The organism is Luteibacter sp. (assembly GCF_036500425.1).
Taxonomy (GTDB): Bacteria; Pseudomonadota; Gammaproteobacteria; order Xanthomonadales; family Rhodanobacteraceae; genus Luteibacter.
In genome coordinates this window covers 1-57,671 of the sequence record NZ_DASYCB010000074.1, presented here as the reverse complement: position 1 = coordinate 57,671, position 57,671 = coordinate 1, and the positions used below count along the sequence as shown (strand labels likewise).

At 64.2% G+C, this 57,671-nt stretch carries 27 protein-coding genes and 1 pseudogene (1 of these 28 running past the window's edge); 15 read left to right on the top strand and 13 right to left on the bottom strand.

What is annotated here, in order from left to right:
* From VGN46_RS17985 to VGN46_RS17975, 3 genes are all read right to left on the bottom strand, one after another.
* Positions 1 to 26,404, bottom strand: partial view of an amino acid adenylation domain-containing protein gene (locus VGN46_RS17985; RefSeq protein ID WP_331645755.1) — the 5' portion only. 8,057 nt of this gene lie to the left of the window's left edge; 26,404 of the gene's 34,461 nt are visible here — the first part of the coding sequence; its start codon is at positions 26,402 to 26,404; its stop codon lies off the left edge, out of view.
* A gap of 28 nt (positions 26,405 to 26,432) precedes the next feature.
* A complete protein-coding gene (fabD, locus tag VGN46_RS17980; RefSeq protein ID WP_331645852.1) occupies positions 26,433 to 29,627 on the bottom strand; it encodes an ACP S-malonyltransferase in 3,195 nt (1,064 codons plus the stop codon).
* Positions 29,628 to 30,175: 548 nt separating this feature from the next.
* On the bottom strand, positions 30,176 to 31,129 hold the full coding sequence (locus VGN46_RS17975) for a quinone oxidoreductase (protein ID WP_331645753.1): 954 nt from the start codon (positions 31,127 to 31,129) through the stop codon (positions 30,176 to 30,178).
* Positions 31,130 to 31,272: 143 nt separating this feature from the next.
* Between VGN46_RS17975 and VGN46_RS17970 the strand changes: the two genes are divergently transcribed.
* From VGN46_RS17970 to VGN46_RS17960, 3 genes are all read left to right on the top strand, one after another.
* The gene (locus VGN46_RS17970; protein ID WP_331645752.1) at positions 31,273 to 32,040 is read left to right on the top strand and encodes a MipA/OmpV family protein; all 768 of its coding nucleotides are present in this window, start codon (positions 31,273 to 31,275) and stop codon (positions 32,038 to 32,040) included.
* A gap of 120 nt (positions 32,041 to 32,160) precedes the next feature.
* Positions 32,161 to 34,299 carry a TonB-dependent siderophore receptor gene (locus VGN46_RS17965; RefSeq protein WP_331645750.1) on the top strand — a complete coding sequence of 713 codons (2,139 nt, stop codon included), beginning with the start codon at positions 32,161 to 32,163 and terminating at the stop codon, positions 34,297 to 34,299.
* 124 nt (positions 34,300 to 34,423) lie between these two features.
* Entirely contained in the window at positions 34,424 to 35,047 is a 624-nt protein-coding gene (locus VGN46_RS17960; RefSeq protein ID WP_331645748.1) for a carbonic anhydrase, read from the top strand.
* A 37-nt stretch (positions 35,048 to 35,084) separates the two neighbouring features.
* Here VGN46_RS17960 and VGN46_RS17955 read toward each other — a convergent pair whose 3' ends face one another.
* A complete protein-coding gene (locus VGN46_RS17955) occupies positions 35,085 to 35,477 on the bottom strand; it encodes a hypothetical protein (RefSeq protein WP_331645746.1) in 393 nt (130 codons plus the stop codon).
* 363 nt (positions 35,478 to 35,840) lie between these two features.
* On the opposite strand from VGN46_RS17955, the gene VGN46_RS17950 reads away from it, so the two are divergent.
* From VGN46_RS17950 to VGN46_RS17935, 4 genes and pseudogenes are all read left to right on the top strand, one after another.
* On the top strand, positions 35,841 to 36,245 hold the full coding sequence (locus VGN46_RS17950) for a hypothetical protein (protein ID WP_331645744.1): 405 nt from the start codon (positions 35,841 to 35,843) through the stop codon (positions 36,243 to 36,245).
* Positions 36,137 to 36,526 (top strand): annotated as a pseudogene (locus VGN46_RS20380) (GIY-YIG nuclease family protein); the annotation flags it as partial. The gene VGN46_RS17950 and the pseudogene VGN46_RS20380, both read left to right, overlap by 109 nt.
* A 102-nt stretch (positions 36,527 to 36,628) precedes the next feature.
* Positions 36,629 to 36,877 (top strand): hypothetical protein, encoded by a 249-nt coding sequence (locus VGN46_RS17940; protein WP_331645740.1) that lies wholly within the window; start codon positions 36,629 to 36,631, stop codon positions 36,875 to 36,877.
* Between the two features lie 105 nt (positions 36,878 to 36,982).
* Positions 36,983 to 39,856 (top strand): glycoside hydrolase family 35 protein, encoded by a 2,874-nt coding sequence (locus tag VGN46_RS17935; RefSeq protein WP_331645738.1) that lies wholly within the window; start codon positions 36,983 to 36,985, stop codon positions 39,854 to 39,856.
* A gap of 12 nt (positions 39,857 to 39,868) precedes the next feature.
* On the opposite strand, the gene yjjJ is transcribed toward VGN46_RS17935, so the two are convergent.
* Entirely contained in the window at positions 39,869 to 41,209 is a 1,341-nt protein-coding gene (gene yjjJ, locus VGN46_RS17930) for a type II toxin-antitoxin system HipA family toxin YjjJ (RefSeq protein ID WP_331645736.1), read from the bottom strand.
* 224 nt (positions 41,210 to 41,433) lie between these two features.
* Between yjjJ and VGN46_RS17925 the strand changes: the two genes are divergently transcribed.
* Complete coding sequence (locus VGN46_RS17925) at positions 41,434 to 41,616, top strand: hypothetical protein (protein WP_331645734.1); 183 nt, start codon at positions 41,434 to 41,436, stop codon at positions 41,614 to 41,616.
* Here VGN46_RS17925 and VGN46_RS17920 read toward each other — a convergent pair.
* Complete coding sequence (locus tag VGN46_RS17920; protein WP_331645732.1) at positions 41,613 to 42,269, bottom strand: hypothetical protein; 657 nt, start codon at positions 42,267 to 42,269, stop codon at positions 41,613 to 41,615. The genes VGN46_RS17925 and VGN46_RS17920 overlap by 4 nt on opposite strands.
* 180 nt (positions 42,270 to 42,449) lie before the next feature.
* Here VGN46_RS17920 and VGN46_RS17915 point away from each other — a divergent pair, with 180 nt between their 5' ends.
* Together VGN46_RS17915 and VGN46_RS17910 are read left to right on the top strand one after the other, a co-directional pair.
* The gene (locus tag VGN46_RS17915) at positions 42,450 to 43,577 is read left to right on the top strand and encodes a Fic family protein (RefSeq protein ID WP_331645730.1); all 1,128 of its coding nucleotides are present in this window, start codon (positions 42,450 to 42,452) and stop codon (positions 43,575 to 43,577) included.
* 103 nt (positions 43,578 to 43,680) lie between these two features.
* Positions 43,681 to 44,037 (top strand): hypothetical protein, encoded by a 357-nt coding sequence (locus tag VGN46_RS17910; RefSeq protein ID WP_331645728.1) that lies wholly within the window; start codon positions 43,681 to 43,683, stop codon positions 44,035 to 44,037.
* A 5-nt stretch (positions 44,038 to 44,042) separates the two neighbouring features.
* On the opposite strand, the gene VGN46_RS17905 is transcribed toward VGN46_RS17910, so the two are convergent.
* The gene (locus tag VGN46_RS17905) at positions 44,043 to 45,641 is read right to left on the bottom strand and encodes a Na+/H+ antiporter (RefSeq protein ID WP_331645726.1); all 1,599 of its coding nucleotides are present in this window, start codon (positions 45,639 to 45,641) and stop codon (positions 44,043 to 44,045) included.
* 53 nt (positions 45,642 to 45,694) lie between these two features.
* Between VGN46_RS17905 and VGN46_RS17900 the strand changes: the two genes are divergently transcribed.
* The gene (locus tag VGN46_RS17900) at positions 45,695 to 46,156 is read left to right on the top strand and encodes a heme-degrading domain-containing protein (RefSeq protein ID WP_331645724.1); all 462 of its coding nucleotides are present in this window, start codon (positions 45,695 to 45,697) and stop codon (positions 46,154 to 46,156) included.
* Between the two features lie 35 nt (positions 46,157 to 46,191).
* Here VGN46_RS17900 and VGN46_RS17895 read toward each other — a convergent pair whose 3' ends face one another.
* Positions 46,192 to 46,857 carry a VOC family protein gene (locus VGN46_RS17895; RefSeq protein WP_331645722.1) on the bottom strand — a complete coding sequence of 222 codons (666 nt, stop codon included), beginning with the start codon at positions 46,855 to 46,857 and terminating at the stop codon, positions 46,192 to 46,194.
* Positions 46,858 to 46,970: 113 nt separating this feature from the next.
* Between VGN46_RS17895 and VGN46_RS17890 the strand changes: the two genes are divergently transcribed.
* Together VGN46_RS17890 and VGN46_RS17885 are read left to right on the top strand one after the other, a co-directional pair.
* Entirely contained in the window at positions 46,971 to 47,189 is a 219-nt protein-coding gene (locus tag VGN46_RS17890) for a hypothetical protein (protein WP_331645720.1), read from the top strand.
* Positions 47,190 to 47,270: 81 nt separating this feature from the next.
* Positions 47,271 to 49,256, top strand: a complete 1,986-nt coding sequence (locus tag VGN46_RS17885) for a CocE/NonD family hydrolase (RefSeq protein ID WP_331645719.1) — start codon at positions 47,271 to 47,273, stop codon at positions 49,254 to 49,256.
* Between the two features lie 165 nt (positions 49,257 to 49,421).
* Here the strand turns inward: VGN46_RS17885 and VGN46_RS17880 are convergent, their stop codons facing one another.
* A complete protein-coding gene (locus tag VGN46_RS17880) occupies positions 49,422 to 50,189 on the bottom strand; it encodes a LytTR family DNA-binding domain-containing protein (protein ID WP_331645717.1) in 768 nt (255 codons plus the stop codon).
* Positions 50,182 to 51,423, bottom strand: coding sequence for a histidine kinase (locus VGN46_RS17875; RefSeq protein ID WP_331645715.1), 1,242 nt, complete (start codon positions 51,421 to 51,423; stop codon positions 50,182 to 50,184). The genes VGN46_RS17880 and VGN46_RS17875 overlap by 8 nt, the downstream gene beginning before the upstream one ends.
* Before the next feature lie 214 nt (positions 51,424 to 51,637).
* On the opposite strand from VGN46_RS17875, the gene VGN46_RS17870 reads away from it, so the two are divergent.
* Entirely contained in the window at positions 51,638 to 51,970 is a 333-nt protein-coding gene (locus VGN46_RS17870) for a hypothetical protein (RefSeq protein WP_331645713.1), read from the top strand.
* 16 nt (positions 51,971 to 51,986) lie between these two features.
* Here VGN46_RS17870 and VGN46_RS17865 read toward each other — a convergent pair whose 3' ends face one another.
* From VGN46_RS17865 to VGN46_RS17855, 3 genes are all read right to left on the bottom strand, one after another.
* The gene (locus tag VGN46_RS17865; RefSeq protein ID WP_331645711.1) at positions 51,987 to 52,931 is read right to left on the bottom strand and encodes an LD-carboxypeptidase; all 945 of its coding nucleotides are present in this window, start codon (positions 52,929 to 52,931) and stop codon (positions 51,987 to 51,989) included.
* Between the two features lie 215 nt (positions 52,932 to 53,146).
* Positions 53,147 to 54,121 carry a helix-turn-helix domain-containing protein gene (locus tag VGN46_RS17860; RefSeq protein WP_331645709.1) on the bottom strand — a complete coding sequence of 325 codons (975 nt, stop codon included), beginning with the start codon at positions 54,119 to 54,121 and terminating at the stop codon, positions 53,147 to 53,149.
* 231 nt (positions 54,122 to 54,352) lie between these two features.
* Positions 54,353 to 55,744 (bottom strand): Hsp70 family protein, encoded by a 1,392-nt coding sequence (locus VGN46_RS17855; RefSeq protein ID WP_331645707.1) that lies wholly within the window; start codon positions 55,742 to 55,744, stop codon positions 54,353 to 54,355.
* 126 nt (positions 55,745 to 55,870) lie between these two features.
* Here VGN46_RS17855 and VGN46_RS17850 point away from each other — a divergent pair, with 126 nt between their 5' ends.
* Positions 55,871 to 57,616 (top strand): M28 family metallopeptidase, encoded by a 1,746-nt coding sequence (locus VGN46_RS17850; RefSeq protein WP_331645705.1) that lies wholly within the window; start codon positions 55,871 to 55,873, stop codon positions 57,614 to 57,616.
* Positions 57,617 to 57,671: the final 55 nt, after the last annotated feature.

The window sequence follows — 57,671 nt, the reverse complement described above, 5'->3', positions numbered from 1 at the left end:
CATTCGCCCCACCCGCGCCAAACGACGAGATACCGGCGCGACGCGGCACTTCCTGCTGGCGGCCATCGATCTCCAGCGTCGGCCGCGGCCACGGCGCAAGCGCCTGCTGCACGAAGAATGGCGTATCCGCGAAACGGATCTCCGGGTGCGGGGTCTCGGCGTGCAGGCTCGGTGCGAGCATGCCGTGCTTCATCTGCATCAGCACCTTGCTCACCGCCACGAAACCGCTCGCGCTTTCGCTATGGCCGATGTTGGACTTGGCCGAGCCTATGGCACAGAACTGCTTGTCCTTCGTCCACTGGCGGAAAGCCTTTGAAAGGCCGGCCACTTCGATCGGATCCCCAAGCAGACTGCCGGTGCCCTGCGCTTCCACATAGCTCACGGTGCGTGCATCCACCCCGGCCTTGCGCAAGGCATCGCCGACCAGCTGCGCCTGCATGTTCGGGTTAGGCACGAGGTATGCGTTGGTCTTGCCGCCCGAGTTGATCGCGCTGCCCTTGATCACACCGTAGACATGGTCGCCATCGGCGACGGCACGGTGGAGTGGCTTCAGCACCAGGGCGCCCACGGCCTCCGCGTCAACAAAGCCATCACCGCCGCCACCGAATGACCGGCAGGCGTTGCCTTCCGAGAGCATGTTCATCGACGCGAGGTCGATGGACTGGGTCGGCGCCACGATGAGGTTCACGCCACCGGCGATCGCCACCTCGCTATCGCCGCTGCGAAGGCTTTCGATAGCCAGGTGGATGGCGGTCAGCGACGATGAGCAGGCGGTATCGACCGCCAGGCTCGGGCCCTGGAAATTACAGAGGTGGGATATCCGGTTGGCGATCGACCAGAACCGCGTACCCGTGGCGTAGTGCTCGTTGGTCACGCCGACGAACATGCCGACTTTACGGCTCGCGCAAAGGTTGGCGGGCGTGTAACCGGCATCTTCGATACCGGCGTACACCTCCTGCATGAACAGGCGCTCCTGCGGGCTCATCAACTGCGCCTCGCGGGGTGTGATGTTAAAGAACAGCCGATCGAAGCCCTGTACATCGTCGAGCAGGCCCGCCCAACGCGCATAGGTCTTGCCCGGCTGGCCTTTGCGTTCGTCGAAGAAGCGGGCGTGGTCCCATCGCTCCGGCGGCACTTCGCTCACGCTGTTACGGCCTTGGGCCAGGTTGTCCCAGAACGCGTGGACATCGTTCGCGCCCGGGTAGCGTCCGGACAAGCCGACAACGGCTATGTCGAACACCGCCGCCATGGCGGGTGCGCTCGGCACCGTTGCCGTCACCCGTTGCACGGCGGTCTCTATCACGGGCGGCGTATCGTGCATTGGCGCGGCCGTTACAGCTTCCTCCGTGAGGCCGGTCCAGCGGGCCAGCGCATCCGCATCGACCTGCATGAAATGCTCGACCAGCTCCCCGATATCACGGTGCTCGAAGAACAGCGTGGTGCCTACGTTGTCGACGCCGAACACGTCGCGAAGCGCATTCGTCAGCTCCATCACGGCGATCGAATCGATGCCGTATTCATCAAAGCCGATGCTCGCTTCAATCGCATCCACCGGCAGCGACAGCGTGCGAGCCATCAGTTTCCTGAGATGCAGGACGCCCCTTTCGCGCAGGGCGCTAGCATTCACGGAAGGCAGCGCACCCGCCTCACGGCCGCTGGCGGCGTGGATGCCCGTGGAGTCATTCATGTCGGCAAGTTCCCTGTCGGTAGGCGTTTCACGAATCGGTTGGGGATGGAAAAGGCGCAGGCTGAGTTTTTCGAAGCGCACGCACACGGCGCCTGAGGGATCACACAGATCGATATCGATCGTGCGGATCCCATCGTGGGCGGCGGCGCTATCGCTGTAGCGAACAACCGCCCACATGTCACGCTGGCACGCCGCGAGCATGTCCAGGCCTCCCAGGGCGAAAGGCAACGCCAGGGCGATACCGGCTTCGTCGCTGGACAACAGATGAAGACCTAGCGAAGCCTGCAAGGCCGCATCGAGCAGGCTTGGATGCAGGACGTACTCGTCGAGCGTCGCTGCCACCGCCACCGGTAGCGAGATCTTCGCGAGTATCTGGTCCTGGCCGATGAACAACTCGTCCAGGCCACGGAAGGCCGGGCCGTAGTGCAGGCCCTTGCGTTCGAAGATGGCGTAACAACGTTCATGGCTGGCATGTGCCACGCTGCATCGCGCGCGTAGGGCGGGCAGGTCGTGGCGCTCCGCACGGGCGGGAACCTGCTCGTGCAGGATGCCCTGGCTGTACACCGCGGTGGCACCATCATCGGCATCGCACACGGTGTAGGCACCGCCGGCGTCGAGCTTGACGCGAACCGACAGGCCATCCACCGCCGCGGCGGCCGGGCGGATCCATGCGACCTTCCTTAGCGAACGCACGTCACGGCCGGTCGCCCGCTTCGCTTCGGCAAGCGCTAGTTCCAGATGCGCCACGCCAGGCAATACGCGTTTGTCGTGGACACGGTGATCGGCAAGGAAGAATTCATCACCGTGGAAAGGGCCGCGGAGCATCGGATGCGCCTCGGTGCGTGCCGCGACCGGCGATGCCACACCCAGCCAGTGCTGCATTGCCACCGGATCCGTGTCGATGAGGTGATCGGCAAGCGCATCGATGCTCGGGTGTTCGAAGAACAGCGTCGTGGTGATCGCGTCTTCCAGGCGTGAACCGGAGAAACCGGCACGCAAGGTGCCGGTGAGCTCCTGGACCAGGATGGAATCCAAGCCGTAGCGGTCGAGGCCTGCCGACGTATCGATATCACCCGCCGGCATCTTCAAGGCCTGACCGACCAGTTTGCCCAGGCGCGAGCGGCAACTGTCACGGAGCGAATCCGTAGGGGCCATTGCCGTTCGCGTCGCAGGGACAACATCCACCCTGGCGGCCACACTCGCGGCATGCCCGCGTTGTAGGGTCACGCCATCGCTTTCGGCCACGATCACTTGCTGGCCAAGCTCATGCGCTTGCTCAGCGGAGAAACGGATATGGCGGAAGCCTTCTCCGGCCAGCACCGCATGCCATCGAGGTGGCGCAAGGCTCGGACAGCCGGGGATACGCAGCGCCTCATCCTCGTAGAGCCACCACCCGTCAAGCAGGCCGAAGGTAAGGTGTGCCCAAAGTTCGCAACGGCTCAGTTCGTTGAGTACCAGCAAGCCATGCGTGCGCAGCAAGGCCTTGGTGTTGCGCAGACTCTCGCGGATATCCTTCGTAGCGTGCAGCACGTTGGTCGCGACGGCGATGTCATAGCTGCCCGCGTCGATGCCCTGCCCCTGCAGCGGGTTGCCGATATCAAGCAGGCGATAGGCCAGGAACGGGTTCGCCGCCCCAAACTGACGTTCGGCGTGGTGCAGGAACGCGCGCGACAGGTCGGTATAAGCGTATTCCTCGATGTGGGCGGCGTAAGGGGCGAGCTGTTCCAGCAGGCGGGCACTGGTACCCCCCGTGCCCGCACCGATCTCGACGATGCGAATCCGGGCCGCTGGGTCGTGCCGCACGCGGGAAGCGACGAAGTCGACCACGGCGCCGCAGAGCACGTCGTTGAAATGGTCTGCGACCGCGTTGCCCCGGTACACGCCTTCCACCAGGTGCATGGACGAGCCAGGGAACATCACCGCCGTAGCCTCGGTATGGCCCTGGAGGATCGGTGGCAGCGCGCGCAGCATGGTGTCGACGAGCGTGACCTGGGCACGCCGCAGGTGGCCTTCGGCCATCCAGGCCACCTTACGCGCGTTCCATTCCGCCCATGCCTGCTCAAGCGGCGGTCGCGTACTCGCCTGCGCCACCCACGCCAGGCTATGGCGCAGCCAGCGGGCATGCTTGGGATGCCAGGCCGACGCGACCCTGGCATCGGTCAAGCCTAGCGCCTGCAATTCGCCACGCAGGATGGCCAGCGCGAGATCGTCGATCTGCTGCGCTTCCGCCGCCATCTGGACAAGATCGCCCGTGAATGCGGGTGCGATGTACCGGTCCACGACCGGCGTGAAACGAACCGGATTCACACGGGCGCGCAACGTGCCCACCCGCTCGAATACATCACCCGTCGCATCGGTGCCTGCGGTCTTCAGAAAGCCCAGTTGGCGCACCGGCCCCGCTAGCAAGGCATCGAGCGCGCGAAGGCCATCGACCGCATCGATCGAACCGATACCCTGGCGTGCCATACGCTCGCGATAGGCCTCCGAGGCGACGGCGCCGATACCGCCCCAGTAGCCCCAGCTCATGACTTTCACCGGGTACGGCAGCCGGTTTGCCAGTTGCTGTGCGTAGGCATCCTTGAACGCGCAACCGGCCGCGTAATTGGCCTGCCCCGCCGAACGCGTGAAGCTCATCAGCGACGAGAAGAACAGCATGAAGTCCAGTGGGAGAGCACCGAACACCTTTCCCATGCTCACGCTTGCATCGATCTTCGCCGCGAGCCCGCCGCGCAGGCGTTCCTCGTCCATCTGCGCCACGCTCTTGTCCAGCAGCGAAATGGCGGCGTGCACCACGCCATGGATGGCCGGGAACCGGGCGAGCACGGCATCGCGCGCGCGCTCGAGCGCCTGGCGGTCACTCGCATCCGCCGCGATGTAAAGCGGCATCGGACCCAACGCTGCCAGACGTGTCCGTGCCGCGGTGATCGCTTCATCCTCGGGCCGGCGGCCGATCCACACCAGCTGTGCGCGATGCACGCGAAGCAGGTGCTCGCTCCATGCCTGGCCGATGCCGCCAGCGCCGCCAATCACCAGGTACACGCCCCCATCGCGGTACGCGGTCTTGCCTGAGGCGAAGGGTTCATCCTCGACACGGGACAACCTCTGCTGGAACCACTGCCCCCCTCGCCACGCCAGCGTATTACCGCTGGCATCAAACGGCAGCCGGAGCATCATGTCGTCGACCGGCCATTCGTCCGACGCCGGCATGTCGAGCAGACGGAACCGCCAACGCGCAAATTCCTTCGCCAGTGATCCGGTGAAGCCGTGCACCGCGGCATGGCCCGGCGCCAGGGCATCACTGGCGTGCACCGCCTGTGCCTGCGTGGTGACGACCGTCCATTCCAGCGGGCGCTGGTCGAAGCCAAGATCGAGCAAGGCTTTTACCAGGCGGAACATAGCGATGACGCCGCCTTCGCGCGCTGCGATCACCGCCTCCTCGTCCGACGCGGCGACCTCGATGGGTAGCCACACCAGGTGATCGATAGCACCGTGCGCACGCAGGCGCGCTTCGATGTCACCGATACTCGCCCCGGCTGGAACATGGAGCACCGATGCGTTTGGCATGTGGCGCAGCAGGGCTTCACGCTGCGCGGCGGTGCCCCCCACGATCGCCACCTTTCCTGTGTTTACCGCAACAGACTCGGGAGCGACCGTTTCCCAGGTCGGCATCAGCAACCAGCCTTCTCCCGGGGTTTTTACCGTCTCGACGGTTTCGACGGAAGCAGCCATCTTCTCCGGCACCCAGTAGCGGTCACGCGCGAACGGATACGTGGGCAGGCTCATCCGACGAGGCCGGCGCACTCCGTACAAGGCATGCCAATCGACGACCGCGCCGCTGACCCAACACCGGAGCCATTCGTCCGGAGTCGTGGGTGTCTCGCTGGCAATGGCGGACGTGCGCGCGGCGGTGCCCAGGAACATGCCCTCGCCTTGCGTATCGCCCGATTCAACCCGGCGCAAGCTAGCGCGCAGTGCCTCCATGGAATGCACCGCGAGGCCAAGGCGTACGTCCATGGCGGCGCGACCTACCTGCAAGGTGTATGCGAGGTCCGCCAGCGATACGTCATGACCTGAGACGAACGCCAGCAGCGAGCGCACCTGCTCTTGAAGGCGCCGGTCATCACGCGCCGAAAGCACCACCAGCGCAGGGCCCTCGTTCGCCGACGTGGACGTCGCCGGGGCGATGTATTCCTCGAGCACGGCATGCGCATTCACGCCGCCGAAGCCGAACGAACTGACGCCGGCTCGACGCGGTAGCGCGTTGCCATCGGCATCGCGCAGCGCTGCCCATTCACGTGTTTCGCGTAGCAGGTAGAACGGGCTGCCAGCCAGATCGATGAAAGGATTGACCGTGTCGCCGTGCAGATTCTTCACCAGGGTGCGGTGCTTCATCTGCAGCAGGACCTTCACCACGCCGGCCACGCCCGCGGCGAGCTCCAGGTGACCGATCTGGGTCTTGACCGAACCCAGGGCACAGTAAGGCGTCGTGTGCTCGCCACCAAAGGCGGCCTTCAGGCCCTGCACTTCGACCGGGTCACCCAGGCGGGTTCCCGTGCCGTGCGCTTCGATATAAGTCACCGTGCGCGGATCGACCCCGGCCTGGGCGAGCGCCTTGCGAATCACATCCGCCTGCGCCTTCGGGTTGGGTGCGGTCAACGAGTTGGCGTGGCCACCATGGTTCTCCGCCACGCCGCGCACCAGGCCGTGAATGCAGTCGCCATCCCGCTCGGCGGCGGATAGCCGTTTCAGCACGAGCATAGCGACGCCCTCGCCACGCACGTAGCCGTTCGCTTCGGCCGAGAACGTCTTGCAGCGCCCATCGGGGCTGAGCATACCGGCCTTGCCAAAGCTGGCATGTGCCTCCGGCGTCACCATGGTGTTGACGCCACCGACCACCGCCACCTGGGCATCGCCCTGGCGTATCGCGGCCACGCCCCGGCGCAATGCCACCAGTGAACTCGAGCAGGCGGTTTCTACCGGTTCGCTGGGCCCGTGCCAGTCGAACATGAAGCTGATGCGGTTGGGCCCGACGGACGGCACGCCGCCCGTGGATGCATAGGCCTCACCGCCGAGTTCAGCACGGTTGACCAGCGTGCCGTAGCCAGTGGCGCCCGTGCCCACATAAATGGCCGTATCGCTGCCGGCCAGTGCTGGCCCGGCGTAGCCCGCATCCTCCAGCGCCTTCCACACATGGATCATCATCAGCCGTTGCTGTGGATCCATCAGTTCCGCTTCGCGCGCAGAGATGCCGAAGAACATCGGATCAAACTCGTCGATGCCATCGATGAAGCCGCCCCAGCGCCCGGCCTCCGCGGGCAAATCCCGCCAGTTCCAGCGCGCCGCCGGGATCTCGCTAATGCTATCCCTGCCCTCGCGCAGGTTTTCCCAGAATGCATCGAGGTCCCGCGCCTGCGGGAATTGGCCGCTCATGCCGATAATGGCGATCGGCTCGTCGGCGGGCAGAACGTTCTGGGCCTCACGCTGCAGCGTTGATACGACGGGTGCCGGTACGACAGGCGCCGTAACGACAGCCACGGGCCGGGCCGGCGCCGGCGTGACAAACGAGGGCGCAAGCGCGGCACCGTGTTCGCGAACGAGGTGCGCCACCAGGCCGTCAAGCGTCGGGTACTCGAAGAAGACCGCCGGTGTCAGCCGCAATCCGTAATGCTGGTTCAACACGTTGCCGAACCCGGTCAGCGAGACGGAATCGAACCCGTATTCGTTGAACGTGGTCTCACCGTCGAGATCCTCCGGCTTCACCTTGATCAGCGACGACACGAGGTTTGCCACGGCCTGCCTGACCTGCGCTTCCAGCGGTACGGCGGCCTCGAACGACGCGGCATCCGGCGTTGGCATGGGTGCCACGGCGCCGAGCACTGCTTCGCGGATGCGCGGCGCGGCGCCGGCCACGACCATGACCTGGGCGGCACCGCTGGACCATGCCTGGCTCAACGCGCGCATGCCATCACCGGTCGCCAGCGGATGCATGCCCAGGTGCTGGCTCATCATCGTCCGGGTTGCGTCATCGACCTGCATGCCGCCCTCGGCCCACAGCGGCCAGTTGATGCTCAGCGTGCGGCCATGACGTTCACCCGCGACCAGGCGCTGTGCGCGCAAGTGGGCGAACGCATCCATGAATGCATTGGCGGCCGCATAGTCAGCCTGCCCCACACTGCCCAACGCACCGGCGATGGACGAGAAGCAGATGAAGGCATCGAGCGGGATATCGCGGCTGGCCTGGTCGAGGTTTAAGGTGCCGGCGACCTTGGCACGAAACACGTCGTGCAGGTCTTCCGCCGTCTTCGCGGTTAGCAGGCTGTCGCGAAGCACGCCCGCGCTGTGCACGATGCCATCCAGGCTTTCGAACGCTTCGGGAATACCCTGCACCAAGGCAGTAACGGCCTCCGCATCAGCGACATCGAGCGCGTGGTAACGAACCACGGCGCCGAGGATTTCGAGTTCCCGGATGTACTGCTTGATCGTGTCGTTCTTCGGCGAGCGTCCCGTCAGGATCAGCACAGGGTGGTGTACTTCGCTGGCAATGGCTCGCGCGACGATCAAACCCAGCCCGCCGGCCCCGCCCGTGATGAGGTAGACGCCGTGGTCCTTCCAGGGCGAGCCTGTAGCTCCCGCGCCGCGTTGCTCGACCCAGCCGGCGACTTGTCGTTCGCCATGGACGTAGCGTACCGACAGCGCATCGCTTCCGCCGTTCTCGCGCACGATGACGGGCACATCCTGCCCCGGCTCCACCTGGATCAATTGCCCGACCAGGCGCGTGTTCTCCAGCGTTGCCGTGCGCAGCATGCCGGCAAGTCCGGCCTGGAGTCCGTCGCGCGGGACGACCACCTGGATCAGATGCCGGCCCGGTTGGCCTGCCGCGGCCTGGAGACGCTCAAGCAATTCGAGCGCCACGGTTTCGAAGTCGGCATCGGCGTTGGGGACCCACACCTGCCGCGACGCGAACGTATCCTCGGCATGCCAGGCGCGTTCGGGCTCCATGGTCCATACCGGCTGGAACGAGATGACTTCGGTAGGCTCCGAGGACATGATCGGCCGTGACGGCGGCGACGGAGGTTCAGGTTTGGGCGGAGTCTCCGCTTCGCCCATCGGTATCCAGTACCGCTCACGCGCGAACGGATAACCCGGCAAGCTGATACGCCGTGGCGGGTTCGCTCCATGGAGCCGCCGCCAGTCGAACGTGAGGCCCTGGGTCCACAGATCGAGCAAGCGGCCGTACTTGCCCTTGGCCAGCCACGCGTCCACGGTACCGGCCATGTCGTCGTCCGCAGCAAGCGAGGCCAGGGCGGCCTTGCCGCGCCTTGCCTGCCCGCGATACAGATCGTCGATATCCGCAGCGCCATCCAGCCACGCTGCCAACTTGTCGCGCAACGTGTCGATCGAATCCACCACCAGGGCCAGGCGCTCATCCATCGCGTCACGCCCCACTTGCAGGGTGTAGGCAAGCTCGGCCAGCGACGTATCGCTGCCGAGGCGGGCCAACAATGCGCGAACACGTTCCTTCAGCTGTCCTTCGTCGCGTGCCGAGAGCACCACCATCGCGGGGCCGGTCTGCATGGCCTGCGCCGTGTCGGCATACTCTTCGATCAGCACGTGTGCGTTCGCGCCACCCGCGCCGAATGACGAGATACCGGCAATACGCGGGTACTCGCGACCGTCAATCACGGGACGTGTCCACGGCGCCAATGTCTGCTGCACCACGAACGGCGTGGTGTCGAACGCGATATGGGGATTCAGTACCTGCGAATGCAGGCTCGGTGCGATCTGCCCATGCTTGAGCTGCAACAGGACCTTGGTGACCCCGGCGATACCCGCCGCGCTTTCGCAATGGCCGATGTTCGACTTGGCCGAACCGATAGCGCAGAAACCCGTATCCTGCGTCCACTCGCCGAAGGCCTTGGCAAGTCCCGCCACCTCGATGGGATCACCGAGGCTTGTGCCCGTGCCGTGAGCCTCGATGTAGCTCACGTGGCGCGCATCGATACGCGCGGCGCGCAAGGCCCGCTCGACGACCCGGGCCTGTGCGTTCGGGTTCGGCACGGTGTAGCCGTTGGTCTTGCCGCCGTGGTTGATGGCGGTGGCGCGGATCACACCGTAGATATGATCGCCATCGGCCCTGGCCTGGGCCAGCGGTTTCAACAACACCGCACCCACGCCCTCACCCGGCACGTAACCTTCGCCGCCTTCGCCGAAACTCTCGCAGCGCCCCTTGCCCGAGATGAACTTGCCCTGGGCCAGTACAAGGTATTTGTTCGGGTGCACCGAGACATTCACGCCGCCGGCGACCGCCACGGCGCAACCACCACGCGCCAGGCTTTCGCAGGCAAGGTGGATCGCCGTCAGTGATGACGAGCACATGGTATCCAGGGCCATGCTCGGCCCGTTGAAATCGAAGTAGTACGAAATACGGTTGGCGATCGACGCAGGGCTCCCGGGCGCGGCGATGAAGTGCCCGCGCGCCTGCTCCTGCGCGCCGTAGAGCTGGTACTCCTCGTACATCACCCCGGCAAACACACCCACGTTGCCGTCGTCGGCCACGGTGTCGCGCGTGTACCCGGCATCCTCGAGCGTAGCGTGTACGCATTCGAGGAACAGGCGTTCCTGCGGGTCCATCAGTTCGGCTTCGCGCGGCGAGATGTTGAAGAAGCGCGGATCGAATTGATCGACACCATCGAGGAAGCCACCCCACTTGCCGTAGGTTTTGCCGGGTGCATTAGGGTCTGGGTCGAAATAGCGGGCGTGATCCCAACGCTCCATCGGCACCTCGGTGATGCAATCGCGGCCCTGGCTAAGATGGGTCCAGAACGCTTCCAGGTCATCCGCCTCGGGGTAGCGTCCGGCAACGCCAATGATCGCGATGCCGTCATCGGTGACAGGCGCTGAACGGGACGCCATGCGTGTACGGTGCCGGGCTAGCTTCGCCCGACCCTCTTGCACCACGGTGCGCGCCGTGGTCGTTTGCCCAAGCGTCGCGACCAGCGCATCGCGATGCGCCTTCAGGAAATACCCGGACAGCGCGGCAATGGTCTGGTACTCGAAGAACAGCGTCTTCGGCAGCGGGCCGAACGCCTGCTCGAGCCCTGCCGTGAGCTCCAGTGTCATCACCGAGTCGATGCCGTAGGCCTCCAGCCGAGCCTGGATGTCGATGCGCTCCGGCGGCAGTTTCAAGGTAGCCGCGAGCAGGCGCGCGAGGTACCGCCCGGTACGTTCGCGCAGATCATCCGCCACGGTTTCAACAGGGACCGCGGCCACGGACACGGCCGCGACGGCTTCGGGCACGTCGCTCAGGAGCACCTCACGCAAGCGCGCCAGGTCGCCTTGCGCCACGAGCACCTGGGGTACCTTCGCCGCCATCGCCTGGGCGAGCGCGACGAGGCCAGCCTCGGTGCGCAGCGGCGTCATGCCGATCTCATGCGCAAGATAGCGGCGCGTCGCATCGTCGACACGCATGCCGCCCTCTTCCCAAAGCGGCCAGTTCACCGACAGGGTGTGCCCATGGCGCTGTCCTTGAGTCACCTGCTCCGCGCGGTAGTGCGCAAACGCATCCATGAACGCATTGGCTGCCGCGTAGTCGGCCTGGCCCAGATTGCCGCGTGTACCGGCGATGGACGAGAAACAGATGAAGCCGTCCAGCGGCAGATCGCGACTGGCTTCGTCCAGATACAAGGTACCCGCCACTTTGGCGCGCAACACCTCGCTCATTTCACCGGGTGTCTTGCGGATGATGAAGCTGTCGCGCAGCACGCCCGCGCTATGGATGATGCCGCTCAAACCGAACGCATCGGCTGTTTCGCGAACGCATGCCAGTACGGCTTCCCGATCGCCGACATCAAGCTGGCGGTAGTGTGCCGCGACACCGCTTGCCGTAAGCACCGCGAGTTGCGCACCGATGATGTCGTCAAGCGGCGACCGGCCCGTGAGGACGAGCACCGCCCCCGGGGCGTGCCGTGCGATGTCGTGCGCGACGATCAAGCCCAGACCACCCGCGCCACCCGTGATGAGGTAGGTGCCGCCGGACTTCCAGAGCGGGGCGGGTTGCGGCGGGAACGTCGCCTCGGCCCAGGTCGCCACCTGGCGCACGCCACCGATGTAGCGCAAGGAAGCGGACGGGGCGCCACGGTTATCCATGAGAATCCGCGCTACATCGTCCCCCGCGCTGACACGAATCATTTGACCGATAACACCGGGGTTTTCAAGTTGTGCCGTACGCAGCATGCCGACCAGGCCGGACATCGCTTCACCGATGCCGTCATGGGGTACGACGACCTGGACCAGCGTGGGTTCGGAGGATTGCAGCCAGGCGAGCAACGTAGTGGCGGCTGATTCGTAAGCCTGGACGATGTCATCGAGGGCCACGTGTGTCGCCCCAGGGATGTCGACGTGCCCCATGCCGCATAGCATGGCCAGACACCGGTCTGGAACGCGGCCCTCGGTGGGCACCGCCTGCGCCGTCCATTGAGGGGCGGCCAGTAGGACGCCACCCGCGTTCGCACGCAGCGCTCGCCGTAGGACGAGGCCACGGAAACGGACGCATACGTCTCCCGAGCTGTCGCACAGGTCCATATCCAGCACAGCGTCCCGAACCTCGCGGAGCACCGCCCACATCGTCGGTGTGCACGCTGAATGGATCTCCAGTGCATCCAGCGACGCTGGCAGCCAGGTGCTATCGCCCTCCACCAGGCCGATAGCAGCCTGCAGGGCCGCATCGATAAGGCTCGGGTGCAGCACGTAATCATCAAGCCGCGTCGAGGCGGGCAGTTCGATCCGCGCGAGTACCTTGCCCTCGCCCGTGAACACGTCGACCAAGGCCCTGAACGCGGGGCCGTAGGCGATTCCCATACGCTCGAAACGCTCATAGCACTGTGTCGAATCCAGGTGCGCCACGCTGCATTCGGCCCGCAGTGCATCGAGATCATGCACCTGGGTGTCGCGCATACCGTGAAGGACTTCTACCGTTCCGTCGCTATGCACGGTATCGCCGTGGATCTCAAAACTGATGGCGCCATCCTCCCGCGGCGTCAGCGACACATGCAGGTCGAGATCGCCGCTGTCGGCGACGACCGGCCGCTTCCATTCAACGCCCTTTATCGTGAGGATCGCTTCGTCGTCCAGTGCCTCTCGCACTGCCCGGTGTAGCATTTCCAGTTGTGCGGCGGCCGGCAGTACGCGAACACCCTGCACCTTGTGATCGGCGAAGAACCACTCGCCGCCATCGAAGCGCGACGTGAAACGCTGTACGGCGAACGTCGAGGTATTGCGATGAAGCAGTGGATGCAACGATGTGCCCTCCGGCGCCATCTCTGTTCCTACCGCCACCCAGTAGCGCTCGCGAGCGAACGGATACGTTGGCAGCGCGATGCGCTGCGGGGTGTTCGTGCCATGAAAGCGCCGCCAGTCAACGGCCAGGCCATTGGCCCAAAGCGCAAGGACCTTGCCATGCCGGCTCTTCGCGATCCACGCATCCAGCGTCCCGCCCATGTCGGCATCGTCGGTCAGTTCGGTCAGAGCCTCCTTGTGGCGTCCGACCTGCCCCGTATGCAGATCCTCGATGACCGTATCGCCGGCGAGCCATGCGGCCAGCCTGGCGCGAATGTCGTCTAGCGAGTGGGCCAGCATCGCAAGACGCTCGTCCATGGCTTCGCGCCCGACCTGCAAGGTGTAGGCGAGATCGTGCAAGCCGATCGCCGGGTCGGCCTCCACGGCAGCCAGGAGGCGGCTTGCCTGTTCGCGCAGGCGTTCACCATCGCGAGCGGATAGCACCACCATGGCGGGACCTTCGGCGGTGACTCGCCGGGCGGCGGTGTGCTCCTCGATGATCACATGTGCGTTGGCACCGCCCGCGCCGAATGACGAAATGCCGGCCATGCGCGGATATTCACGACCATCGATCACCGGCCGGTGCCAAGGTGCCAGTGCCTGCTGGACCACGAAGGGCGTGGCTTCGAAATCGATGTTCGGATTAAGCACGCGGGAGTGCAGGCTCGGGGCGATCTGCCCATGCTTCAGTTGCAGCAACACCTTGGTGAGGCCCGCGATGCCTGCCGCGCTCTCGCAATGGCCGATGTTCGACTTGGCCGAGCCGATAGCGCAGAAACCCGTATCGGTCGTCCACTGGCCGAAAGCCCTGGAGAGCCCCGCGATCTCGATCGGATCACCCAGGCTCGTGCCCGTGCCATGCGCTTCGATGTAGCTGATATGGCGCGCATCGACGCCACCGGCACGCAACGCGTGCTCGATCACCTCCGCCTGCGCGTTGGGATTTGGCACGGTATAGCCGTTGGTCTTACCGCCGTGGTTGACCGCGGTGGCACGAATCACGCCATAGATGTGATCGCCGTCGGCCTGGGCCTGGGCCAGTGGCTTGAGCAACACGGCACCCACGCCTTCGCCCGGCACGTAGCCCTCGCCGCCCTCACCAAAGCTCTCGCAGCGGCCCTTGCCCGAAATAAACCGGCCCTGGGCCAGCGTGAGGTACTTGTTCGGATGCACGGAGACGTTCACGCCACCGGCGATGGCCGCGGTGCACTCGCCGCGTTGCAGGCTCTGGCAGGCCAGGTGAATCGCGGTGAGCGACGACGAGCACATGGTGTCGAGCGCCATGCTTGGCCCATGGAAGTTGCAGAAGTACGAGACCCGGTTGGCGATCGATGCTGGGTGGCCAGGCACCGCCAGGGCACGTCCACGCGCCTGTTCCTGGGCGCCGTAAAGCTGGTACTCCTCGTACATGACGCCGGCGAACACGCCTACACTACCGTTCTCGGCTACGTTCTCACGGGTATAGCCCGCGTCCTCGAGCGTGGCGTGCACGCATTCCAGGAAAAGGCGTTCCTGCGGGTCCATCAACTCCGCCTCACGTGGCGCGATGTTGAAGAACAACGGGTCGAAACGATCGACACCGTCGAGGAAGCCACCCCATTTGCCGTAGGTCTTGCCGGGCTTGCCGCGGCCTTCATCGAAGTAAAGCGTGTGGTCCCAACGGTCGGCAGGGATCTCGGTGATGCTATCCCTGCCCTGGCTCAGGTTGGCCCAGAACTCGGCCAGGTTGCCGGCTTGCGGATAACGGCCAGCGATACCCACGATGGCGATGTCGCCACGGGTTTCACCTGGTCGAGCGGCTTCTCGCAGCCGGGAGGGGGCATAGCGTGACGTGGGTTTATCAGCCTTGACCGCGACATTCGCCGGCGCGACAGCCGTGACGGCACGGTGTTCGCCGAGCAGCCCGGCCATCGTGCCACGATGGTGTTGCACGAAATAGCCGCTCAGCGCGGCTAGCGTCTGGTACTCGAAGAACAGCGTTTTTGGCAGCGCGCCAAACAGCTTTTCCAGATGGCGCGTGAGATCGAGCACGAGCAGCGAATCGATGCCATACGCTTCCATCCGCGCCTTGCGATCGATCCGTTGCAAGGGGAGCTTCAGGGCCGTGGAAAGGAACCGCTCGAAGTAGCGGGTGGCGCGTTCCTGGAAATCGTCGTCATCTCCTGCCGGCACCAGCACATCCGTGGCCGCCTCAACCACTGCCACCATCTGGCCGCTGTCAGGCGATCCCGTCGGGCGGAACGCCAGTCCCCCTAAACGCACGCACGCGCTACCAAGCGCGTCGCAAAGGTCGATATCGACCGTATGTGCGCCCGCCCCGGGTCGTACTACCGCCCACATCTCATCCGCACACGGCGCAAGCACGTCGAGCGATGCCAGCGCGAAGGGCAGCATGAGGTTCGGGACCTTCTCGCCCCAACGCAGCCCGATCGACGCCTGCAAGGCCGCATCGAGCAGGCTGGGATGTAGTCCATATCCACTTTGGGGCGCCACGGCCGGCATGACGATATGCGCCACCGCCAGGTGTTCACTGACGAACAGGCCTGCCACGCCGTGGAATGCCTCGCCGTAATGCAAGCCCATCGCGTCGAAGACGGCATAGCACTGGGCGGTGTCCACAAAAACACAGGCCGACCTGAGGTCATCGAGATCGTACATCACCGGCCCATCGCGTCGCGCCTGGACCACGCTGCCACGGCCGTGGACCATGCCATCACCGGAGTGCACCTCGTAGCCGATCTCGCCTTCGGTTTCGGGGTACAGGGAGATATGCACCTCTACGCCGGCATCACCGGCGATGACGGGCCGCGACCAGCTGACGTCCCTCAGATGCAGCGGCTCGTCGGCTTCGGATGCCATGGCTGCAGCGAAACGCGCCATTTCCAGTTGGGCTACCCCTGGCAAGACACGCTGCTCGCCGACCCTGTGGTCCCCCAGGAAGAACTCGCTGCCCTCGAAGCGGCTGCTGAAGCGAGGCCCTGCAAGGGTCGACGAGTTACGCTGGACCAGCGGATGGAGGGCGTGGGCGCCGGGGCGCTGCGCGCTCATCGCGATCCAGTACCGCTCCTTCGCGAAGGGATAGGTCGGCAGGTTCACGCGTCGAGGTTTTTGCTCGCTGTAGCGCGTGCGCCAGTCCACCGCTTCGCCGCTCACCCAACGCTGCACCAGCGATGCCAGCTCGCCATCGACTGACACGCGCGCGGCGTCACCCGCGAGGAAGCGCTGGAGCATGTCCCGAAGCTCGGGCAGCGACGCGGCCACCACACCGAATCGCGCTTCCATGGCTTCGCGACCCACCTGTAAGGTGTAGGCAAGTTCGGCTAGCGTGGCATCGGTCGTCGGGAGGAACGCGATCAGGTCGCGTACCTGTTCACGGAGCCGTTCCTCGTTACGTGCTGAAAGCACGATCGCCGCTGGCTCCTCGGCCATCGGCACGCGCGCAGACGGCACGTATTCCTCGATCACGACATGCGCATTCACGCCTCCGAACCCAAACGAACTGACGCCCGCGCGCCGCGGCACGCCGGGGGCCGCCTTCCACTCGCGCGCGCTATCCACGACATAGAAGGCGCTGCCCGTGAGGTCGATGTACGGATTGCGGGTTTCGCCGTGCAGGCTTTTCACCAGCGTGTGGTGCTTCATCTGCAGCAACACCTTCACCACGCCCGCCACACCCGCGGCCAACTCGAGGTGGCCGATGTTGGTCTTGACCGAGCCCAGTCCGCAGTACGCTTCTGCGGCGTTGCTCACATCCGACTCGTGGAACGCGTGCTTCAAGCCGTTGATCTCGATCGGATCACCGAGCGGCGTGCCCGTCCCATGGGCTTCGATATAGGTCACGCTGCGCGGATCGATGCCTGCATCCTCATAAGCACGACGGACAACCTCCGCTTGCGCCTTGGGATTAGGCGCGGTCAGCGAATGGGCACGGCCGCCATGGTTCTCGGCCGTGCCGCGGATCAGGCCATAGATGGCGTCGCCATCGCGCTCGGCGGCGGAAAGGCGCTTCAGCACCAGCATCGCCACGCCTTCGCCACGTACGTAGCCGTTGGCTTCGGCCGAGAACGTCTTGCAACGGCCATCCGGGCTGAGCATGCCGGCCTGGGCGAAACTGATATGCAGTTCGGGGTTGATCAGCGTGTTCACGCCACCAGCGATCGCCAGCGCGCAATCGCCGCGCTGGATAGCGAGCACCGCACGGCGTAGCGCGACCAGCGAACTCGAGCACGCGGTTTCCACCGGCTCGCTGGGGCCGTGGATATCAAGGTAGTAACTCATGCGGTTGGGTCCCACCGACGCGACCGCGCCGGTGGACGAATACCCTTCGATGGGTGCACCGGCACGGCTGGCGAGCGTGCCGTAACCACTTGGCATCGTGCCTACGTAGATGCCCGTGTCGCTTCCTGCGATCGAAGAGGCCGCGTACCCCGCATCCTCCAGCGCCTTCCACACGTGGATCATCATCAGCCGTTGCTGCGGATCCATCAGCTCCGCTTCGCGTGGCGAGATCCCGAAGAACATGGGATCGAATTCGTCCACGCCCTCGATAAAGCCGCCGTGCACCGTATGCGTCACGCCGCCTTCGGGTGCGCGGTCGGCATACCACGCATTCCAGTCGGCCCGGTCGCGCGGAAGCTCGCCGATGCAATCGCGTCCTTCAAGCAGGTTTTGCCAGAACGCGTCGATATCCGGTGCCTTCGGGAAGCGCCCGCTCATACCAATGATCGCGATCGGATCCCTGTCCGGTACCACCGCCACGGTCGCGAATCCCCGGCGCGCACGAGCGGCCGGCTTGTGCGGTGTGATCTCGGGCTCGATGCGCACTTGAGCCACCGCTTCGGCCGCTTCTTTCGGTTGTACGGTCTCGGCTTTCGACGCCATGGCGACGCCATGATCGGTCGTCATATGGCCCAATAACGCGCCCAGCGATGGGTACTCGAAGAACACCGTCGGTGTCAGCGAAAGGCCAAACTGACGGTTGATGAGGTTGCTTAACTCCGTGAACGAGATGGAATCGAATCCGTATTCGCTGAGCGCGGTGTCGGCATCGAGGTCATCGATCTTCACCTTGATCAACGACGACACCATGCCCATGAGCTCGCGCATCAGGGCATCCGGCGAAGCGGATGTTGCCACTACCGCGACCCCGGCCTGTATATGCCGGTTCGGCTCGCGCTGCGCGGGTGTCTCGACCGCACGCGATCCACCTAGCACGACCTCGCGAATGCGGGCCGCATTGCCCTGCACCACCAGCATCTGGCCAAGGCCGCTCGCCAGCGCCTGCGTAAGCGCTGCCACGCCCGTCGCCGTCGCCATGGCATGCATGCCCCATTGCGCTGCCAACATGGCACGCGTCGCGTCGTCTGCCTGCATGCCGCCTTCGTCCCAGAGCGGCCAGTTCACCGATACCGTGCGCCCGTGACGCTCACCTCGCGCCACGCGTTCGGCACGCTGCAGGGCGAAGGCATCCATGAAGGCGTTCGCGGCGGCATAGTCGGCCTGCCCCACGTTGCCCATGGCGCCGGCGATGGACGAGAAACAAGCGAAGGTGTCTAGCGGCATATCGCGCGTGGCGGCGTCGAGGTTCAGCGTGCCTGCCACCTTCGCGGCGAAGACCTCGCGTAGCTGCTGCGGCGTCTTGGTCACCAGGTAGCCATCGCGCAGTACGCCTGCCGCGTGCACGACGCCGTCGAGGCTTTCGAACTCCTCGGGAATGGCTCGCACCACGTCGGCAAGCGCCCCGGCATCGCTGATGTCCAGTGCGTGGTAGCGCACGACGGCGCCCAACGCTTCCAGCTGGCGAAGCGGCTCCTTCATCGACGCGTTCATGGCGGAACGTCCGACCAGTACGAGCACGGGGTTGCGCACCGATGTGGCGATGGCCCTGGCGAAGATCAGGCCCAGCCCGCCGACGCCACCGGTGATCAGGTAGACGCCATGATCCTTCCAGGGCAATGCGGGATTTTGCGCAGGCACATGCTCGACCCAGCCGCTGGCCTGGCGGACACCTGCGACATAACGAACGTAGGTCGCTTCGTCGCCCATGTTCTCGATCATCGCCCGGCCGACATCGAGCTCCGGCTCGACGACGATCACCTGCCCCATGACGCGGCGGTTCTCCAGACGTGCCGTGCGAAGCATGCCGGTGAGCCCGGACAGGAGGCGATCCGGCCCATCGGCGGGGATCAGTACTTGCACGAGGTGCCTGCCAACGCCCAGCGACTGCAGCCTTTCCAGCAACCAAAGTGCTGCCGCTTCGAACCGGCGCGCCAGGTCGTCCTCGCTGGGCAACGTGACGAACGTTGCATGCGGGAGCACCCGCTGTGCCTCTGCCGCATCCACGCCGCACGACAACACCAGATGGGTCGCGAGGGGCTCCCCCGCCGCCGGCACCGCGTCGCGCGGCATCCAGGCGGGCGTCATGAAAACCGCTTCCGCGCTCACACGGCGGTGCATCGGCTTCAGGCCGAGGCGAGTCAAGCGCGCGCAGACGACGCCCTGCGCATCGCAAAGGTCGATATCTGCGGTATCTCCTTCACCCTGCCGTACGATCGCCCAGGCGATCTCCTGGGTCGGCCGTGGTGCCTGGAGTGCGCCCAGGGAGAACGGCACCCGCGGCGCATCGTCGCCCGCGACCAGTGACGCGCCGAGCGTCGCCTGGAGCGCCGCGTCCAGCACGCTCGGATGCAGGAAATAGCTATCGGCGGGAGCTGCCGGAGGCAAGACGATACGGGCGAGCGTCACGCCCGGCCCGACGTGAAGCTCGGCCAGGCCACGGAAGGTCACGCCGTAATCTAGACCCATCCGGCCAAAGGCGTCGTAGCACGCCTCCGCCGTGAAGCGGGCGGACGTGCACTGGGCGCGCAGCGCCTCTAAATCGTGGGCAGGCCCTTGCCATTCTGCAGACTCGATAGCCGAGCCCTGCGCATACACTGGAGCGTCGTCACTTTCGCCGTAGATGTCGAAGCCAACGCCGCCATCGGCTTCGGGATACAAGGAGACCTGCACGCCCACCCCGTCCGGCCCTGCAACGATCGGCCGTACCCAGGTGATGTTCTTCAATGTGAAGCCGCGGGCTTCACCGAGCGCATCGCTCACCGCACGCCGGACCATCTCCAGTTGCGCCGCCGCCGGAAACATCCGTTGGCCCTGCACCACGTGGTCAGCAAAGAAGAACTCGGTACCGTTGAACCGCGAGGCGAAGCGCAGTCCGTCCAGATCGGACGTGTTCCTGTGTAGCAACGGATGCAACACGGCCCCCGACGCGATGGCCGGGTGGGCCGTGCCCACCTGCACCCAATAGCGTTCACGGGCAAACGGATAGGTCGGCAGGCTGGTGCGGCGCGGACGATGCGAACCGTACAAGCGCCGCCAGTCGAAGGCGAGGCCCCGGGTCCATACATCAAGGACCTTGCCGAACTTCCCCTTGGCCATCCACGCGTCGACGATGGCATCCACGTCGTCGTCGCCGATGAAGGCCGCGAGCGCCTCCCTGCCCCGCCGGGCATGCCCGCGATAGAGATCCTCCACGAGCGTGCTGCCAGCAAGCCAGGCGGCGAGCTTTTCGCGCAATTCGTCGCGCGTATGTACGAGGAGGCCGAGACGCTCGTCCATGGCTTCGCGCCCCACCTGGAGTGTAAAGGCCAGTTCATGGAGCGCGAGCCCGGCGTTCGTTTCGACGGCCGCCAGCAACCGCGCCGCCTGCTCGCGCAGGCGATCTTCATGCCGGGCGGAGAGGATGACCAGGGCCGGTCCGGATAGGGGCGACGCGGTCGGCTCGGTATATTCCTCGATCACCACGTGCGCGTTCGCGCCACCTGCGCCAAACGAAGAGATACCAGCCATGCGCGGGTGTTCACGGCCATCGATCACCGGCCGGTGCCACGGTGCCAGCGCCTGCTGGACCACAAAGGGCGTCGCTTCGAAATCAATGTTTGGGTTGAGCACGCTGGAGTGCAGGCTCGGCGCGATCTGCCCATGCTTAAGCTGCAACAGCACCTTGGTGAGGCCCGCGATGCCTGCCGCACTCTCGCAGTGGCCGATGTTCGACTTGGCCGAACCGATGGCACAGAAGCCCTTATCCTGTGTCCACTGACGGAACGCTTTCGACAAGCCTGCGATCTCGATCGGATCGCCCAGACTCGTTCCCGTGCCATGTGCCTCGATGTAGTTTATATGGCGCGCATCGACAGCACCGGAGCGCAAGGCGCGCTCGATCACCCGCGCCTGTGCGTTCGGGTTCGGTACGGTGTAGCCGTTGGTCTTGCCGCCGTGGTTGACCGCCGTGGCACGGATCACGCCATAGATGTGGTCGCCATCAGCCTTCGCCTGGGCAAGCGGCTTCAACAACACCGCCCCCACGCCCTCACCCGGCACATAACCTTCGCCACCCTCACCGAAACTTTCGCAGCGGCCCTTGCCCGAAATGAATCGCCCCTGGGCCAGCATCAGGTATTTGTTCGGGTGCACGGTGGCATTCACGCCGCCCGCGATGGCCACGCTGCACTCGCCGCGTTGCAGGCTATGGCAAGCCAGGTGGATCGCCGTCAGCGACGAAGAGCACATGGTATCCAGGGCCATGCTTGGCCCGTTGAAATTACAGAAGTACGAGATGCGGTTCGCGATCGACGCGGGGCTGTTGAAGATGGCGAGGTTCTCGCCCCGTGCCTGCGCCTGCGCGCCGTAGAGCTGGTATTCCTCGTACATCACCCCGGCGAACACGCCTACGTTGCCGTCCTCAGCCACGTTTTCGCGCGTGTAGCCGCCATCCTCGAGCGTCGCATATACGCATTCGAGGAACAGGCGCTCCTGCGGGTCCATCAACTCGGCCTCGCGCGGCGCGATGTTGAAGAACAGCGGATCGAACAGATCGATACCGTCGAGGAAGCCACCCCATTTGCTGTACGTTTTGCCGGGCGTGCCACGGTCGGCATCGAAATAAAGTTCGTGGTCCCAGCGATCGCGTGGGATCTCGGTGATGCTATCCCTGCCCTGGCTCAGGTTGGCCCAGAACTCCTCCAGGTTGCTGGCTTGCGGGTAACGGCCGGCGACACCAACGATGGCGATCTCACCGATGCCGGTGGCCGCAACCGCGCCCGCGGGCTGCTCGGTCCTCTGCGCGGTGCCAAAGCGCGGGCGGCGCTGCGTCGGCGCCACGACTGTTATGGGAGCTTCCGCACTCTGGGTGGGCGCCGCCGGTGCCTCACCCAGCACCTCATCCAGGCGATGCCGATGCTCGTGCAAGAAGTGCCCGGCCAGTTCGGCGAGGGTCTGGTACTCGAAAAGCAAGGTCTTCGACAGCGGGCCGAACACCTGCTCCAAGGCACGGGTCAGCTCCATGACCAGGATGGAATCGATGCCGTAGGCTTCCATCCGTGCACGTGGGTCGATGCTCTGTACCGGTCGGTTGAGCGTTCCGGCGAGCAGGCGCACGAAATAGCGCGTGGCTTTCTCGCTGAGTTCCTCGGAAACGGCACCCTGCGACATCTCGACGTGGCTCATCGCGACAGGGGTCAGGCTGGCCTTGAACTGCCCTATCGCACCTTCGGCAACCAATACCTGGGGTAACCCGCTCGCCAGCACGTGCTTCAATGCAAGGCAGCCACTCACCGTACGCAGCGGCACGAGGCCGGTGCGCACACGCAGATCCTGACGCGTCGCCGCATCGACGCGCATGCCGCCCTCTTCCCACAGCGGCCAATCGATCGATACGGTGCGGCCCCGGCGCTCGCGGGACCGCTTGAGGGCGAACTCGTCCATGAACGCGTTAGCGGCGGCATAGTCAGCCTGGCCGACATTGCCCAGCGCACCCGATGTCGAGGCGAAGAACATAAACACATCGAGATCGAGATCGCGGCTGGCCTCGTCCAGATGCAGCGTGCCGGCTACCTTTGCACGGAAAACGTCGCGCACGTCCTCCGCCGTCTTGTGGGTGATCAGGCTATCGCGCAGCACGCCAGCCGCGTGGACGATGCCACGGAGACGGGGCAGATCACGCACGAGGTGCACTACGGCTTCGCGATCGCCCACATCGAGCTGGCGATATTCCGCCGTCGCACCGAGTGCACGCAGTTCGGCCAGGTAAGATGATGTTGTGTCGCTGATGCTCGAGCGCCCGGTGAGGACCAACGTCGCCCCCAACGCTTCACGTGCAATCTCACGTGCGACGATGAGCCCCAGGCCGCCGGCACCCCCTGTGATCAAGTAGGTGCCCTGCGGGCGCCAAGGCGAGACATCGCTCGGGACGAAGGGAATCTCCTCCCATTCGCTCACCTGCCGCACGCCCCCCACATAGCGCACACGCTCGGCCGGGTCGTCCCGGTTATCCAGCACAGCCAGCGCCACGTCCTGCCCGGACTCGACCTCAATGACCTGCCCGGCGATCCGGGGATTTTCACGTCGTGCCGTGCGCAGCAAGCCACCCAACCCGGCCATCAGCTGCGCTTCGCCCGTGCTCGGAACCACAAGCTGAACGCAATGCCGTCCCGGCGTCGCGACGAGTGCCTGCACACGCTCCAGCACAGTGATGGCAGCGGCTTCATAGCACCGCGCCAGGTCGTCCCCCCCATCCATATCGATGCAGGTCGCACCGGGCAGGCGTGCCTGCACATCGGCCACCTGTGTACCGACGAGCAGGACGAGATGAACGCCATCCACGGACACCAGGGTCTCGGCTGGCTGCGCCTTCCATACCGGACGCAACAGTGCCGTCGTGGATTCGTCGCCAGGGCCATCCTGCGCCGCACTGCGCAGGCAGAACCCGCCAAGATGCAAGCACACCGTGCCTTCGTCATCGCACAGATCGATATCGAACCGGCGCATCGCATCGCCCGTGGTGCGATGGATCACGGCCCACAGGTCGCCCTGGCAGGGCCCATGCCACTCCAGCGTGTCCAGGGCGAACGGTAGCGCGAGAGGGGCCTCGGGCCAGCGCCCCGCATCCTCCACGACACAGGCAACCGCTGCCTGCAGTGCGGCATCGACCAGGCTCGGATGCATGCCGTATTCGCCACGATGTGCCTTCGCGCCCTCGGGCAGTACGATCCGCGCCATGGCCTGTTCCGCGCCGATGCGCAGGTCAGCGAGAGCCCGATGCGCCGGACCATAGACCAGGCCCATGCGATCGAATACGTCGTAGCACGACGCCGCATCGCGATGCGCACGGGTGCAACGTGCGCGTACAGCCGCCAGGTCGTGTCGGGCCGTTTGTCCGCTGCCAAGGACAATCGAACCTTCTGTGTAGACCACGTCCTCGTCGTGTATCTCAAAGGAGAATCGATCCCGCCCTTCGGGGAACAGCGCCACGTGCACATCTTTCGCCGAGTCACCCACCGTGATGGGACGAAGCCACACTACGTCCTGCAGGCGATGCGCTTCGTGCGATAACAAAGCGAGTTCCACCGCGCAACGGACCATTTCGAGCTGTGCCGCACCAGGCAAAGTGCGCTCACCACGTACGACATGATCGGCCAGGAACGGTTCGCCGCCAGTGAACCGGCTGGTGAAACGCAATCCATCCACCGTGGACGTATTCCGATGCAATAGCGGGTGAATGGCTGCCTGCGACGTCGCCAGCGGCTTCATATCGACCCAGTGGCGTTCCCGCGTGAACGGATACGTTGGGAGCGCCAGACGGCGGCGATCCGGGGTGTGCATGGCGGCCCAGGCAAACGCCTGCCCTTCCACCCACCGGCGCGCGATGCTGGACAGGTCGCCCTCCGGAGGAGCCAGCACATCGGTCACCGTCCCGGCCGGCACCTGGCCGGCGAACACCCGCTCCGACGATGTTCCGGCGACCCATGCTTCAAGCTGTTCGTGGAGATCTTCAAGCGATCCGGCGACCACGGCAAGGCGCACCGCCATGGCCTGGCGACCCACCTGCAACGTATAGGCGAGATCATCCAGCCCGACATCGCGAACGCCGATAAGCTGTCGCGCACGTTCGCGCAACGCGGGCATCGTTTTCGCGGAGAGGAGGACCAAGGCGGGAGATGCCGAAGACGGGATCACGTCTTCCGCAGGGTATTCCTCGACGACGACATGCGAATTCACCCCACCGAACCCGAACGAGCTGATGCCCGCACGCCGTGGCACATCGTGGCCATCTTCCCCAACCCGCGCCAACCAGGGCCGGGCCCTGTCAATGATGAAGAATGGGCTGTCCCCCAGCGAGATCCGCGGATTGAGGCTGCGGTAGTGCACAAGCGGCGGAAACACCTTGTGCTTCATGCACAGGATGGTCTTGATGAGCCCAGCCATGCCGGCCACCGACTCCAGGTGTCCGATGTTGGTTTTTACCGCGCCGATGCCGCATGACTGCTCGTCGAGCACTTCGCCACGCTCCGCCGCCACGCGCGCGAACGCCATCTTCAGCCCTTCGATCTCGATGGGATCGCCCTTCGGCGTGCCCGTGCCGTGAGCTTCCACGTAGCTCACGGTGCCAACGGGGACATCGGCCTCGCGCAGGGCATGCGCCACCACCTCCGATTGCGCGAGCGAGCCGGGATACGTGACCGTGCGTGCATGCCCGCCATGGTTCATCGCGGTGCCGCGCAGGACCGCCAGGATACGGTCCCCATCGCGAACAGCCTTGTTCAACGGCTTAAGCAGCACCATGGCGGCACCTTCGCCGCGAACGTAGCCATTGGCCCGCTCATCGAACGTCTTGCAGCTGCCATCGGGCGATAGCATGCCGGTCTTGGAGAACGAGATGAAATGCGTGGGACTGCATAGCACGCTGACCCCGCCCACGAGGGCGTGATCGCATTCACCACGACGCAGCGCGTGCGCCGCCTTGTGTAACGCGACCAGCGAACTGGAGCACGCCGTGTCGATGGGCAGGCTCGGGCCGCGCAGGTTGAGGAAATAGGAGATACGGTTCGGGATGAGGGCGGTGTGCGTGCCCGTCGCGACATGCGCTTCCACGTTATCGAGCGCACGCGCGAGGTAATCCCGGTAGTCGAAAGTAAAGACGCCCACATAGACGCCCGTACGGGTCCCGCTGAACACGGACGGGTCGTAGCCCGCATCCTCGAGGCAGCTCCACGCCTGCTCCAGCATGAGGCGCTGCTGCGGATCCATCACCGCGGCCTCACGGGCCGACACGCCGAAGAAGTCGGCGTCGAAATACTCCACGCCATCCATGAAACCACCCCATTTGCTGGTGGTCTTGTTGGGCTCACGCGCGTCGGCGGAGTACACCGCATCCTTGTCCCAGCGGCTGGCCGGCACCTCGCCGACACTGGAAACGCCATCGGTCAGGTTCTTCCAGAACTCATCGTAGTTCCGCGCGCCCGGGAAGCGGCATGACATACCGACGATCGCGATGTCCTCCCGGCTGGATGGTTCATGGTTTTCCCGCAACGGAGTCTGCCCGACGTTCATACTGGTATCTGCCCTGTGTGTGCGGTGCTTAAGCGCGGCGAAGTCGTGCAAACGATTGCGTCAGGTGATCTGCGGCGGCCACCATGATCCGGTGGGCGATATCGTCCACATGCCGCGCGGTCCACGGCTCGAGCGGCGTGCCTTTCACCCACTGGTTGAACGAGCCGAGCGCAGGCCCCGTCTGTATCTGGTAGTTCACGCGATCCTCGCCCTTGCCTTCGATGGCGATGCGCGTGCAGTAAGCGAAGTACCAACGAAAGGTGAGCGCCATGCGGTGCTTCGGATTGGCTTCGGCCTTGAGGATTTCGTGCTCCATACCGGCCGAACGGAAGTAACGCTGCGTGTCGTCCCAGATCTCGGCGAAGCTCTTCTTGAAGAAGGTCGTCTCCAGCTGGCGGCGCGTACGCTCGGGGATGTCATCGAGGCTTTCATGGTGGCGATACAACGACAGCAGTTTGTTCGCGCGCGCCGGGAAGAACACCGATTTCTTCAGCACCTGCACGTTGGCTCCGATCTCGAACATGTCACCCGCCGGGGCATACTCGGTATCCTGGATGTCCATTTCCTGTAGCAGTGCCTTGCCGTCAGCGCTCATGCCCGACTCCACGGTGCATTGGTTGATCGACCCCGTGACGATGAAATCCGCACCCAGAAGGAATGCCGCGGCCGCCGCCTCGGGTCCACCGATACCGCCGGCGAGGCCCATGCAGATCGGTTCCGCATAGGCGTGGGTGGCCTGCATCCGGTCACGCAGGCGCATCAACGGCGGCAGCATGACGGCGACGATCCCTCCATCGGTGTGCCCACCCGAATCCGCTTCCACGCAAATGTCATGGCTCATCGGAATGCCCCGTGCCCATTCCGCTTGCTGTGCGGTGACCAGGCCGCGCTCGCGCAAGCGCTCGACGATGGCAGCCGGTGGCGGGCTCATGAAGGCCTGGGCCACTTCCGGCCGCGAAATCTTGGCGACGATCCGGTGCTCGCAGACGAGCGCGCCCTCCTCGTTCCGGCGCAATCCCTGCAGGCGAAAGCGAACCAGTGCGGGCGTCATCTGCATGAACGCGGCGGCTTCGACGTTCTTCACGCCATGGCGCAGGTACAGGTCGACAACGGCCTCTTCCTGTTCGGGATACTCGTAATTCGCCAACAGGTTCATGCCGAAAGGCTGATCGCCTGACAACTCAGCACGAATACGCGAGAGGTTGGTTTCGATCCTGGCCGTTGATAGCCCACCCGCGCCGAAGAACGAGAGGAAGCCGGCCTTGCCCATGCGGATGACCAGGTCGGCGGATGCCACGCCCCGATACATGGCACCGGTCATATAGGCGTAGCGCACGCCGTAGCGGCGCTTGAACACAGCGCTGCCAAGTGACTCCGGCGTGATCGACGATGCATCGCCGCGCGCCGCCTCGTCGGCGTCGGCCGGCCGGTCGTCCACTGTGTCGACCATCGGTGCTTGCGCGTTGCGGATCTCGCTCACCATCTTCGAAAGGATGGTCGCGCCGACCTCCTGGAACTCGATGTCACCCTTGCCCATCACATACCGGATAGAGTCCACCCAGTGCACGGGCGTCGCGATCTGCGAAGCCAGCGTCTCGGCGATGCGGTCACCGTCGTAGGGGCGCGCCGTGGCGTTGGCTATCACCGCCGCGGTAGGGCGTTCGAAGGAGAATTGGCGGAGGAATTCCGCGAACTCCGCCTGTACCGGTTGCATGTGGCGTGAATGGAACGGCGCACTCACATTCAGACGTACGCAACGCAGGTTCATGTCGGCGAAGAGCCTGGCCGCCGCGTCGAGCGCTTCATGGTCGCCTGCGATCACCGTCTGCGTGGGCGTGTTGAGGTTCGCGATATCGATCCCATCGAGGCGGTGTTCATCGAGCATGCCGCGGATGGCGCTCGCCGACGTACCCAACACCGCTGCCATGCCACCACCGCCGGCGTTACCCATGAGTTCGCCACGCTTCTGCACCAGGCGCAGGCCGGTTTCGAAAGAGAACACGCCCGCGGCAAGCAGGGCGTTGTATTCGCCAAGGCTATGTCCGGCGAAGAACGTGGCGCCTGTGTCCTCGCCCGATTGCTGCTGACGGTAGTAATGCAGCGCATTGACCACGTAGAGCGCGGGCTGGGTGTAACGGGTTTGCGAGAGCAACCCTTGCGCGTCATTCAGGCAAAGGTCCTCCACGGAGTATCCCAGGATCTCGGAAGCGCTCTTGACCTTGTCGGGAAACAGCGGAAAAAGCTCCTTACCCATGCCCCTGAACTGCGAGCCCTGGCCGGGAAAGATGACTGCCTTCATTTTGGGTAGCTCCGGTAAACGCGGGTTGGGTGCGGTTTTCGGGCACAACGCGTCGAGCCTTGCCACATCGCCACCGAAAGGCGACATCACGGCGTGCACCTGGGATGTCGAACCCGCAGGCAAGCCATGCTTCAGGAAGGTCGCCATCGTGCCGCCTGGGCTGGCGTCGATGTAACGATGCGGGCCGCCCGATTCGATACGTGCGATCGCCTGCGGCAAGCGAATCGGTTGACGCACGACCGACCAGAAATGACCGGGGGGCGCAACGTCCATCAAGTCCGCCGAGGCAGCACAGACCACCGGCAGCTGGCCCTGGCGTGGGGCAAGCGTGCGCAGAAAGGCCTCATAAGATGCCCGGGCAGGATCGATCCAGCGCGTATGAAAAGGAAAGGCGACGGGTAATCGCTGAAACACAAGGCCGAGACGCTGCAGTCGCGCCTCGACGATGCCGATGTTTCGTCCCGGCATGGCTAGCACAGCGTGCGTGGCAAAGTTGCTTGCTGCCAGTTCGCCGACCTCAAGCATCTCCGCATCAAGGTAGGCCGCTGGATCGCCCATCACCGCGATCATGCCGCCGGGCTCCACGTTGGCCTCCACGGCGAGCGCCTGCTCGATCACGGCGAGCAAAGCGGTTTCCATGTCGAGCCAATCCGCGTACGCGGCCGCGGCAAACGCACCGAGGCTCGCCCCAAGGACCAGGTCCACGTGTACGCCGCGCTCACGCAGCAAGAGCGCAAGCGCGTGCTCCACCATGAAAATGGCGGCGTGGCTGTGCAGCAATCGATCAAACGGAACGTCGCGCGTGCGGCGATCCGCATAAAGCACATCGAGCACCGACTCGCCGCAGCGTTGGCGAAAGATACGATCGGCTTCTTGCATGCGGAGGCGAAAGCCCGCCTCGCCGTCAAACAACTCCCTTCCCATCTGGAAGTGATGGGATCCCTGCCCTGCAAAGAGAAGTACGGTTTTCACGAACGACGCATCCATACAGGCACACGTACCCCTGCCGTTCTATGCGAGCGGCTGGACGAGCACCCAATTCGCGGCTGAGCGAGCAGCCAACTCCCCTCCCCTCAGAGGCACGCAAGCGACCTTCGACAGGTCGATAGAAACGCTATGAAACCCCCCGGTCTTCAAAACCTACATGTGATTTGATTTCGTCAACGCTTACGAATAACGACACAGATGCGTCGCCTATCGCTGTTCTAGATTCTTCGAAGAATGTGACAGGCTTTGCAACGCGCAATTTCTTGCGATTTCACATCGATGCGGCACGTATTTGCACGCAACGACAGCGAATACGCTGCAATTTGCATCGTGTGACACGATTCAGTGCCATACGGTTACGGCACGCCGCTGGAAAGATCTGCCGAAATTACACAGCACTGGATCCACGCGCGTTATTCAACGTGCGTGGTTTCTCTGAATTTTTCTTAGGCATTCTTCGCGCGCCTTCGTCGCCGAAGAAAAAGCTAGACGGTAAGTACGACCTTTCCTATCGAGGCGCGACCCTCGAGGAACGCATGTGCGCTCGCGCCATCGCGCAATGCATACGTCGCGGCAATCGTCGGGTGAAGCGTCCCGGTACGAATCTGATCGAACAATGCCGTAGCGCGTTCCCTTCGGATCTGCGCACTGGTCAGGACATTCCACAGGTCACCGCCCGTCAGCGTTAACGAGCGATCCATCAAGGCCCTGGGATCCACGAAGTCCGGATCGCCCGCCGCCATGCCGTAGAACACGACGGTACCGCCAGTCCGCGTCGCGGCAAGGCTCTCGCCCAACGTGCGGCCGACCGAATCGTAGGCTACATGTACACCCTTGCCCTCCGTCGCCTCGTGCACGCGTTTCACCAGATGCTCGTATCCGAGAACCACATCGGCACCGGCATGGCGGGCGGCCTCGCGCTTGGCGTCAGACGATGCGATTCCGATGACACGGACACCCTTCGCCCGCAGCATCTGGACCAGCAAGAGCCCCACACCGCCCGCCGCGGCATGGACAAGTGCGACCTGCCCCTTCATCGGTTGTGAGCTATCGGTAACCAGGTACTGAGCGGTCAGCCCCTGGAGCAGCACAGCTGCGGCCGTTTCGTACGTGATGCCATCGGGAAGCGGAATGAGTTTGTCCACGTCGACCGCCACCCGTTCGGCGTTAGCGAACGGCATGTCGGCGAACCCGATGCGCGTCCCCTTCGGGAACGGACCGTTTTCGGACACGATTTCACCTGCGCCTTCGTACCCGAGGATCCACGGTGCCTCACCGGCAAGGTGATAGGTGCCATTGCGGCGGTACACATCGGCGAAGTTCAGTCCAACGGCGTGCATGCGGACCAGGACCTGCCCCGGCGCGGTCACCGGGTCGGCGATGTCCTCCCACTGAAGCACGTCAGCAGTACCAAACTGGCGGAAAATAAGAGCCTTCATGGGGACACCTGGAAATGCGGTAAACAGACGACACATGATATCCCACCCTCAACATGGCCTCACCGCAGGCCCCGGCGAGGCAATGTTGAGGCAATGTTGACCGGCGACCATGCAGCCCATTCATAGCGAAGGCGGCTCCGTCGATGGCAAATAAACTCGCGCTCTGTGGCATCACTGCATTAGCCATAGCCTCTGGCGCCGCCGTGCAAGCCCAGGAGCGTAGCGAGCAGGGAAAACTCAGCCTTGGCATGGGCGTGGCCTGGGTCCCCAGCCCTTACCGGGCGTACGACAACAAAGCATTGCCGCTGCCCATGGCTAGCTACGAAGGCCAGCGCTTCTTTCTGCGTGGCCCCAGCTTTGGCGCCCGCCTGTGGAACTCTTCGTCGAGCGAACTTGCCGTGGCACTCTCGCCCATTGGCAATCGCTTCCAACACAAGGACAGCCGTGATCCGCAGCTGAAGCAGCTAAATAACCGTGACATCTCGGCCCAGATAGGCTTGCAATGGCAGACCCGGGGCACATGGGGACGGCTCGCGCTCGCAACGCAAAAGGAAGTCACAGGCCATGGTGGCGGCCACGCCTTCGACGCCAACTACTCTTATGCTATGCCCTTCGGAAAAGCCGTGGTCATTACGCCCATGGTGGGCGTGGCCTACACCAGCAGCGCCCTCAACGACTATTACTATGGCATCACGGCGAAAGAGGCGCAGCGCAGCGGCCTGCCCGAATATCGCAGCGGATCTTCAACGGCGCCGTATGCCGGCGCATCCGCGATGATTCGACTCGGCAGCCGTTGGTCGGCGGTCGGTAACATCCGCTACAGCCGCCTTGCTGATGCGATCGCCGACAGCCCGATGGTCCGCGGGAGCACGACCGTCGGCTATTCCGTGGCGTTGCTGTACACGTTCTGATCCAAGGCGACTGCCCTTCGCAACCATTTGCGAATCATTCGCATTCTCAGGATAATCGTAGGCTCTCACGCCACGCCATTCCACCTCGGGTAGCCGGCCACTCATTACAAGGCCCTACCCATGGACTTCCTCCTGTCCAGGCGCTCGCGTGCGCCCCGAAAATCTGCCCTCTGTCTCGCCCTGATGTTCGCGCTCGCGCATACAGCAAGCGCCGCTGATGCCGATACTGACGCCAAGAAGAAGCGTTCGGATGCCACCACGCTCGATAACGTCGCCGTGGAGGCGACCACCTCCGATGCCACGTCGTCCGGCAGCAAGATCGATATCCCCAACCTCGAAACCGCCCAGGCCGTGTCGGTTATCCCGCGCCAGCTAATCGATGACCAGGGGATTCGCCGCCTGCCCGACGCGCTGCGCAACGTTGCCGGCGTGTCGCGTAGTGATGTTTACGGTTTCTTCGATGGCTTCAATATCCGCGGCTTCGATGCATCATCCGGTGCCACCTACCTCGATGGCCTGGCGCTGACCAACGATATGGCCAGCACGGAACTGGGCGGCCTGGAGCGCGTGGAAGTCGTGAAGGGGCCGGCGTCGGGACTCTACGGCCAGGGACCACTTTCGGGCCTGGTGAACCTGATGAGCAAGCGCCCACGAAACGATGCATTCGTGGATGTACGTGCTGCCGTTGGCACGGATGACTTCCGCGAAGTCGGCCTGGATGCCAACACACCACTTTCGAAGGATGGCCACTGGCTCGGCCGCATCAACGTCATCCAGCGCGAGCAGGATGACTTCGTCGATGGCTCGGACGCTAAGCGCACGTACATCGCGCCTGCCCTGACCTGGGCGCCGAACAGCGATACGACGTGGACGTTCCTTGGCACCTACCAGCGTGACCGCCTGCACCCGTGGTCGCCCACCACCGCCTACGGCACGATTCTCTACAACCCCCATGGCGAACTGCCACGCGACCGCGCCGTGAACGACATCCGTTACCCGGCAGAGCAAAGCCGCGACCAGAAGGCGATAGGCTGGCAGCTCGACCAGCGAATCAACGACTGGCTCTCGCTTCATCAGGGCATCCGCTATGAAGACTTCCACAACACATGGGACCACTGGCTATTCGCCAGCGGCCTGCATGGCGATATGCGCACCCTGGACCGCTTCTACTACGGACCTTACAACGAACACGGCCATGCGTTGCGCTTGGACAATAACGCCACGATCAGCGGAAACACCGGCGCCATCGAACACGAGGTGCTGGTGGGCGTCGATTTCGCACGGCGCATGACCAGCTCGACCAACAACTTCGACTTTGGCCCCTATCCTTTCGATGTGTACGCGCCACAGTACGGCATCGTTCCCGGCCCGGTGAACCTCGATATCACCCACTATCGCGGTGATACCAAGCAGCTGGGTTGGTATGTGCAGGATCACGCAAAGTGGGGCAAGTGGACGGCGACCATTGGCGCGCGAATCGACAAGGCACGCACCGGTACGGGTAGTGGCCAGGTATCGGACACCGCGATCAGTCCGCGCGTCGGCCTGACATACGCGATCAGCGATGGCGCGGCGTGGTATGCGAACTGGTCGAAGTCGTTCAATCCGCAGGGCGGCTATCCGCGTTGGGATGGCGGGAACGTGCCGCCGGAGCGCGGCCGCGATATTGAAACCGGCCTGAAAGTGCAGTCTGTCGATGGCACCCTTCACGGCATGGTGACCGCGTTCCAGCTCACGCGACAGAACGTGGCGACCGAGGACTTCGAGCATCCCAACTTCTATGTGGTCACCGGCGAGCAACGTAGCCGGGGGCTGGAACTCGAGGGTGGCGTGCATCCCCTGCCCGGATGGGATATCACCCTCGCGTACGCCTGGACGAAAGCTGAGATCACGCAGGACACGACACTACCCACCGGTGTTCGCCTTGCGGGTATTCCTCGTCACAACGCGAACCTCTGGACCAAATACATGGTGCAGGATGGCGTCCTTGCGGGTTGGGGGGTGGGCGGCGGCGTGAACTACCAGAGCGAACGCCTGGCCAGCAACTACGAACCGGTGGATCCGATCTACGGGCGCCCATTCCTGATGAAGGCTTACACGTTGTTCGATGCGGCCGTTTACTACACGCAAGGCCCATGGGATGCACAGCTCAATGTGCGCAATGTGTTCGACAAGAAGTACTTCGTGACGGCATCGAGCGATCGCACGGCGTGGGGTTCACCGCGTAGCGTGATGCTCGAACTCGAGCGACATTTCTAGTCACCCCACAGGCAACCGGCCGGGCCATGATTACCTCGCGTGTAATTGCTGGCCCACGCCTACCACCGAATACTCGTTTCTCCAGCCCACCCGCAATGGCCGACATCGGCTATGGAGAAACCCCATGAACACCAGCAAGTTCAGCGAGTTCGTCCTAAGCGCGCACGATGGCTTTGATGAGCCAACGATGCGCGAAGCGTTTTCACACGCGGTACCGATCAAGACAATCGTCATCTACTGCCTCGACCCGCGTGTCACGGAGATTCCGACCGCCGTAGCGCGTTACCTCGGTGATGAAACCTATCCGGGCGAAGTGATCATCAACGAGAATGGTTCGCGCATCGGCTCCACGACCACCCTTGCCACCGTGGCTGTCGCCGCCGGCCGCGCCGTCGATGGCGTGCGCTCGGTTTCGGTCCTGCAGCACCTGTTCGGCATCGAACGCATCGTGGTCGTCCACCATTCCAACTGCGGCGCCACCTCATACAGCGCCGACGGCATGATCGACGCCTTCCACCACGAGCATGGCACCGACATCTCCCACGCCTTTGATCCCGCGAGCGTGTGCATCACTGACTTCGAGGCATCACTCGCCTACGACACGAACCTGCTCCGCGCGAGCCCGGGCGTCCCGAAGCGCGCAGAAATCCTCGGCCTGTTCTACAACACGGATACGGGTGAGTTCACGGAAGTGGCTAGGATCGACGGTGCTTCGGTCGGCCGCCCTACTTCAGAAGGTCTGTCCTAAGGAAGTCCACGAACAGCCGCCGACGCGCAGCTCGGGCTCACCGCGTGCCGTGATGTCGTGAGTGGATAGGCTTATCCTGCGGTCGACCGGGATGTCGTCTGCGCGGCGGGTTCGCGATGGTCTCCCAACCGATCATCGCGAGGCCCACCGTGCGAGGGACAGCTTTCTCGCCGCTGCGGTAGTAGGCCAGCATCCGCCGGCTCAGCCCAAGAACTTCAGCGGCCCTGTCCAAAGTCATTTCGTGACGTGCCATCCATACGACGATCTGCTCGTGGGAAAAGTGTCCCGCCTGCTCCAGGGACTTGGCGCGCAGGTTGTCGCTCGCGAGGTGAAGGTTGTCGTCGTCGCCAAAGATGACGCCGCGCGCGCACTCGTCGAGCGCGACCCGCTCGAAGAGTTCCCACGCGCGCAACGGCGCGAGAGCTCGCAAGCGACCTATCGAACTGGAAATATCAACGGTACCTTCGTAACCATCAGCGAACGAGAGCGATAGGACGCCTGGTTCAATCGCCTCAGCCGACGTCAGTAAAAATTGGGCTTGGTGGAGATGGGTGCTGATCGGGAAAACCTGGCTATGGCTGGCAAAGATTGATCCTATCGTCGACGATCCTTCAGTGCAACCATTGCACTACTTGATCAGAGACTTAGATCGTATTTCCGACCCAATCCGTGCGCTGTCATCGACCGCCGGAACGCACGTGAGGATTCGTGCCTTTGTCCGTAGGTTGCGCCCTTCCAGCGGCGCCACATCGGCCTACAATGGTGAGCACCCCCACTCCCCATGGTGGCCGCCATGTCGCCCACAATTCGCTCCCTACTGGCATTTGCCTTCGCCACGGCTGCCGCAGGCCCAGCCTTGGCCCACAAGGACGACCCAGCCGCTCAGCTCGCCAAGATCACCGAGGGCCGCATCGCTGGTAACCCGAAGCAATGCATCGACCTCCCCCAGGTCTACAACACCCAGATCATCGATAAGACGACCATCGCCTACCGGATCGGTTCGACGTATTACGTCAACCAGCTCAGGTCTGGCGCGGAATCGCTGGACTCGAACGATGTGATGGTGACCAAAACCTTCGGCTCGCAGCTGTGCGCCCTGGATTCCGTGAAGATGGTCGACCGCTACGGTGGCGGCCTTCGCGGCTTCGTCGTCCTTGGCCCCTTCGTCCCTTACGCACCACCGCCGAAGGACCATTGAGCACAGCGCCACCCGACGAGGGCTTCGACGCCCCACTCCCCCGCTTTGCTTCGCGGGGGAAGGCCTTCGTTTACGTACTCCCGTGTCGCGACCGCGATCTGGTCAAGGTGGGCTTTGCCCGTGATCCACTCCGCCGGTTCATGGACCTGCACCGAAGGTTCCATGCGTTCTTCGATCTTGACCGAGGGTTGCTCGTAGCCGTCGACAAGGTCGCGGAGGCGCGCGCGATCGAACGCGCGCTCTTGCTGCGCTTTGCGGAGGCGCGCGCGCTGGCACCACTCGAGGTGCGCGAAGCCGCCGCCGGAAAAACCGAGTGGTATGCGGGCATCGACCCTGACGTCGCACGACACGCCGAAGCCCTCGCCGCGGAAGGCAATCATCAGGTGATCGCCCCACTCCGCTCATGGTTAGCCGCCCGTCTCGGCGAAAACACGGATCGTGCCTACGACTGGGCGGCGCGCCTGTTCGAAGCGGTCACCGAGGCGCACGCGTACGGCCTCGCGGCGGACCGCGCCGAGAACGCCCTGGCCCTGGCGATCGAACGCTACGAGGCCGTCGGTATCGCGTCCAGAACACTCCTGCCCGACGATGTCGTGGCCTGGTACGAGCAGCACTATCAACGTCTTGCGTAAAACGGCACGCCTGTAACAATTCCCCACATTTGCATATATCCACAAATTAACCCACCCTTCGCGAGTGGCCTGTGGCCGTTTGCTGAAGACGACTGGGAGATGGGGATGTCGCATTCCAAGGGGCCGCTGGGCCGTCGTACGGCCGTTTGGGCCAGCCTCGCCGTGCTGACCGCCGGCATCGCCGCGACCGAAAGCGTCCGCGCCGCCGAAGTGGCGCCGCCGCAGCACCCCGCCCATACCGTCACCTTCGATCGCCACTCGCTCATCATCGATGGCAAGCCGACCTACCTCTGGTCAGGCTCCTTCCACTACTGGCGCCTGCCCAGCCCCGAGTCGTGGAAAGACGTTCTGCAGAAGATGAAGGCCGCCGGCTTCAATGCCGTCGAGATCTATTTCGACTGGGGCTACCACTCGCCCAAGCGCGGCGTTTACGACTTCACCGGTATCCGTGATGTCGACCGCCTGCTCGACATGGCTCGTGACGTTGGCATCTATGTCATCGCCCGCCCCGGCCCGTACATCAACGCAGAAACCGATGCCGGCGGCTTCCCCGGCTGGCTCGTCAGCACGGCTGGGAAACCGCGCTCAACAGCGCCCGATTACACCGCGGCCTATCGCGAGTGGATGACCGCGATCGACCGGATCCTCGCACGACATCAGGTGACCGATGGGCGTGGCAGCGTGCTGCTCTACCAGGTTGAAAACGAGTTCTACAACGATTCCGACGATGGCCGTGCCTACATGCAGGCGCTCGAGGACAAGGCACGCGAAGACGGCATCACGGTGCCGCTGTTCGGTAACCATAACACCAACTTCTTCGAGGGCGTGGGCAAGCTCGATATGCCGGGCTACGATTCGTACCCGATGGATTTCGATTGCACCCGCCCCGATCGCTGGAACGGGGTCTACGATTTTGCCAGCGAGCGCGAAGGCCTGAAGAACACGCCGTTGTTCTTCCCCGAGTACCAGGGCGGCGCGTTCGATGTATGGGGCGGCCCGGGTTACGAAGCCTGCCGCAAGCTCACCGGCCCCGAGTTCGAGCGCGTGTTCTACGAAGCGACCATGGCTTCGGGCTCGACCATGCAGAACTTCTACATGACCTACGGCGGCATCAACTGGGGCTGGCTGTCGTCGCCGGGGGTGTACACGTCGTATGACTACGGCGCGGCGATCACGGCAAGCCGCCAGCTCACGTCGAAGTACGACCAGCAGAAACTCATCGGCTACATGACGCGCGCCGCGGCCCCGCTTGCGCGCACCGATGCCGTGGCCAGCGCCGTGGCGGAGAACCGCCGGCTGCGGGTTACCGCACGACGCAACCCCGACGATGGCACGCGCTTCTACATCCTGCGCCACGCCGAGGCAGCGGATACCACGAATGACACTACCCACCTGACCCTCTCGCTACGCGGCATGGGCGACGTGCGCATCCCGCAGGCCCCGGGCACGGTGATTCGGGTGAATGGGCGTGACTCCAAGGTCTTCCTCGCCGACTACGCGTTTGGCCAGCAGGACCTCGCCTACTCCACCTCAGAACTGCTGACCCAGCTACGTTCGGGGGATCGCGATATCGCCGTGTTCTACGGCCGGCATGGCGAGGACGGTGAAACCGTGCTGCGCTACCCGGACCAGCCCGACGTAGAGGTGATCGAGGGCAAGGTTGCCAGCCACTGGGATGCGAAAACACACACACTGCGACTCAACTACTCACACGACGGACTGGCGCGCGTCGCGTTGACCCAGGGGACCCGCTCGCTTCTGTTGCTTCTGGCCGACAACGAAGCGGCAACGCGCTTCTGGCAGCTCGACTCGAACAACGGGCCCATCCTTCTTCGCGGACCTTACCTGGCACGCACGGCTGAACAACAGGGCGACACGCTGGCACTCACCGGCGATACGGCGACCGCGGGCGATCTCGAAGTCTTTGCGGCGCCAGCCACGCATACGGTGACGTGGAACAGCATGCCGGTGACCACCACGGCGACCGCCTCTGGCACGCTTACGGGCCGCCTCGAAGGCCCGGCGCCCGTGAGCCTCCCCGTACTGCGCGAATGGCACGTGACCAACGGCGCGCCCGAAATCGAGGCACGCTTCGATGACCACGCCTGGCAGGCCGCCGACCGCACCAGCACGCCCAACCCTTACTGGGACCAGAAGCTCCCGATCCTCGATAGTGACGACTATGGCTTCCATCACGGCCATGTCTGGTACCGCGGCCATTTCAAGGCCACGGGCAAGGAAGCGTCGATCCGGCTCTCCGCCAACCTGGGTGTACACCTTGGAAATCATGGCATCTTCACCGCCTGGCTCAACGGCCATTACCTGGGCAACAACCCAAGCGGTGCGCAGCAGTTCCCGATCGACCCGAGCTGGCTGAAGACGGGCGGTGACAATGTCGTCGCCGTGCTGGTGGAGAACACCGGCCATCTGCAGGAAGAACACAACGGCGCATTCCGTGAGCCACGCGGCCTGATGTCAGCGACGCTGCAGGGGTCAGACGCCACCATCCACTGGAAGCTGCAAGGCAATGTCGGTGGCGAAGACCTGCCTGATCCCGTGCGTGGCCCGTTCAACATCGGCGGCCTTTATGGCGAGCGCAAGGGCTGGCACCTGCCCGGCTTCACTGACACTCCGTGGCCTACGACGACGCTGCCACACGCGACCGACAAGCCGGGTGTCGACTGGTACCGCACGACCTTCACACTTGATATCCCCAAGGATCAGGACGTACCCATCGCCGTGCGTATCAAGGACGCCGCTCCACACCACTACCGCGCAATCATTTTCATCAACGGCTGGCAGATCGGCCGCTACATCAGCGACGTGGGCCCGCAGACCGAGTTCGAGCTACCGGTAGCCCTGCTGAACCTGCATGGTGAGAACACGATCGCCATCGCCTCCTGGAGCACCGCGCAGGATGGCGGCCTCGGCGAGGTATCGTTGGTGATGCAAGGGAATTACCGGACGGGTCTCAAGTAACAGCGTCGGCGATCACGCGACAAACCGCTCCCGTAGGGCACTGACCCGCCCTGCGTTCGCGGTCGCCACGCTTCGGAACCCGGCGCTCACGCCAGCATGGTCAGCCACGCGCCGCCAGAAGATTTCCGCCCACGCCGATGCGCGCTCCCAATACGCCGCATCGGCCGGTACCGGCGTCGCCGGCTGGAATTCGCGTGGCACCAGCGCACCGCTCGCGCCGGGGCGATAGAGCATCGGCAGCATGTCGTAGCTCGGCGCCACATGCAGTGGTAATGCGTCGTCGAGGAAGAACCCCAGGTTACCGAAGTGCATGTCGGTGTTCGCGATCATCCGGCCGAACCACCAACGCTGGCGCACGTCCGATGCCGTTACCGCATCGACCCAATCGTTTTCATGCATGCGTTGCGCAGCGCTTGCCCAGTCATCGCGTTCACCGTCGTGTGCATCGCTCCATGCGGCCAGCGTGACAAAGCCGCGCCGACCGTGGGCGCCGATGCGATCGAACCGGGTGACCTCCAGGCAAAGGCGATCCGCTGACCAGATCAGCTCGCTGCGCGCACTGGCATGTCCATGTTCCGCTAGGACCTCACCCGCGAGATGCTCGCTTATCAGAAGGTCGGCCCAGCGCCGCCCTGCGGGCGTGGTCACGGGTTCACTGAACTTCACGATGACGTGGCGGATCGTGCCATCGGCATCCTGGATGCGCGTCGTGAACTTAGGCTGCTCGCCTGCCGCTGATGAGCCTACCGGCTCCCCGGCAAGCGCACGCTCGGCCAACCGGGTGTATTCGGCTTCGCGCGCGGCGGCGGGCATCGCTGCCCATGAGTCGCCCAGCGCGCGGTCCAGCCCGCTCGTACCGAGCACAAAGTTGCCGGGGCCATCGTCGCCGTGAAGCAGCAGCGCAGCAAGCACCGCATCGTCGTTCCACCGGAGGATATCGGAAGGCAAACCGAGTTCGTGGGCCCACGACTGAGCGAACTGGCGCCCCAGGAAGCCCTGGGGTCTTTGATCGTCGATGAACCACGGCACGCCGGGGAACAGGCCATCTACAAACTCGTCGCGAAGCCAGTCGGGGTGATTACCGGCATCGAGGAGGCTCCCGCCACCGTACAGCGCGGTATACGTACCGAATGCCGTTGGATGGCCTCCCGCGTCGATGCGGAACACGGGCCACGAGGAACCAAGCCCGCGCACATCGCGCTTCGCTGCATACCGCGTACGCCGCGCGGAGCCGATGCGCGCGACCTGATCGCCGGCGTCACGCAGGGCACGGGAGATCGTTGGCTGGCTGAGCTCAAGCGCAGCCGCCAACTCCGCCGCCGTGGAGGCCCCACGGGTCCGGAGAAGGTTCATCAAAGACGCAAGGTATCGAGACAGTGTGGCCATGCTTGAATAGATACATGAATAGATTCTCCATGTCAAATATCTATAAATTCAATTATTTATAAGAAATACCACGCCTTTTTTGAATAGATTCTTGTGGGGATTCACAACGCCATGACGTCCCTAACGCCCGCACCACCCCCCATTCACGGCTGCGAGCTAAAAGTGGCCATGCATTGAACGGGAGGCTCGCCATGAACCACGATCGCAATGACGTCAACCATCCGGACCACAAGGCGCCGGCGAAACCCGAGACGCCCTCGGAGAAGAAAGAACGCAAGGCGCACGAGAGCGAGAACCAGGATCAGGCCCTTGAAGAAACCTTCCCGGCCAGCGATCCCGTCTCGCCGTTCGTGCCCGCCAAAGCTCCTGACTAGCCGTCCTTTGACGGCAGGTCAGTAATGCCCGGTACCAGCGTGGATTCAACATGTATGTCACGGTGGATGACGAACAGGGCGCTCAGGTTGACGTGCACGTTCATGCCAGTGGCGACAAACGCAGTGGTTGCCGCTGGCGCGAATGCGTAGTCGAAATCGAGCACGCTGACGTGGGCGAAGAAGGTACGCAAAGGCGTCTGCAGATGCAGGCTCAGGCGGCTTACATACGGATGGCCCTCCGCATCCGCGACGACCACGGCCGTGCCGTCATAGCTTTCCTGGTCATCCGCACCTGAAGTCACATGCGCTTTCCCCGTCCCGGCGTAGCCTTTAGGCACGGTACGGGTGGTGAATGTGTACACGGCTTGTCCCGCGTCGCCGCCCGTGCGCTTCGCGTCGTTTCCTATGACGGACTTCAGGACGGCATAGGAAGGAAGGGCCTTCTTCGGCTCCTTCCGCGGATCGATGACATCCGTGTCGGACTCAGGCTTCTCACCACCCACGATGTGCGAGGTGGTGCGGACCACGCCGTTGACCTCGGCAAGCGGCACCGCGGGACGGCCCAATGCCTCATCCAGCAGCGCATCATTGGCCGACGCGACAGATGCCAGGCCGAGCGCAGCAAAACCCGCACAACGAATCCAAATCGACATACCTGTCCCTCACTGGGTCATTCGCAAGACCCGGACAGTAGACCCGGACGGATACCGACTCATGCCCCAGAGGTCACCCGGGTGCCATCGGTCACAACGTGCGGTGATTGCGCCCCTTAATTACCGCATATTATTCGGTGATTAATTGACCATGCGGCGATTAGAGGGCATATTCACCGCATGAGAAGCGGCGAATATACCTACATCTGGCAATCCCCAGCCTGGCCCGACTGGCGCTACGACCTGAAGCGCCTGGCCGCGCCCCTGGCTGAAGTCAGTCAGCTCCAGGGCAGGCTGCTGGGGCGGCTGGCAGATGTAGGCATGGCGCTCCGCGGCGAGGCCAGCCTTGTCGCGATCACCGACGACGTGGTGAAGACCAGTGCTATCGAAGGTGAAACACTCGACGTGTCCTCCGTGCGCTCATCCGTCGCACGACACCTGGGTGTGGACATCGGCGCCCTGGCACCCGTCGACCGCCACGTGGAAGGTGTGGTGGACATGGTGCTCGACGCGACACTGGGCGCCAGCGAACCCCTCACGGCGGAACGGCTGCACGCATGGCATATGGCGCTGTTCCCGACCGGTTACAGCAACCTCACCCGCCTGCGCGTGGGTGCGTGGCGGGACGACGCCACGGGGCCCATGCAAGTGGTATCGGGCCCGATGCATCGGCACAAGGTGCATTTCCAGGCACCACCCGCTGATGGCCTGGATCGCGAAATGGCCCGGTTCCTCGACTGGGCCAACCGCGAGACGGGCGAGCCGATGCTCATCAAGGCGGCACTCGCGCACCTTTGGTTCGTCACCCTGCATCCCTTCGACGATGGCAACGGACGCATGGCCCGCGCCGTGGGCGATCTGTTCCTAGCCCGTGCGGATGGAAGCCCGCAGCGTTTCTACAGCCTTTCCGCGGAAATCCAGCGGCGACGGTCGGCCTACTACGAGATCCTCGAGCGAACTCAGAAGGGCACGCTGGATGTCGACGAATGGCTCAGCTGGTTTCTTGCCACGTTGCGCGACGCCGTCGCCGCCGCGCAGGTCTCACTTGACGGGGTGCTGTTCAAGGCGCGCTTCTGGCGCCGGTGGGCGAGCACGCCGATGAACGCGCGGCAGGTAAAGCTGGTCAACCGGCTGCTCGACGGATTCCAGGGCAAGCTCACCTCGGGGAAATGGGCGGCGATCGCCAAGTCATCCACCGACACCGCACTGCGCGATATCAACGAGCTCGTGGCGCTAGGCATGCTCCGCCGTACCGAAGGCGGCGGCCGAAGCACTGGGTACGAGCTCGCCCCCATCGAGCCAGACTGAACCACCCCCAATCCGTCGACCCGCGCACAATCCCCACCCCCGACCCCATCTGGCCGATAGACCGGTAACCGGGGGTTGCGTATGCTCCGCGCAAGGGGGATCCATGGACGAAAAAAAGAAGAACATCCTGCACGTGCGGCCGCCGACCTTCACGTCGGGCGTCGCCACGGGCATCGCCATTACCGGCCCGACCGACGACGGCTTCGTCCACCTTCATTTCTTCCGGGAATCGCAGCGCATCACGCACGATGACGTGCCGACGCGTTCGCAGTCGCCCAACGAAACCGAATTCGCGTGGGGCCGTGCCGAGCCGAATATCCACTTGCAACGCGAAGAACTTGCGGTGATTTCCGTGCCCATGGACCGCGTGCAATTGATGGCGCAGGCCCTTGGCCGCGCGGCACAGTTCGTCGAACAGCTGCGCGAACCACCGGTCCGCGGGCCCAACAAGGTCGCGTAGACCCCTTACTCGCCAGGCCCTTTCCGGTCGTTCTCGGCCGCGACCTGCTGGAAATCGAGGTCGCGTTCAAGGTAATGCAGCAGGTCGTCGTGGATGTGCCCCGCCCGGTGCAGGCGCAGCAATTCGACCCGGCCTGCCGCCAGCGCGGCCAACACGACATCGTAGTGCGCCTCGCGATCATCGGTGATCGAGCGGGACTCTTCTACCACGCGCCGGGCGATGTTCACGCGATACGTGTACTGCTCGAGCAGGCGCGGGTGCAACAGTGTCCCATCGGCCGCGTAGGCGTGCGCCTTCACCGCCTCCAGTTGCGCGGCATCGACGTGCAGGTACGCCTGCATCTCATTGAGATGGTTGCCCTCCGCCTGTACGTTGCGATCCAGGCCGAGCCAGCGAATGACCGGCCCGATCGTGCCGCCCTGCACGACCACCGTGACCAGGATCGTCGCAAATGCGGCAGCCAGGGTCAGGTCACGACCGGGCATGTTCTCCGGCAGGGACAGGGCGATGGCCAGGGTGACCACGCCGCGCATGCCCGCCCAGCTCAGCAGGAAACTCGACTTCGGCGATGGCGGCGACGGTTTTTTCCCGAACGCACGCAACACCGGCACCCGCAGGTAATCGGTGGCATACACCCAGACGAAGCGGGACGTGATAACGGCCGCGAGCACACCAAGGATAGGCAGGCCCAACTGCTCGATCGTGTTGCCGACGCCACCCAGGCGTTCGATCACACCGCGCAGGGAGAAGCCGATGAGGATGAACACAAGGGCTTCCAGGATGAAGATCATCACGGCCCAGAACGAACCACCGCGGACGCGCGCGCTGGCGGAGAACACCTCGTGCTGGAACCAGCCGAAAATGATGCCGGTGGTGACCACCGCCATGACCCCGGACACGTGGAAGCTCTCGCCGCCGATGTAGGCAGCCCATGGTGAAAGGCATGACGCGGTTACCGCGAGGAATACATCGTCGATGCGGCGCAGGACCACGACCACGAGCGCGCCGACGATGGCGCCTACGGCGATGCCGCCAGCCGCCAGCCCGGCGAAGCTCAGCAAGGCCCCACTCGAACTGAAGGCACCGGTGAGCGCCGCGGCCACGGCAAAGCGGAACAACACCAGGCCCGTGGCGTCATTGAGCAGGCTTTCCCCTTCCAGCAAGACCATCAGACGGCGCGGGAGCCGTACCTTGCCGAGAACGGCCTTCGCCGCGACCGCATCGGGCGGTGATACCACGGCACCAAGCGCAAAACACGCCGCCCACGGCAGCGACGGGACGATCCAGTGCACAGCGGCACCGACCACCAGGGTCGTGAAGACGACAGCGCCTACGGCAAGCCAGAGGATCCCGCCCAGGTAGCGACGGAAATCTGACCACACCGTGTAATACGCACCATCCATCAGCAGTGGCGGCAGGAAGACAATAAGGACCAGCTCCGGATCGAAGCTGACCGCTGGCACACCCGGCATGAACGCAATGCCCGCGCCACCGGCCAGTAGCGCCGCGGCCGTGGGCAGGCGCAGCTTCCGCGCGAGCAACTCCAGGGCCACGATGGCCACGAGCAGGATCAGGATGAACTCGAAGGTCGTGGTCGAAGACATGGGAGCCAGTTTGCTGAGACGTTCCCGAAAGGATACCGGCATACAATCGACGCATGATTGAACATACGCTCGATTCCCTCGCCGCCGAGGAGCAGGTCCTCCAGTTCGACCGTTTCACCCTGGAGCAGGCCTGGGAACTCGGTCATGCCCTGCGCGAGGCCGCGCTGGCACAGGGCGCCGCCGTCGCGATCGACATCAGCCTGCGCGACCGCCCCCTCTTCCATGTGGCCCTGCCAGGCACGGACATTTCCCATGCGAACTGGATCCGCCGCAAGCGGAACACCGTGCTCGCTCTGGGCACCAGTACACTCGCGGTCGGCATGAAGCTGACCAAGGCCGGCCAGTCACTCGAAGAACGCTATGGCCTCGCGCCCGCCGACCACGCCAGCGACGGCGGAGGCTTTCCCCTTCGCCTGCGCGGCCTCGGCGTCATCGGTGCCATCACCGTCTCCGGCATGCCCTCGGCCGAGGATCACCGGCTCGTTGCATCAACCTTGGAAGCGCTCGTCAAATAGCACCGGCGCTAATCTAGATACCCAGGACTCGCGACTTACTCCACAGTCCAGCCAGCGATCCCCCTCACGGGCCTTCCGGAACAGACCTCACCCAGGCACAAGCGAAGGCCGCGGCCCCCAGGCAATTGTCGATGCTCGGGAAACCAGCGCCTGGCTTGGTCCACCACGATGAGCAGGCCCTCGTGACCGCCCATGGGGGCGAACACATCCGAGACCTCGCCGAACGGCGATATGCCGAAGCGAACGACCAGATCGCGAACGAGTGCGGGCACATCCTCTGTGGGCAGGCCGACCTCGCTGACGCAGGTGATTTCACGCCCGTGGAACGGGCCTCCACCCACGCCTTCTCCCCCAAGGGGCTTACGCGCGATCAGTTCCAACACGGCTTCGTGCGGCCCCGCGAAATACACCGACTCAGAGTCCCAGGGGTCGCCAATGTGGAATTGCTCCTCGCCCAATGGGTCGCGCAAGATCAGGGCACGCTGCGCGATCCACTCGCATGCCACGGCGAAACGGTGGTACGGCACATTGAAGGCGAGGTGCACCGCGCCATCACCCATCCGAACGATCGGAATGATCTCGATATCGGTCCAGCCGGCATGCACCACATGGCCGGTGATGCGCAGTTGCAAGACATCACGGAAGAATGCCAGGCAAGCGTCGACATCGCTCGATGGCAGCTCGATATGGGTGAAGCGCATGCAGGCGATCCAGGCTCGATAGGGATACCGCCCATTGAACAACCTCAACCAAAGTTAAGGTCAAGCAAAACCGTACACGACTTGCGGACACATAACGGCGTTACCCTTGGGCCATGAGCCATCGCGATGACCTGCAAGGCATGCTCGACCGCCTCGATACCGAGGTGGCTGCTGGCTTGCGCGACAACCCCGACCCGGATGCGTTCTGGCCTACTTTCGCGACGCAATCGAACATCGTGCTTGAAGCCGCGGGCCCCGATCACTTCGACTGGGTGAGTTCCGAGATCTCGGCTCTGCTCGCCCGCTACGGCATCCCCGTACCCGAAGCCTGACCCTGCCAGAAGTCACGATTTACCTGCCATGGCGCGTTTGCCAGACTCGGCTGATCGTCCCGAGCCCAAAGGCCCATGCCCATGCGACCGACACGCCCTGCCCTCCACGTTGCCAGGACCGCGTTGTCGGTCGCTTTAGGCGCTACCGCCCTTGCCGTGCTCGCGGCACCAGTGGCCGCCCAGGCCGTCCTCACGCCTGAGCAGAAGCAGCTCATCGCGAAACGCAACGACATCGAACAGAAACTCGAGGACATTGCGGTCGTCGATCGCAAGGTGATGGTGAAGATGCGCGACGGCAAGCGCATGGCCGCCGACGTCTACCGCCCGAAGAACGCAACCGGCAAGGTGCCGACAATCTTCGTGCGCACGCCGTACAACTTCAACTTCTGGGATGTGAAGAACGGTGCGCCGCGCGACATGACGCGCCAGCTGGAAGCCGTGAAGCGCGGCTACGCGTACATCGACATGAATGAGCGCGGCCATTATTTCTCGGAAGGCAACTACGAGATCCTCGGCGCGCCTTTGTCGGATGGCGTCGACGCGGTGAACTGGATCACCGCGCAGCCCTGGTCGAACGGCAAGGTCGGTACGACCGGCTGCTCGTCGACGGCGGAATGGCAGATGGCCGTGGTGGCCCAGAACACCCCGGGACTCGCCACGTTCAACGTGCAGGGCTTCGGTGCCGGCGTCGGCCGCGTGGGACCCTACTTCGAACAAGGCAACTGGTACCGCGGCGGTGCGGTGCAGATGCTGTTCATCGCCTGGCTCACCAAGGAACAGAACCAGGTGCGCCCGATGCTCCCGGCAAACACCTCGCAGGCCGACCTTATCGCGGCCTCGAAGCTGTTCGACCTGGATTCGCAGCCGGCGGATATCGACTGGGACAAGGCGTTCTGGACGCTGCCCGAGAAGGACATCATGAAGAAGGCGGGCGGCCCCAAGGGCATCTTCGCCGATGCCATGGATGTTCCGACCGGCGGCAACATGATCGCGCGCGCACCGAACAGCCCTGCCTGGTACAAGGGCGGCCTGTGGCACGACAACATGAAGATCAACAAGCCAGGCCTGTGGTTCATGAGCTGGTTCGATGTATCGGTTTCACCGAACCTTGCCGCCTACAATCACGTGCGCGCCACGGCCTCGAAGGAGATCGCCGACCAGCAGTACGCCGTGATCTCGCCCTCCCTGCATTGCGGGTACTCACGCGCCACCGAGCACACCATGATCGGCGACCTCGACGTGGGCGATGCACGCTTCGACGTGGATAATCTGGTCTATGGCTGGTTCGACAAGTGGCTGAAGGGCGTGGATAGCCCGGTGATCGATAAGCAGGCCAAGGTCATGTACTACGTGATGGGCGAGAACAAGTGGCACAACACGCAGACCTGGCCACCGGTGGGCGCGGTGACGCATGACCTGTACTTCACCAGCGGCGGCAAGGCGAACACCTTGTACGGCGATGGCAAGCTGGTCGATACGGCCGGCGGTACCGACCACCCCGATACGTTCCTGTATGACCCGATGAATCCGGTGACCACCTTCGGTGGCGGCGGTTGCTGCCAGGGCAATGCGGTGAAGTTCGGTTCGTTTGACCAGAACACACAGCTCGCCCGCAACGATATCCTGGTTTATGACTCGGAGCCGTTCAAGGAAGGCACGGAAGTCTCCGGCCCGATCACCGTGACGCTGTATGTGTCCTCGGATGCGAAGGACACCGACTTCACCTTCAAGGTGATGGACGTCTATCCGGATGGCCGTGCCTTCAACCTGACCGAGAATATCCAGCGCATGCGTTACCGCGAGGGCTACGACAAGCCGCCGGTGTGGATGAAGGATGGCGAGGTGTACAAGGTGACGTTCCAGCCGATCGACACCAGCAACTTCTTCTTCGCCGGGCACAAGCTGCGCGTGGCGGTGTCGAGCAGCAACTTCCCGCGTTTTGACCGCAACCTCAACACGGGCGGTAACAACTACGACGAAACCAAGGGCGTGATCGCACACAACGCGGTGCACCACGATGCGGAACACCCGTCGAAGATCACCTTCACGGTGGTTCCCCGCCAGTAACCCTTGACGTTAGCCGGTCCCGGGCTTCCTGCCGGGGCCGGCGTCGCCACACAAGCCGAGAGCCGCGTGAGCGCCACGAGGCTCCCATCGTGCGGGCGTATGTACCCGAACAGGTTGACGAAGCAATAGACGATCGCAAGTAAGAAACTCATGGCAGTCTCCTTCCTACATGGCCCGGAAAATAGCCATGAACGGCTGGCTGACGGTGAGGGTTTCGGGGCGGCCACGCAGGTGCAGGCAGCCCCTGCCGCCGTCATCGCGCTCCACGGAGGCGACCTGGCGGAGATTGACGATGGTCGACCGGTGGATCTGCCGGAACGTGCGCGGATCAAGCCGCTCCAGCAGCTCGCGGATCGGTCGACTCAGCAGCGCGTCGCCATCGGCGGTCGCCACCAGCGTGTATTTATTGTCGGCGCGGAAATAGATCACGTCCTCGACCAGGATCAACCGCGTAGCCCGGCCCGTACTGGCAGTGATCCATGTAAGCGGCTCGTCCGGCGTGCTATCGAACTGGTCGCGCATATCCTTGGCCAGGCGCCCTGTCCGGCTCGCATGCTTCTCCACATCGGCCAGGCGGCTGCGCAGGCGCGCTACGGTCTGGGCGAGGCGATCAGCCGACACCGGCTTCAGCAGGTAATCCACGGCGCCACGCTCGAACGCGTCGACGGCGTACTGATCGTAGGCAGTGATGAACACCACCAACGTACGCGGGCTCACGTCGGCCGCAGCGGCGGCCACTTCCATACCGGTGAGGCCCGGCATGCGGATATCGAGGAAGGCGACATCCGGTGTGTGCTCGGCGATCGCCTCCAGCGCCTCGCCACCATCTTCGGCGACCGCGACGACTTCCAGGTCGGGCCACGCCTTCGCCAGCTCGCGCTGCAAAGCGGCGGAGAGCAGCTTTTCATCTTCGGCGAGGATGCACCTAGGCACGGGTCGCCTCCGTCATCGGCAGCGTGATCGTCGCGGCCACGCCATTCGGGAAGTTGTTCCCGATCGCGAACGAGGCGGCATTGCCGTAAGTCAGCCGCAGCCGTTCGCGCAGGTTCTTCAGGCCAATCCCGCTGCCCGTGCCATCCATGCGCAAGCCCATGCCATCGTCTGCAACGGTGAGCGAGAGGCCGGTGGGATCGCATGCGGCACGGATCCAGACACCGCCACCGCCAGGCTTGGGCTCAAGGCCGTGTTTGATCGCGTTCTCGACCAGGGTCTGCAGCATCATCGAAGGCATGGCATAAACGAGGCACGCCTCAGGGACATCGACGTGCACCGTCAGGCGACCGCCCATGCGCAGCTGCATGATTTCCAGCCACGCGGTCGAACGCTCCAGTTCCTGGCCCACCGTCGACAGCGAACCATCGGTGCGCGGGAGCGAGCGACGCAGGTAGTCGATGAGGTACCCAAGCATCTTGTCGGCGCGCGCAGGATCCGTACGTACCAGTTCCTGTGCACTGGCCAGCGTGTTGTAAAGAAAATGCGGTTCCACCTGGGCCTGCAGCAGGCTCAGCTGCGCCGCCGTGAGTTCCTTTTCCATCGATGTCTGGCGGGCATCGGCGCGTTCGCGGTTGCGGCGTTCGTTAATGCGCTGGGTGAGCGCACGGACCAGCGTCTCCGCGTACTCAAGCGACACGCCGCCATCCGGGTTGAACCAGTCAGTCCATGCGCCGCTATCGGGCTCACACACGAACAGTACGGTACAGGCACCTTCGCCAGGCACGACGGAGGCGGCAATGCGGGTGTTGCGCTGGAAGGGATCGTGCGGACGGCGTTTGCGTAGCGGGACCGACGCGGGCTCCACGACCGCATGGCGGATCGTGCCGCGCACCTGCAGGCCGCCACGCGCGGCACTTACATCCTGAATCTCGGGGAGGCCGCGTACGACGCTCTCAACGAGGTCGAGCGTCTCTTCGGCGCCGTACGGCACTTCGACGCGACGGCGCTGGCGGTTGGCGACGGTTTCCGGATCAATACGACCAGCGATCGTACGCACGCGATACAGGTGGCTCACACCGCGTCCCAGCGCCAGCAGCAGGCCGACGAACCAGATCAGCGTGAAGATCGCCGGAAAGTCATGGCCAATATCGAGCGTCCCCCAGCACACAAGGAGTACGCAGAGCGCGGCCACCCAGGCAGCGATCAGCCGGGCAAGGAAACGGATGCTGGCCATGCGTGGCACTCCCTTGAAGATGGCGGCGAGCATACTTTGCCGCACCGCGCCCATGGATGGTTATCCGACGAAACGCCCCCAGCGCCGACGAAACGGCGCTTCAGCGCTGAATCAGGGGTGGCGCGGCGCAGCATGACCTGAGCCACGGCATGGTCCATGCTCGGCGGATGGCTTAAGCGGTGGGGACCGCAAGCCTCGACCAAGGGGTAAATGCATGGCTTTGCTGCTCATCGTTTTCGCTGTCGTCGTACTCGCGATCTATCTCGGCGTCCAGCTCCTGCCGAAGAACCATCCATCTAACTGGCTTCTGGGCATCGTCGGCGGTGCCTGCCTCATCCTGGCGTGGTACGCCATCTTCCGCCCCATGCTTATCGCCTCCGGTGGCGATCCGTCGCTGGCCGCACTGGGTCTCACGGCAGCGGGCATCGTCTCATGCACGCTTGGCGTGGTTTGCCTGGGCGTGTGCGTGTGGCGCGATCCCGCACGCTTCTGGATGCTCTCCATCGTGTTCATCGGCGTCATCGGCGCCACGCAGGTCACGGCCTGACGCAACGGCCGCCGGCTCAGGTGCCGGCGGTCTCGATCACACGTCGGTAATCGCGCGCGGATAGCACCGCGTTGCCGTTACGCACATCGAGGATGCCCTTCGCGCCGAACGGCAGCGTCCACTTCTCTGGCCCATGGCCGAATGCGAGACCGCGCAGCATCGGCAGGCCACATGCAGCTCCGAAGCGTTCCAGCGCGTGGTCGATATCGTAGCCATTGTCGTATTCGGTGACCCGCTGGCCACCCAGGCCACCCAACAGGATCGCGCGCTGGTTCGCCAGCACACCGCTCAACAGAAGCTCGTAAAGCATCCGCTCGACGCGGTACGCCTGTTCGCCGGTTTCTTCGATATACAAGATGCCGTCGTCGACCACCGGCATGTAGGGTGTACCGACCAGGCTGCACAACGCGGACAGGTTGCCGCCCCATAGCGTGCCTTCGAGGTACAGCGATGGCGTGCCTTCACTGCAGGCCCAGCCCACTTCCATCGAGGGGCCATCCAGCGTCTGCCAGAACTGACGCCAGGTGTTCTCACGCAGGTAACCGCCGCCGAAGTCCTGCACAAGCATAGGCCCATGCAAGCTGCCCACGCCACAGCGGGCCAGCAACGCACACTGGATCACGGTGAAGTCGCCATGCCCCACCAGTACGCAACGCCCGCCGGCGAGCCGCGCCTCCAGGCCGGCATAGTCCAGGCGATCCAGCAACGCGATGGCGCCATAGCCGCCGCAGATCGCCATGGCAACATCGGGAAGGGGCCGGGCGGGATCGGCCAGGCTATTGATGTCGGCGGCGCGTTCGGCATCGCTGCCGGCAAAACGCAGCGCCACGCGATCCACCACGCCACCGCCGTGCACGGTGTGCCCGGCGGCTTGCAGTCGTTCGATAGCGCGTTGGCAGGCGGCGCGATCCTCGGCGTAACCGGACGGGGCTAGCAGCTGGATATCAAGTCGTTTCGGCATGTGATGCAAGTTTGGACTTGCGTTACCAATACCGCTATGACTCGAGAAAGGCAACCGCAAGTTGCCCGCGCCCTGCTCTGCCGCGACTCTGGCCTTCATCGTTCCACCTCCGTGCGTCACCGCGCACCCAAGCGCATTAGAGGTGGCGGCGCATCCTTTGATTCATCAATCACGGCACGCCACTACGCCGAAACGGCATCGTGGCGTGCCCGCGATCAGAGGTCGTCCATTTCCTCGACAGCTAAGTCATCCGGCACGCTACGGGTCAGCGTTTCGCGCGGTTGCTCACCAAATACGCTGCGATATTTCTCAGCAAAACGTGAGAGATCCCACATGCCGCAGCTGAGCGCCACCGATTTCACCGAACGACGGCCCGCTTCCGCGGTGACCAGGCTGCGATGTGCCGTGCACAGGCGCAACATCGCGAGGTAGCGGTTGGGCGGAATGCCGAGCAGGTCATCAAACGCGTAGCGAAGGCCCCGCTCGCTGGCTCCCGCGGCCTGGCAGAGCTCCTGCGAATAGATATCGCGACGCAGGTTGGCGCGCATGAAACGCTCGGCACGGCGCATCACCTGGTAGTGCGCGCGACGGCCACGCGAGGCGACCGGACGGTCTTCCGATGATGACGAGAGGGCTACCCGGATGTGCTCATCGAGCAGGTCCTCGATCGGCCCGAAGCCATCGTCCTCGCCATCCCGCACGCGATCGCGGATCTGGCGCCACGCGCGCTTCAGTGGATCCGAGTTGACCGCGAACAGACGCAGGCGCTGCGCAGCCATATCGACATCGGCGTGGTCCGATGCCATGAAACGCGAGCGGAAGCGTGCGTAGGGCGCCACGACCATGGTGAACCGCGTACCGCGCTCGAACATGAAATCCGTCGGCGTGCCACGCAACAGCGTGACGGCCATTTCCGATTCGATGCTCACGCCCTGGCACCAGCTACGTTCGCCCGCCTCGTGCATGTAGACGAGCATGCACGCGTCATCTGGCACGGTTAGCGAACCACGAACATCGAAATCGATGTGCGCGGTGAAATACGTCACCCCATCATAGATTCGAGACGCAATGGCCGCGCGCGGCCGCGCAGGGCTCAGCGTCAACAGATCCACCTCACACACGCCCATGGCTGCGCCTAGCGTGACGAGGTCGAAATCCTCCAGTCCTTGTACGTCGATGGGGCGCGTCATGCCTGACCCTCCCACGTCCCGTCGTTGATGTGAGCGGCATCCCTCATGCCACCGCCTCCCATAACTCCACTCCACTGTCCCATACGCACCCCCGCGTTGATCCAGACAGGCCCGGCGCCTGCACGTAACTCCCTGGGCACAGCGGCCACCCCAAAAGAGGTGGCCCCCGGCCGTTATAACTAACCGTGTATGCGAGGAAATGCCAGTAATTTGTGAATCTGCCGAATTCGCTTACTGGGTGCCGGAAACATTTGATGAATCTGGCAAAAGTGCCGCCTGGGCCAGCCCTGAGACCACACCGAGGGACGGATCCCCGTGGACCACGGGAATCCCCGGGAAACTTGACGCGACCCTGGCACGGACCTGCGGCGAGCGCGAGGTACCGCCGGTGAGGAAAATACTGGTCGGTGCCAGGGCAATATCGCCCTGGGCCTCTGCAAGCAAGCGTGCCATGCGGTCGAGGAAATCCTCGGAGGCCAGCTGGAAATCGCCGCCGCCGGCCTGCCTGGCCAGGCCGGGCTCGATAAAATCGAGTTCCGCCTTGACCTGATCGGCCCCGGAAAGCTCGATTTTCATCCGCTCGGCCTGCTGGTTCAGGCGCGTCGTGGCCCCCGTCCCCTGCAAGGCGCGCAGCCGCGAAGCGTAGGGCTCGTCCACGCGCCGGTAATCCTGCTTACGGAACTCACGCTGCTTCGGCAGGTTGTGCACGCTGGCCGCTTCGACGAAGTGGTGGATGGGTACGCCCGAGTCATCCCGGCCAAACAGCGGCATCAGGCTGTGCAGGCTCATGCCAACATCCAGGTCGGTACCACCCCGCGGCAAACCCCAGCTGCGGTGCATAACGGGCGCATCGCCCGCGCCGAGCTCGGCATATGCCACGTCGGTGGTACCACCACCGATATCGACGATGAGCGCGTGCTGGCGATCGGCCAACGAGAGGTGGTAGTGCATGGCGGCGGCGGCCGGCTCTTCCAGGAACGACACGCTATCGAAGCCCGCCACGCCTGCGGCTTCACGCAGGATCCCCAGGGCCTGCTCGCCACCTGCCGCGCCCATGGAGCTACGGAATTCAACCGGCCGGCCAATCACGGCTTCGCGCACCGGCGTGCCGAACTGGCGGGTGGCCGTGAGGCGTACATGCTCCAGGATGTGGGCAGCGATGCTGACGATCGTCTTGCGCACCCTGGGGTCGAGTTTGTAGCCGAACATGGATTTCGGCGATTCGATCAGGTTGCCCGTCCCTTCTTCGAGATAGGCCTCCACGGCTTCTTCGCCGAACAGGGCATCCTGGAAGCTCGCCACGGAGGATGACGAGGCCTCGCGGAGACGCTCCTCCATCCACTGACGGCGGACCACGCGAATCGCGTCCCGGCGGACGTCGCGCTCGGGGCGAGGCGCACGGCCCGTATGGCGCTCGTCGGCCCGCGAGGCGCGGATGATCGTCTCGACCTGGGCCTCGAGGACCGGAGTCAGCACGAAGTCATCGAAGTCGGGCACCACCTCCGGGAAGAACACGGCGGTGCGGAACTGCCGCTCCTCGCCAAAACGGACCAGCTGAAGCTGGCCATCCACCACGGCCGCGGCGGCGGAATAGCTGGTACCGAAATCGATGCCGATGCGCATGGGAGCAGGCTCTTTCCAGACGGGGAAAACCGTCCATTATGACCGGGCCGCGTATCAGGCGACAGCGGGACGGTTACCGCTACACTCGGGGTTCGAGCCACAGACGCCTTAGGGAATCCCCGACCGATGCGCCGAATCGCCCTCGCCTGTTTCTCCGCCCTGGCCCTGGCCGCCTGCCAGAACCACGACCAGGACAAGACGGCCCCGGCCGCCGCCAGTACGGCGCCTGCCCGGCCGTCCACCGCCCCGCCGCCGCCGTTACCGGCCGTGGCGAACGAGAAGCACGACTTCACACCGGATATCACCGCAGGCGATTTCGCCGCGCACCTGCGGGTTATCTCGTCCGATGAATATGACGGCCGCAAACCCGGCACGCTGGGCGAACGCCTGACCACGAACTACATCATCGCGGCATTCAAGGCAGCGGGCCTCCAGCCGGGTAACAAGGGTGAGTGGGTGCAGACCGTACCGGCCGTGTCGACCGACCTCACCGGCCAGGACAGCCTGAAGCTCACTGTCGCGGAGGGTGGCGGCACCGAAGCCTTCGCCTTCGGCAAGGACATGGTGGTCGGCACGCTGCAGGCCAAAGCTGATGTGGAACTGAAGGATTCCGACATCGTTTTCGCCGGTTACGGCGTGGATGCCCCGGAAGCCCAGTGGAACGACTTCGACGGTGTGGACGTGAAGGGCAAGACCGTCATCGTGCTGGTCAACGACCCGGGCTGGAATGGTAACGATCCGAAGCTGTTCAAGGGCCGCGAAATGACCTACTACGGCCGCTGGACGTATAAGTTCGAGGAAGCGGCGCGCCAGGGCGCAGCCGCGGTCTTCATCGTCCACCAGACCGAGCCGGCCGCCTATGGCTGGAACGTGGTGCAGAGCGGCTGGACCATGCCGCGCCTGGACCTGCCCGAAAGCGAGAGCCCGGCGCCCCGCGTGCCCGTGGCGGGCTGGCTCACCCACGAAGCCGCCCAGCGCCTGTTCGCGAAGGCCGGCAAGAACTTCGACGATCTGGCGAAACAGGCCGATGTGCGTGGGTTCAAGGCCGTACCGCTCGACGCCAAAGCCAACATCCAGTTGCACAGCAATATCACGGTATCGCTGAGCAACAATGTCATCGGCATGGTGAAAGGCACTGAAAAGCCCGACGAGGCCGTGGTGTACACGGCGCACTGGGATCACCTCGGCCACGACCCGGCGTTGAAGGGCCATCAGATTTATAACGGCGCCATCGATAACGGCACCGGGATCGCCGCCTTGCTCGAGATCGCGGCGAAATTCGGCCAGGAAAAACCGAAACGCTCGGTAGTGTTCGCGGCGGTGACCATGGAGGAATCGGGCCTGCTTGGTTCGGCCTACTACGTCGCCCACCCGCCCTTCCCGCTCAACAAGACGGTCGCGGACATCAACATGGATGCGCTCGCCATCGGTGGTGCCACGAAGGACATGATCGTGACCGGCCTCGGCCAGGGCACGCTGGAAGACACGCTGGCCGACGTGCTGAAAGCCGATAACCGCGTGGTCGCCGGCGATGCCTCGCCCGAAAAGGGCCACTACTTCCGCTCGGATCACTTCAACTTCGCCAAGGCCGGTGTCCCCGCGCTTGCGGCGGGTGGCGGCATCGACTGGGTGAAGGGTGGCAAGGCCGCTGGCCAGGCGGCCGCCGACGACTACAACAAGAACCGCTACCACCAGCCGACCGACGTTTACGACATTCGCTGGGATTTCACCGGCGTCATGCAGAACGTCATGGCGTACTACAAGGTGGGCGACAAGCTCGCCAACAGCGACGAATGGCCCACCTGGAAGGATGGCAGCGAGTTCAAGGCCATCCGCGAAAAATCCCTGGCCAGCGGCAACAAAAAGAAGTAACGCCCTTGTAGGAGCGCGCTTGCGCGCGATGGGTGCTCGTGGCAACCCCCATCGC

Coding starts and splice junctions, on each gene's coding strand:
- fabD (WP_331645852.1), bottom strand. CDS start 29,627: ATGGGAAGGGAGTTGTTTGACGGCGAGGCGGGCTTTCGCCTCCGCATG.
- VGN46_RS17975 (WP_331645753.1), bottom strand. CDS start 31,129: ATGAAGGCTCTTATTTTCCGCCAGTTTGGTACTGCTGACGTGCTTCAG.
- VGN46_RS17970 (WP_331645752.1), top strand. CDS start 31,273: ATGGCAAATAAACTCGCGCTCTGTGGCATCACTGCATTAGCCATAGCC.
- VGN46_RS17965 (WP_331645750.1), top strand. CDS start 32,161: ATGGACTTCCTCCTGTCCAGGCGCTCGCGTGCGCCCCGAAAATCTGCC.
- VGN46_RS17960 (WP_331645748.1), top strand. CDS start 34,424: ATGAACACCAGCAAGTTCAGCGAGTTCGTCCTAAGCGCGCACGATGGC.
- VGN46_RS17950 (WP_331645744.1), top strand. CDS start 35,841: ATGTCGCCCACAATTCGCTCCCTACTGGCATTTGCCTTCGCCACGGCT.
- VGN46_RS17935 (WP_331645738.1), top strand. CDS start 36,983: ATGTCGCATTCCAAGGGGCCGCTGGGCCGTCGTACGGCCGTTTGGGCC.
- yjjJ (WP_331645736.1), bottom strand. CDS start 41,209: ATGAACCTTCTCCGGACCCGTGGGGCCTCCACGGCGGCGGAGTTGGCG.
- VGN46_RS17925 (WP_331645734.1), top strand. CDS start 41,434: ATGAACCACGATCGCAATGACGTCAACCATCCGGACCACAAGGCGCCG.
- VGN46_RS17920 (WP_331645732.1), bottom strand. CDS start 42,269: ATGTCGATTTGGATTCGTTGTGCGGGTTTTGCTGCGCTCGGCCTGGCA.
- VGN46_RS17915 (WP_331645730.1), top strand. CDS start 42,450: ATGAGAAGCGGCGAATATACCTACATCTGGCAATCCCCAGCCTGGCCC.
- VGN46_RS17910 (WP_331645728.1), top strand. CDS start 43,681: ATGGACGAAAAAAAGAAGAACATCCTGCACGTGCGGCCGCCGACCTTC.
- VGN46_RS17905 (WP_331645726.1), bottom strand. CDS start 45,641: ATGTCTTCGACCACGACCTTCGAGTTCATCCTGATCCTGCTCGTGGCC.
- VGN46_RS17900 (WP_331645724.1), top strand. CDS start 45,695: ATGATTGAACATACGCTCGATTCCCTCGCCGCCGAGGAGCAGGTCCTC.
- VGN46_RS17895 (WP_331645722.1), bottom strand. CDS start 46,857: ATGCGCTTCACCCATATCGAGCTGCCATCGAGCGATGTCGACGCTTGC.
- VGN46_RS17890 (WP_331645720.1), top strand. CDS start 46,971: ATGAGCCATCGCGATGACCTGCAAGGCATGCTCGACCGCCTCGATACC.
- VGN46_RS17885 (WP_331645719.1), top strand. CDS start 47,271: ATGCGACCGACACGCCCTGCCCTCCACGTTGCCAGGACCGCGTTGTCG.
- VGN46_RS17875 (WP_331645715.1), bottom strand. CDS start 51,423: ATGGCCAGCATCCGTTTCCTTGCCCGGCTGATCGCTGCCTGGGTGGCC.
- VGN46_RS17870 (WP_331645713.1), top strand. CDS start 51,638: ATGGCTTTGCTGCTCATCGTTTTCGCTGTCGTCGTACTCGCGATCTAT.
- VGN46_RS17865 (WP_331645711.1), bottom strand. CDS start 52,931: ATGCCGAAACGACTTGATATCCAGCTGCTAGCCCCGTCCGGTTACGCC.
- VGN46_RS17860 (WP_331645709.1), bottom strand. CDS start 54,121: ATGACGCGCCCCATCGACGTACAAGGACTGGAGGATTTCGACCTCGTC.
- VGN46_RS17855 (WP_331645707.1), bottom strand. CDS start 55,744: ATGCGCATCGGCATCGATTTCGGTACCAGCTATTCCGCCGCCGCGGCC.
- VGN46_RS17850 (WP_331645705.1), top strand. CDS start 55,871: ATGCGCCGAATCGCCCTCGCCTGTTTCTCCGCCCTGGCCCTGGCCGCC.